The 57,671-nt window shown below is 66.8% G+C and carries 38 protein-coding genes and 4 pseudogenes (1 of these 42 running past the window's edge); 25 read left to right on the forward strand and 17 right to left on the reverse strand.

Annotation, left to right across the window (positions count from 1 at the left end):
• The 11 genes from A5678_RS20600 to proB all read left to right on the forward strand — a co-directional run.
• Positions 1-338: transglycosylase family protein (locus A5678_RS20600; protein ID WP_197502207.1), on the forward strand; the 338-nt coding region annotated here is incomplete at its 5' end.
• Positions 339-417: 79 nt separating this feature from the next.
• Entirely contained in the window at positions 418-1,677 is a 1,260-nt protein-coding gene (locus tag A5678_RS20605) for a trans-acting enoyl reductase family protein (protein ID WP_068045998.1), read from the forward strand.
• Positions 1,678-1,739: 62 nt separating this feature from the next.
• Positions 1,740-4,397 (forward strand): valine--tRNA ligase, encoded by a 2,658-nt coding sequence (locus A5678_RS20610; protein WP_068045999.1) that lies wholly within the window; start codon positions 1,740-1,742, stop codon positions 4,395-4,397.
• Positions 4,394-5,839 (forward strand): folylpolyglutamate synthase/dihydrofolate synthase family protein, encoded by a 1,446-nt coding sequence (locus tag A5678_RS20615; protein WP_068046001.1) that lies wholly within the window; start codon positions 4,394-4,396, stop codon positions 5,837-5,839. The genes A5678_RS20610 and A5678_RS20615 overlap by 4 nt, the downstream gene beginning before the upstream one ends.
• On the forward strand, positions 5,836-6,186 hold the full coding sequence (locus tag A5678_RS20620) for a DUF4233 domain-containing protein (protein WP_068046003.1): 351 nt from the start codon (positions 5,836-5,838) through the stop codon (positions 6,184-6,186). The genes A5678_RS20615 and A5678_RS20620 overlap by 4 nt, the downstream gene beginning before the upstream one ends.
• A 53-nt stretch (positions 6,187-6,239) precedes the next feature.
• The gene (gene ndk, locus A5678_RS20625) at positions 6,240-6,650 is read left to right on the forward strand and encodes a nucleoside-diphosphate kinase (protein ID WP_068046006.1); all 411 of its coding nucleotides are present in this window, start codon (positions 6,240-6,242) and stop codon (positions 6,648-6,650) included.
• Between the two features lie 329 nt (positions 6,651-6,979).
• A complete protein-coding gene (locus A5678_RS20630) occupies positions 6,980-9,817 on the forward strand; it encodes an Rne/Rng family ribonuclease (RefSeq protein ID WP_082945643.1) in 2,838 nt (945 codons plus the stop codon).
• A gap of 213 nt (positions 9,818-10,030) precedes the next feature.
• On the forward strand, positions 10,031-10,342 hold the full coding sequence (gene rplU / locus A5678_RS20635; protein WP_068046008.1) for a 50S ribosomal protein L21: 312 nt from the start codon (positions 10,031-10,033) through the stop codon (positions 10,340-10,342).
• Between the two features lie 13 nt (positions 10,343-10,355).
• Positions 10,356-10,610 carry a 50S ribosomal protein L27 gene (gene rpmA, locus A5678_RS20640; protein WP_046186480.1) on the forward strand — a complete coding sequence of 85 codons (255 nt, stop codon included), beginning with the start codon at positions 10,356-10,358 and terminating at the stop codon, positions 10,608-10,610.
• 97 nt (positions 10,611-10,707) lie between these two features.
• Positions 10,708-12,201, forward strand: a complete 1,494-nt coding sequence (gene obgE / locus A5678_RS20645; protein ID WP_068046010.1) for a GTPase ObgE — start codon at positions 10,708-10,710, stop codon at positions 12,199-12,201.
• Complete coding sequence (proB, locus tag A5678_RS20650; RefSeq protein ID WP_068046012.1) at positions 12,198-13,301, forward strand: glutamate 5-kinase; 1,104 nt, start codon at positions 12,198-12,200, stop codon at positions 13,299-13,301. The genes obgE and proB overlap by 4 nt, the downstream gene beginning before the upstream one ends.
• A 5-nt stretch (positions 13,302-13,306) precedes the next feature.
• Here proB and A5678_RS20655 read toward each other — a convergent pair whose 3' ends face one another.
• The 3 genes from A5678_RS20655 to A5678_RS20665 all read right to left on the reverse strand — a co-directional run bounded on the left by A5678_RS20655 (position 13,307) and on the right by A5678_RS20665 (position 14,978).
• On the reverse strand, positions 13,307-13,738 hold the full coding sequence (locus A5678_RS20655) for a DUF5313 domain-containing protein (RefSeq protein WP_068046017.1): 432 nt from the start codon (positions 13,736-13,738) through the stop codon (positions 13,307-13,309).
• Between the two features lie 25 nt (positions 13,739-13,763).
• Positions 13,764-14,255 carry a MarR family winged helix-turn-helix transcriptional regulator gene (locus tag A5678_RS20660; protein WP_068046020.1) on the reverse strand — a complete coding sequence of 164 codons (492 nt, stop codon included), beginning with the start codon at positions 14,253-14,255 and terminating at the stop codon, positions 13,764-13,766.
• Positions 14,256-14,327: 72 nt separating this feature from the next.
• Positions 14,328-14,978: a TetR/AcrR family transcriptional regulator gene (locus A5678_RS20665; protein ID WP_068046023.1), complete on the reverse strand. Its 651-nt coding sequence runs from the start codon at positions 14,976-14,978 to the stop codon at positions 14,328-14,330.
• 103 nt (positions 14,979-15,081) lie between these two features.
• On the opposite strand from A5678_RS20665, the gene A5678_RS20670 reads away from it, so the two are divergent.
• Positions 15,082-16,359 carry a cytochrome P450 gene (locus A5678_RS20670; protein ID WP_068046027.1) on the forward strand — a complete coding sequence of 426 codons (1,278 nt, stop codon included), beginning with the start codon at positions 15,082-15,084 and terminating at the stop codon, positions 16,357-16,359.
• On the opposite strand, the gene A5678_RS20675 is transcribed toward A5678_RS20670, so the two are convergent.
• Both A5678_RS20675 and A5678_RS20680 read right to left on the reverse strand, forming a co-directional pair.
• The gene (locus tag A5678_RS20675; protein ID WP_068046030.1) at positions 16,356-17,213 is read right to left on the reverse strand and encodes a Sir2 family NAD-dependent protein deacetylase; all 858 of its coding nucleotides are present in this window, start codon (positions 17,211-17,213) and stop codon (positions 16,356-16,358) included. The two genes, A5678_RS20670 and A5678_RS20675, sit on opposite strands and share 4 nt — an antisense overlap.
• 100 nt (positions 17,214-17,313) lie before the next feature.
• Positions 17,314-17,853 (reverse strand): cysteine hydrolase family protein, encoded by a 540-nt coding sequence (locus A5678_RS20680; RefSeq protein WP_068046033.1) that lies wholly within the window; start codon positions 17,851-17,853, stop codon positions 17,314-17,316.
• Between the two features lie 59 nt (positions 17,854-17,912).
• Here A5678_RS20680 and A5678_RS20685 point away from each other — a divergent pair, with 59 nt between their 5' ends.
• Positions 17,913-19,955, forward strand: a complete 2,043-nt coding sequence (locus tag A5678_RS20685; RefSeq protein WP_068046036.1) for an NAD(+) synthase — start codon at positions 17,913-17,915, stop codon at positions 19,953-19,955.
• Between the two features lie 49 nt (positions 19,956-20,004).
• On the opposite strand, the gene A5678_RS20690 is transcribed toward A5678_RS20685, so the two are convergent.
• Both A5678_RS20690 and A5678_RS27300 read right to left on the reverse strand, forming a co-directional pair.
• On the reverse strand, positions 20,005-20,412 hold the full coding sequence (locus A5678_RS20690; protein WP_068046039.1) for a hypothetical protein: 408 nt from the start codon (positions 20,410-20,412) through the stop codon (positions 20,005-20,007).
• A gap of 130 nt (positions 20,413-20,542) precedes the next feature.
• The gene (locus A5678_RS27300; RefSeq protein WP_197502208.1) at positions 20,543-20,689 is read right to left on the reverse strand and encodes a hypothetical protein; all 147 of its coding nucleotides are present in this window, start codon (positions 20,687-20,689) and stop codon (positions 20,543-20,545) included.
• Between the two features lie 19 nt (positions 20,690-20,708).
• Between A5678_RS27300 and A5678_RS20695 the strand changes: the two are divergent.
• Positions 20,709-21,528: pseudogene (locus tag A5678_RS20695) on the forward strand (GntR family transcriptional regulator).
• Here the strand turns inward: A5678_RS20695 and A5678_RS20700 are convergent.
• Both A5678_RS20700 and A5678_RS20705 read right to left on the reverse strand, forming a co-directional pair.
• Positions 21,525-22,403, reverse strand: a complete 879-nt coding sequence (locus A5678_RS20700; protein ID WP_068046042.1) for a ribokinase — start codon at positions 22,401-22,403, stop codon at positions 21,525-21,527. The pseudogene A5678_RS20695 and the gene A5678_RS20700 overlap by 4 nt on opposite strands.
• A 90-nt stretch (positions 22,404-22,493) precedes the next feature.
• Positions 22,494-23,117, reverse strand: a pseudogene (locus tag A5678_RS20705) (cation transporter).
• A 203-nt stretch (positions 23,118-23,320) separates the two neighbouring features.
• On the opposite strand from A5678_RS20705, the gene A5678_RS20710 reads away from it, so the two are divergent.
• The 10 genes and pseudogenes from A5678_RS20710 (at position 23,321) to A5678_RS20755 (ending at position 34,298) form a co-directional block, all read left to right on the forward strand.
• Positions 23,321-25,561 carry an adenylate/guanylate cyclase domain-containing protein gene (locus tag A5678_RS20710; protein ID WP_082945644.1) on the forward strand — a complete coding sequence of 747 codons (2,241 nt, stop codon included), beginning with the start codon at positions 23,321-23,323 and terminating at the stop codon, positions 25,559-25,561.
• Positions 25,558-27,003, forward strand: coding sequence for a mechanosensitive ion channel domain-containing protein (locus A5678_RS20715; protein WP_068046047.1), 1,446 nt, complete (start codon positions 25,558-25,560; stop codon positions 27,001-27,003). The genes A5678_RS20710 and A5678_RS20715 overlap by 4 nt, the downstream gene beginning before the upstream one ends.
• A 105-nt stretch (positions 27,004-27,108) precedes the next feature.
• Positions 27,109-28,368, forward strand: coding sequence for a glutamate-5-semialdehyde dehydrogenase (locus tag A5678_RS20720; protein WP_068046051.1), 1,260 nt, complete (start codon positions 27,109-27,111; stop codon positions 28,366-28,368).
• 33 nt (positions 28,369-28,401) lie between these two features.
• Positions 28,402-29,277 carry a MoxR family ATPase gene (locus A5678_RS20725; protein ID WP_068046056.1) on the forward strand — a complete coding sequence of 292 codons (876 nt, stop codon included), beginning with the start codon at positions 28,402-28,404 and terminating at the stop codon, positions 29,275-29,277.
• Between the two features lie 10 nt (positions 29,278-29,287).
• Positions 29,288-30,733 (forward strand): VWA domain-containing protein, encoded by a 1,446-nt coding sequence (locus A5678_RS20730; protein ID WP_068046060.1) that lies wholly within the window; start codon positions 29,288-29,290, stop codon positions 30,731-30,733.
• A 168-nt stretch (positions 30,734-30,901) separates the two neighbouring features.
• Complete coding sequence (nadD, locus tag A5678_RS20735) at positions 30,902-31,558, forward strand: nicotinate-nucleotide adenylyltransferase (protein ID WP_255396930.1); 657 nt, start codon at positions 30,902-30,904, stop codon at positions 31,556-31,558.
• On the forward strand, positions 31,555-31,944 hold the full coding sequence (gene rsfS / locus A5678_RS20740; protein WP_068046063.1) for a ribosome silencing factor: 390 nt from the start codon (positions 31,555-31,557) through the stop codon (positions 31,942-31,944). The genes nadD and rsfS overlap by 4 nt, the downstream gene beginning before the upstream one ends.
• Positions 31,941-32,615, forward strand: coding sequence for a glucosyl-3-phosphoglycerate phosphatase (gene gpgP, locus A5678_RS20745; protein WP_068046066.1), 675 nt, complete (start codon positions 31,941-31,943; stop codon positions 32,613-32,615). The genes rsfS and gpgP overlap by 4 nt, the downstream gene beginning before the upstream one ends.
• Positions 32,605-33,318: pseudogene (gene octT / locus A5678_RS20750) on the forward strand (diglucosylglycerate octanoyltransferase); the annotation flags it as partial. The gene gpgP and the pseudogene octT, both read left to right, overlap by 11 nt.
• Positions 33,319-33,464: 146 nt before the next feature.
• Complete coding sequence (locus tag A5678_RS20755; protein WP_068046071.1) at positions 33,465-34,298, forward strand: DegV family protein; 834 nt, start codon at positions 33,465-33,467, stop codon at positions 34,296-34,298.
• Here A5678_RS20755 and A5678_RS20760 read toward each other — a convergent pair.
• The 8 genes and pseudogenes from A5678_RS20760 to A5678_RS20790 form a co-directional block, all read right to left on the reverse strand.
• Positions 34,295-37,204 (reverse strand): RND family transporter, encoded by a 2,910-nt coding sequence (locus A5678_RS20760; protein ID WP_068046074.1) that lies wholly within the window; start codon positions 37,202-37,204, stop codon positions 34,295-34,297. The two genes, A5678_RS20755 and A5678_RS20760, sit on opposite strands and share 4 nt — an antisense overlap.
• A complete protein-coding gene (locus A5678_RS20765) occupies positions 37,201-37,620 on the reverse strand; it encodes an MmpS family transport accessory protein (protein WP_068046077.1) in 420 nt (139 codons plus the stop codon). The genes A5678_RS20760 and A5678_RS20765 overlap by 4 nt, the downstream gene beginning before the upstream one ends.
• Positions 37,621-37,839: 219 nt before the next feature.
• On the reverse strand, positions 37,840-38,898 hold the full coding sequence (locus tag A5678_RS20770; protein WP_068046080.1) for a dihydrodipicolinate reductase: 1,059 nt from the start codon (positions 38,896-38,898) through the stop codon (positions 37,840-37,842).
• A gap of 69 nt (positions 38,899-38,967) precedes the next feature.
• Positions 38,968-39,129 (reverse strand): annotated as a pseudogene (locus A5678_RS28045) (GAP family protein); the annotation flags it as partial.
• Between the two features lie 10 nt (positions 39,130-39,139).
• Positions 39,140-40,873 carry an AMP-binding protein gene (locus A5678_RS20775; protein WP_082945647.1) on the reverse strand — a complete coding sequence of 578 codons (1,734 nt, stop codon included), beginning with the start codon at positions 40,871-40,873 and terminating at the stop codon, positions 39,140-39,142.
• Between the two features lie 10 nt (positions 40,874-40,883).
• Entirely contained in the window at positions 40,884-42,002 is a 1,119-nt protein-coding gene (gene pe / locus A5678_RS20780; protein WP_068046086.1) for an acyltransferase PE, read from the reverse strand.
• 57 nt (positions 42,003-42,059) lie between these two features.
• On the reverse strand, positions 42,060-45,059 hold the full coding sequence (locus A5678_RS20785) for an RND family transporter (protein WP_068046088.1): 3,000 nt from the start codon (positions 45,057-45,059) through the stop codon (positions 42,060-42,062).
• Positions 45,060-45,200: 141 nt separating this feature from the next.
• Positions 45,201-46,622 carry a condensation domain-containing protein gene (locus A5678_RS20790; protein WP_068046091.1) on the reverse strand — a complete coding sequence of 474 codons (1,422 nt, stop codon included), beginning with the start codon at positions 46,620-46,622 and terminating at the stop codon, positions 45,201-45,203.
• Between the two features lie 289 nt (positions 46,623-46,911).
• Here A5678_RS20790 and A5678_RS20795 point away from each other — a divergent pair, with 289 nt between their 5' ends.
• Positions 46,912-57,671: the 5' portion of a type I polyketide synthase gene (locus A5678_RS20795; protein WP_068046165.1), read on the forward strand. Its footprint extends 148 nt past the window's final position; only the first 10,760 of its 10,908 coding nucleotides appear in the window; the start codon lies at positions 46,912-46,914; its stop codon lies beyond the right edge, outside the window.

Genomic DNA, 57,671 nt, shown 5'->3' on the forward strand with positions numbered 1-57,671 from the left:
CCGGGCGCCGGTGGTCGTGGTGGCGTAGGTCTCGATCTTGTAGTAGCCGCGCTCGCGTGCCGCCGCCGCCGGGCCCGGAGGCCCCGCCGCCTCCGCCTGTCCACGCGTACAGCGTGAACTGGGACGCCATCGCGCAGTGCGAGTCGGGTGGCAACTGGTCGATCAGCACCGGTAACGGGTTCTCCGGTGGCCTGCAATTCACGCCGAGCACCTGGCGCGCCAACGGCGGGTCGGGCTCTCCGGCGGGCGCGAGCCGCGAGGAGCAGATCCGGGTGGCCGAGAACGTGCTGCACTCGCAGGGCATCGGCGCGTGGCCGGTCTGCGGGCGTCGCGGCTGACGATCCACAACGCAGTAGATAAGTAGTGCCGGGCCTCGGCCCGGCACTACTTATCTGCGGGTCGGGTAGCGTCGGGCCCGTGACCGCAACGCCGCGCGAATTCGACATCGTGTTGTACGGGGCGACCGGCTTCGTCGGGAAGTTGACCGCCGAATACCTGGCCGGGTCCGGGCCGGACAGCCGGGTGGCGCTGGCCGGCAGATCCACCGACCGCTTGCGGGCCGTCCGCGACACCCTGGGCGAGTCCGCGCAGTCCTGGCCGCTTGTGGCCGCCGACGCATCGTCGCCATCGACGCTGAACGAGATGGCCGCCCGCACCCAGGTCGTCATCACCACGGTCGGCCCCTATACGCGCTATGGGCTACCGCTGGTGGCCGCCTGCGCGGCCGCGGGCACCGACTACGCCGACCTGACCGGCGAGGCGATGTTCGTCCGCGAGAGCATCGACCTGTACCACAAGCAGGCCGCCGACACCGGCGCCCGCATCGTGCATGCCTGTGGATTCGATTCCGTCCCTTCGGACCTCAGTGTCTATGCGCTCTACCGCGCGGCGCGGGATGACGGCGCCGGAGAGCTCGTCGACACCGACCTCGTGGTCCGGTCCTTCTCGGGCGGGGTATCCGGCGGAACCGTCGCGTCGATGTTGGAAGTGCTGGACACGGCGTCCCGCGATCCCGACGCCCGCCGCCAACTCGCCGACCCGTATACGCTGAGCACCGACCGCAGTGCCGAACCGGAAATCGGGCGCCAACCCGACCTGCCGTGGCGGCGTGGTCGTCAGATCGCGCCGGAACTGGCCGGCCTGTGGACGTCGGGATTCGTGATGGCGCCCTACAACACCCGTATCGTGCGGCGCAGCAACGCATTACTGGACTGGGCGTACGGCCGCCAATTCCGCTACTCCGAAAGCATGAGCCTCGGGTCCTCGCCGCTGGCTCCGTTGGCGTCCGCCGCGGTGGGCGGGGTCGCCAACGCCACCTTCGGATTGGGCAGCCGCTACTTCCGGCTGCTGCCTCGCCGGCTGGTGGAGCGCATCGTTCCCAAACCCGGAACCGGCCCCAGCGCGGCGGCGCGCGAGCGCGGCTACTACAAGATCGAGACCTACGCCACCACGACCACCGGCGCCCGGTACGTGGCGCGCATGGAGCAGCGCGGAGACCCCGGCTACAAGGCGACCTCGGTGCTGTTGGGGGAGTGCGGCCTTGCGCTCGCACTCGACCGCGACAAGCTACCGAACCTGCATGGCGTCCTCACCCCGGCGGCCGCGATGGGTGACGCACTGCTCGCCAGGTTCCCCGCCGCCGGTGTGACGTTGCAGGTCGACCGGCTCTCGGAGTGACGCGGCTCACCTGCGATTTGGGCACCTACAGCGGGGTATACGGCGCTCCCTAGAATTGACGGGTGACCGCCAGCCGCAGCCCCGCCACCGACCTGCCCAAGTCGTGGGATCCCGCTGCCGCAGAAAGTGCGATCTACCAGAAGTGGCTCGACGCGGGCTACTTCGAGGCCGACCCGACGAGCGCCAAACCCGGATACTCGATCGTGCTGCCGCCGCCGAACGTGACCGGCAGCCTGCACATGGGCCACGCGCTGGAACACACCATGATGGACGCCCTGACCCGTCGCAAACGGATGCAGGGTTATGAGGTGCTGTGGCAGCCGGGCATGGACCACGCCGGCATCGCGACCCAGAGCGTGGTGGAAAAGCAGCTCGCGGTCGACGGCAAGACCAAAGAGGACTTCGGCCGGGAGCTGTTCGTCGAAAAGGTCTGGGATTGGAAACGCGAGTCCGGCGGTGCGATCAGCGGGCAAATGCGGCGGCTCGGCGACGGGGTCGCCTGGAGTCGCGACCGGTTCACCATGGACGAGGGCCTGTCGCGGGCGGTGCGCACCATCTTCAAGCGGCTCTATGACGCCGGTCTGATCTACCGCGCCGAGCGGCTGGTCAATTGGTCACCGGTGCTCGAAACCGCGCTCTCCGACATCGAAGTCAACTACGAAGAGGTCGAGGGCGAGCTGGTGTCATTCCGCTACGGCTCGCTCGACGACTCGCAGCCCCACATCGTGGTCGCCACCACGCGGGTCGAGACGATGCTCGGCGACACCGCCATCGCGGTCCATCCCGAGGACGAGCGGTACCGCCACCTGGTCGGCACGACCCTGCCGCACCCCTTCGTCGACCGGCAGCTCCTCATCGTCGCCGACGAACACGTGGACCCCGAATTCGGCACGGGTGCGGTCAAAGTCACCCCCGCCCACGATCCGAACGACTTCGAAATCGGCATGCGGCACCAGCTGCCGATGCTGTCGATCATGGACACCAAGGGCCGGATCGCCGACACCGGAACACAATTCGACGGCCTGGACCGGTTCGAGGCCCGGGTCGCGGTGCGCGAGGCGTTGGCCGCTCAGGGCCGTGTTGTCGGCGAGAAGCGCCCTTACCTGCACAGCGTCGGGCATTCAGAACGCAGCGGTGAGCCGATCGAGCCACGACTGTCGCTGCAATGGTGGGTCCGGGTGGAGTCGCTGGCCAAGGCCGCCGGTGATGCGGTTCGCAACGGGGACACCGTGATTCACCCCACCAGTCTGGAGCCGCGCTGGTTCGGGTGGGTCGACGACATGCACGACTGGTGCATCTCGCGGCAGCTCTGGTGGGGCCATCGCATCCCGATCTGGTATGGGCCCAAGGGCGAGCAGGTGTGCGTCGGTCCGGACGAGACGCCGCCGGAGGGCTGGGAGCAGGACCCCGACGTGCTGGACACCTGGTTTTCGTCGGCCCTGTGGCCGTTCTCCACACTGGGCTGGCCGGAGAAGACCCCCGAGCTGGAAAAGTTCTATCCGACAAGCGTTTTGGTCACCGGGTACGACATCCTGTTCTTCTGGGTGGCCCGCATGATGATGTTCGGCACCTTCGTCGGCGGCGACGACACCATCACGCTCGACGGTCGACGCGGCCCGCAGGTGCCGTTCACCGACGTGTTCCTGCATGGGCTGATCCGTGACGAATTCGGCCGCAAGATGAGTAAGTCCAAGGGCAACGTCATCGACCCGCTGGACTGGCTGGACATGTTCGGGGCGGACGCGCTGAGGTTCACGCTGGCCCGCGGCGCCAGCCCCGGCGGTGACCTGGCCGTCGGCGAGGACGCCGTCCGGGCGTCACGCAATTTCTGCACCAAGCTGTTCAACGCCACCCGCTACGCGTTGCTCAACGGTGCGCACGTCGCACCGTTGCCCGCACTCAACGAGCTGACCGACGCCGACCGCTGGATCCTGGGACGGCTGGAAGAGGTTCGCGCCGAAGTGGATTCGGCCCTCGACGGTTACGAGTTCAGCCGCGCCTGCGAGGCGCTCTACCACTTCGCGTGGGACGAATTCTGCGATTGGTACGTCGAATTGGCCAAAACGCAGCTGGCCGAAGGGAACGCACACACCACCGCGGTGCTCGCCGCCGTGCTCGACACGCTGCTGCGGTTGCTGCACCCGGTCATCCCGTTCCTCACTGAGGCGTTGTGGCAGGTGCTGACCGGCCAGGAGTCGCTGGTGATCGCCGACTGGCCGGAGCCGTCGGGCATCGCTCTGGATTCCGTTGCCGCCCAACGGGTCAGCGACATGCAAAGGTTGGTTACCGAAGTCCGCCGGTTCCGCAGCGATCAGGGCCTGGCCGATAGGCAGAAGGTGCCGGCCCGGCTCAATGGGATGGACAGCGCCGATTTGAGTGACCAGGTGGCCGCGGTGACATCGCTGGCCTGGCTCACCGCGCCGGGTGACGGATTCCAGCCGTCGGTGTCGTTGGAGGTGCGCCTCGGTCCCGGCATGAACAGCACGGTGGTCGTCGAGCTCGACACCTCGGGCACCATCGATGTCGCCGCCGAGCGCCGCCGCTTGGAGAAAGACCTCGCCGCCGCCCAAAAGGAACTGGCGACGACCACCGCCAAATTGGCCAACGAGGACTTTCTGGCCAAGGCCCCGCAGAACGTCGTCGACAAGATCCGCGACCGCCAGCGCGTGGCCCAGGAGGAGACCGACCGGATCAACGCGCGGCTGGCCGGGCTGCAGTGACCGAGCCCCGCGACTGGCCCGAGCGCGGCGAGGCCACCGGCCTGGCCCCGACCCCGGACGAGATCGCCTCCCTGCTGCAGGTCGAGCACCTGCTGGACCAACGCTGGCCCGAGACGAAGATCGAGCCGAGCCTGACCCGGATCAGCGCGCTGATGGACGTGCTGGGCTCGCCCCAACTGGCCTATCCGTCGATCCACATCGCGGGCACCAACGGCAAGACCTCGGTGGCGCGCATGGTCGACGCGCTGGTGACCGCCCTGCACGGGCGCACCGGGCGAACCACCAGCCCGCACCTGCAGTCGGCGGTTGAGCGGATCGCGATCGACGGGCGGCCGATCACCCCGGCGCAGTACGTCGCGACGTACCGGGAGATCGAGCCCTTCGTGCACATGATCGACGCGCAGTCGCACGCCGCCGGCGGCCCGGCGATGAGCAAGTTCGAGGTGCTGACCGCCATGGCGTTCGCCGCGTTCGCCGACGCACCGGTCGACGTCGCGGTCATCGAGGTCGGCATGGGCGGGCGGTGGGACGCCACCAACGTGATCAACGCGCCGGTGGTGGTCATCACCCCGGTCAGCATCGACCACGTCGAATACCTCGGTGACGACATCGCCGCCATCGCCGGTGAGAAGGCCGGCATCATCATTAAGGCGCCCGAAGGCGCACCCGACACCGTCGCCGTCATCGCACGCCAGGAGCCCGAGGCGATGGAAGTGCTGCTGGCGCAGACCGTGCGGGCCGACGCCGCGGTGGCCCGCGAGGATTCGGAGTTCGCGGTCCTGGAGCGTCAGGTCGCGATCGGCGGACAGGTGCTGCAGCTGCAGGGCCTCGGCGGGGTGTATTCCGACATCTACCTGCCGCTGCACGGCGAACATCAGGCGCACAACGCGGCGGTGGCACTCGCGGCGGTCGAGGCGTTCTTCGGCGCCGGCGCGCAGCGGCAACTCGACGTCGAGGCGGTGCGGGCCGGGTTCGCCGCCGTCACCAGCCCCGGCCGGCTGGAACGCATGCGCAGCGCGCCCACCGTCTTCATCGACGCCGCGCACAACCCGGCCGGTGCGGCCGCGCTGGCGCAAACGCTGAGCGAGGAATTCGACTTCCGTTACCTGGTCGGTGTGCTCAGCGTGCTGGCCGACAAGGACGTGAACGGCATCCTCGCGGCGCTCGAGCCGGTTTTCGATGCCGTCGTCGTGACCCACAACGGGTCGCCGCGGGCACTGGACGTCGAGTCGCTGGCGCTGGCGGCGGGGGAGCGATTCGGGCCCGATCGGGTGATTTCGGCCGAGAACCTGCGCGATGCCATCGACGCCGCGACCGCCCTCGTCGACGACGCGACGGTGGACGGGGAACCCGAAGCCTTCTCCGGCGCGGGAATCGTCATCACCGGCTCGGTCGTCACCGCCGGCGCGGCACGGACCCTGTTCGGTCGTGATCCCGAGTGACCGGCCAAAACCAGGCAGACCCCTGGAAGAGCTTCGGCGCGGTGATGGCCGCCACGCTGCTCCTGGAAGCGATCGTGGTGCTGCTCGCGATTCCGGTGGTGAGCGCGGTCGGCGGCGGACTGACGCCGGTGTCGCTGGGCTATCTGATCGGCGTGGCCGCGCTGCTCATCCTGCTGGGCGGGGTGCAGCGCAAGCCCTGGGCGATCTGGGCGAACCTGGGTGCCCAGGTGCTTGTGCTCGCCGGCTTCGCGGTGTACGCCGGCGTGGGGCTCATCGGGGTGCTGTTCACCGGATTGTGGGCCTTGATCGTGTACTTCCGGGCCGAGGTACGGCGCCGCCAGCGCTAGGGGCAGGTCTCGCCGCCCGGCCGATCGCCGCCCGGTTCTGTACGCTGTGCGCCGTGACCGAACGGACCCTGGTACTGATCAAGCCGGACGGCGTCGAGCGGCAGCTGGTAGGGGAAATCATCAGCCGCATCGAGCGGAAGGGCCTGACCATCGCTGCGCTGGAGCTTCGGCGCGTCAGCGAGGACCTGGCCGCCGCGCATTACGCCGAGCACGAGGGCAAGCCGTTCTTCGGCTCGCTGCTGGAGTTCATCACATCCGGACCGGTGGTGGCGGCGATCGTCGAGGGACCGCGGGCCATCGCCGCGTTTCGCCAGCTAGCGGGGGGAACCGACCCGGTCGATAAGGCCACCCCCGGCACGATCCGGGGCGATTTCGGGCTGGAGACGCAGTTCAACCTGGTGCACGGGTCCGATTCGACCGAGTCCGCGAAGCGCGAACTCGCGCTCTGGTTTCCCGACGCGTAGCGCCCCAGCTAACGGGGCCGCGCCAGCCCGCTGACGGCGCGTTCGCTCAGGGGTGGATGGGCTCGCCCAGTGATGTGGGATACTGGCGGAGGGTGAACGTCGCCGGACCGGCTTCGGACACCCGAATGAAGACTTAGACAAGCGCGATCATCGCTACCCCGCGTTGGTGCGCGGCATGTCAGGCCATCATTCAGCACGGCGCCGAGTGCATTCCCAGCGAACCGCTCGGGGCGAGACCATCACAAGCCCGGGGGAAGTTGACCGGGCCCATAGCGAAGCCCTCGCGTGGCCGCGTCGCAAGGACGCGCCCGGGGGCTTGAGGAGAATACGTGGTAGACGGTGCACCATCCGCAGAGTCATCCGAAGGGCCGACCCGGCACGACGAACTGCCTGACCGCCTGAGGGTCCATTCGCTGGCCCGCACGCTGGGAACCACCAGTCAACGGGTGCTCGACGCGCTGAGCGCCCTGGACGGACGGATCCGCAGCGCGCACTCCACCGTGGAGCGTGATGACGCGGTGCGGGTGCGCGATCTGCTGGCCGCCCAGCCCGATGGGGACGCCGAGGATGGCGGTGCCGGCAGCGAAAACGTCCAAGCCGCGGGCGGGGAACCCGAGTCCCGGCTGATGCTGGCGGCCCCGGAGACCGGCACCGAGCGGCCGCACTACATGCCGCTGTTCGTCGCGCCGCAGCCGGTCGAAGCGGAGGAAGACGACGGCAACGCCGACGACGACACCGACTCCGACGATTCCGACGCCGATGACGAAGACGACGAGCAGACCGATCGACCGGCCAACCGGCGGCGACGCCGGGGCCGGCGCGGTCGTGGCCGCGGCCGCGGCGAGCAGGGCGGACCCGACAACCAGAACGACTCGGGCGACGACGACGAGCCGCAACAGCGCCAGAAGGCGGGCCAGGGCGACTCCTCCGATGCCGAGGACGACGACAGCGACGACGGCGAGGACTCCGATGACTCCGACATCGGCGACGACGGCTCGGCGGAGGGCGGTAATCGCCGCCGCCGCAGGCGCCGGCGCCGCAAGTCCGGCTCGGGCGACGACGGCGACGAAAACGCATCACCCGACGACCCGCCCAACACGGTCGTGCACGAGCGGGCGCCACGCAGCGGCAAGAACGGCGGCAATGGCGGAAACGGCTCGTCGAACGCCGAGATCAAGGGCATCGACGGCTCCACCCGGCTGGAGGCCAAGCGACAACGGCGCCGGGACGGCCGCGACGCCGGACGGCGCCGTCCCCCGGTACTGAGCGAGGCGGAGTTCCTGGCGCGCCGCGAGGCCGTCGAACGGATCATGGTCGTGCGCGACAGGGTCCGCACCGAGCCGCCGCATCAGGGGGCGCGCTACACCCAGATCGCTGTGCTCGAAGACGGCATCGTGGTCGAGCACTTCGTGACCTCGGCCGCGTCCGCATCGTTGGTGGGCAACATCTACCTCGGGATCGTGCAGAACGTACTGCCCTCGATGGAGGCGGCGTTCGTCGACATCGGCCGCGGCCGCAACGGCGTGCTCTACGCCGGCGAGGTGAACTGGGAAGCCGCCGGATTGGGCGGGTCCGACCGCAAGATCGAACAGGCGCTCAAACCGGGCGACTACGTCGTGGTCCAGGTCAGCAAGGACCCCGTCGGGCACAAGGGCGCCAGGCTGACCACTCAGGTGTCGCTGGCCGGTCGGTTCCTGGTCTACGTGCCGGGCGCGTCGTCGACCGGGATCAGCCGCAAGCTGCCCGACACCGAACGGCAGCGGCTCAAAGAAATCCTGCGCGAGGTGGTGCCGTCCGATGCCGGGGTGATCATCCGCACGGCATCCGAGGGCGTCAAAGAGGACGACATCCGCAACGACGTCACCCGCCTGCAGGAGCGCTGGAAGCAAATCGAGGCCAAGGCGGCCGAGATCACGGAGAAGGCCGCGGGCGCGGCGGTTGCGCTCTACGAAGAGCCGGACGTGCTGGTCAAGGTCATCCGTGACCTGTTCAACGAGGACTTCGCCGGCCTGATCGTCTCCGGCGACGAAGCGTGGACGACGATCACCGATTACGTGAATTCCGTTGCGCCCGACTTGGTTTCAAAGCTGAACAAGTATGAACCGCCCAGCGGCGCGGACGGTCAGCCCGGGCCCGACGTCTTCGCGGTGCATCGCATCGACGAGCAACTCGCCAAGGCGATGGAGCGTAAGGTGTGGCTGCCCTCGGGCGGCACGCTGGTGATCGACCGGACCGAGGCCATGACGGTGGTCGACGTCAACACCGGCAAGTTCACCGGGTCCGGCGGCAACCTCGAGCAGACGGTCACCAAGAACAACCTGGAGGCCGCCGAGGAGATCGTTCGCCAGCTGCGCCTGCGAGACATCGGCGGCATCGTCGTCATCGACTTCATCGACATGGTGCTCGAGTCCAACCGCGACTTGGTGTTGCGGCGGCTGACCGAGGCGCTGGCCCGCGACCGCACCCGCCATCAGGTGTCCGAGGTGACGTCGCTGGGCTTGGTCCAGCTGACCCGCAAGCGGTTGGGCACCGGGCTGGTCGAGGCCTTCTCGACGTCATGCACACATTGCGGCGGCCGCGGGATCCTGCTGCACACCGATCCGGTGGACTCGGCCCCCTCGAACGGGCGCAAGTCGGAGTCCGGTGGTCGGCGCGGCAGGCGCTCCAAGAAGAAGGGGGCCGAAGAGCCGGTGGTGGCCAAGGTGCCCGCGCACGCTCCCGGCGAGCACCCGATGTTCAAGGCGATGGCCGCCGGCGGGTCCGCGCAGGGCGACCGTGACGACGAAGATTCCGACGAATCCGCCGAGGGAGCGACCAACGAGCTCGATGAGCGGAAGCAACGGGACGTGGCCGACGTGGAGGACACCGACCAAGAGGACTTCGAGGAGTCTGACGAGGACACCGACGAAGACACCGACGACGACTCTGAGGACGATCTCGACGACGACGACGACGAGGATCTCGACGACGAGGAAGACCTCGGCGAGGACGACGAGGACCTCGAGATGGACGACGACGACCTGGACGTCGAGGACGATTCCGACTCTGATGACTCCGACTCCGACGACGATTCCGAGGGGTCCGTCAACGGCGGACCGGGGTTCGGACGTGCGCGGCGGCGCCGCGCGGCGGGCAGGCCGGCCGGCCCCCCGATCCACGCGGACTGACCTGGGCCGGTTTGACCCTGTAGCCGCTGGTCAAGTACCCTAGGACAGTTGTCGTCAGGCCGGGTGGACTTGGCCGGCGACAGCGGGACTCCCGGGCGGCCGGCGCAGACCCGCAACCCAGACCCACTTAGCTTTGTCCGAGCGCACCGCCGGTGGCTCGCGCGCGAAGAGCCGAAGAAGCGGCTGAGCAGAGGAAAGAAGGCAGGAGCAACGATGGCGACCTACGCAATCGTCAAGACGGGCGGCAAGCAGTACAAGGTCGCCGTCGGGGACGTGGTCAAGGTCGAGAAGCTCGACTCCGACCCGGGCGCGAACGTGTCGCTCCCCGTCACGCTGGTGGTGGACGGCTCGAAGGTGACCAGCGACGCCGCCGCGCTGGCCAAGGTGGCGGTGACCGGCGAGGTGCTCGAGCACACCAAGGGCCCCAAAATCCGTATCCACAAGTTCCGGAACAAGACCGGCTACCACAAGCGTCAGGGGCACCGTCAGCAGTTGACGGTCCTGAAGGTCACCGGCATCAAGTAGTAAGGCGGCAGACATGGCACACAAGAAGGGCGCGTCCAGCTCGCGCAACGGCCGGGATTCCGCCGCTCAGCGGCTGGGCGTGAAGCGGTTCGGCGGCCAGATCGTCAAGGCGGGCGAAATCATCGTTCGCCAGCGTGGCACCAAGTTCCACCCCGGCCTGAACGTCGGGCGTGGCGGCGACGACACGCTGTTCGCCAAGGCCGCCGGAGCCGTCGAGTTCGGTATCAAGCGCGGACGCAAAACCGTCAGCATCACGCCCCAGGTCTAGGCCTCACCAGCGGGGGCATCGCCCCCGTGCAGGGGAACGCTGCGGCGGCTTCGCGAGGTATTTCGCCCTGGCGTGACATTCGAAGGGCTGGTATTCGATGCCTCGATTTGTCGATCGGGTCGTCATCCACGCGCGTGCGGGTTCCGGCGGTAACGGCTGCGCGTCGGTCCATCGCGAGAAATTCAAGCCGCTGGGCGGTCCCGATGGCGGCAACGGCGGCCGCGGCGGCAGCATCGTGTTCGTCGTCGACCCACAGGTCCACACCTTGCTGGACTTCCACTTCCACCCGCACGTCACCGCGCCATCGGGCAAGCAGGGGATGGGCAACAACCGCGACGGTGCGGCCGGCGCGGATTTGGAGGTCAGAGTTCCCGACGGCACCGTGGTCTTGGACGAAAACGGCCGGCTGCTGGCCGATCTGGTGGGCGCCGGCACCCGCTTCGAAGCCGCGGCCGGTGGCCGTGGCGGCCTGGGCAACGCAGCACTCGCCTCGCGCGCCCGCAAGGCCCCCGGCTTCGCGCTGCTCGGTGAGCAGGGCGAAGCGCGGGACCTGACGCTCGAGCTGAAGACCGTCGCCGACGCCGGTCTCATCGGTTTTCCCTCGGCCGGGAAATCCTCACTGGTGTCGGCGATCTCGGCGGCCAAACCGAAGATCGCGGACTATCCGTTCACCACCCTGGTGCCCAACCTCGGTGTGGTGTCGGCCGGCGAGCACACCTTCACCGTCGCCGATGTGCCGGGCCTGATTCCCGGCGCGTCGCAGGGGCGTGGACTCGGCCTGGATTTCCTGCGGCACATCGAGCGCTGCGCGGTGCTGGTGCACGTCGTCGACTGCGCCACCTCCGAGCCGGGCCGCGACCCGATGTCCGACATCGATGCGTTGGAAGCCGAACTCGCCGCGTATACGCCTACCCTGCAAGGCGATTCGACTTTGGGCGATCTGGCCGAGCGGCCACGGGCCTTGGTGCTCAACAAGATTGACGTGCCGGAGGCGCGGGAACTCGCCGAATTCGTCCGCGACGAGATCGCCGAGCGCGGCTGGCCGGTGTTCCTCGTGTCGACGGTGGCACGTGTTGGCCTGCAGCCGTTGGTCTTCGGGCTCTGGCGGATGATCTCGGAATACAACGCCGCCCGCCCGCCGGTCGTGCCGCGGCGCCCGGTCATCCGGCCGGTTCCCGTCGACGACAGCGGCTTCACAGTCGAGCCGGACGGCGAGGGCGGCTTCGTGGTCACCGGCGCCCGGCCTCAGCGTTGGGTCCGCCAGACCAACTTCGACAATGACGAAGCGGTGGGCTACCTCGCCGACCGCCTGGCCCGGTTGGGTGTCGAGGATGAACTGCTGCGGCTGGGCGCGCAGCCCGGATGCGCCGTGACCATCGGGGACATGACATTCGATTGGGAGCCGCAAACGCCTGCGGGACAACACGTTGCGATGTCAGGCCGGGGCACGGATGTGCGCCTGGAACGCAGCGAGCGCACCGGCGCCGCGGAGCGCAAGGCGGCCCGTCGTCAGCGCCGCGCCGGCGACGATGCAGAGCGTAGCGATGCGGAGGAGCGGCGCAGAACCAGAGAACGCGGTGACGAGTCGTGAGCACGCACCGCGAGGCCATCCGGACCGCGCGCAGCCTGGTGGTCAAGGTCGGGACCAACGCACTGACCACACCGTCCGGGGTGTTCGACGCGGGCCGGCTGGCCGGGCTGGCCGACGCCATCGAAACGCGCATGAAGGCGGGCACCGACGTCGTCATCGTCTCTTCGGGCGCCATCGCCGCCGGCATCGAACCGCTCCGATTAACCCGTCGCCCCAAGGATCTGGCGACCAAGCAGGCCGCGGCCAGCGTCGGGCAGGTCGCGCTGGTGAACGCGTGGAGTGCGGCGTTCGCGCGCTATGGCCGCACGGTCGGGCAGGTGCTGCTGACCGCGCACGATATCTCCATGCGGGCCCAGCACACGAACGCCCAGCGCACCCTGGACCGGCTGCGGGCCCTGCATGCGGTGGCGATCGTCAACGAGAACGACACGGTGGCCACCAACGAGATTCGGTTCGGCGACAATGACCGGCTTTCGGCGCTGGTGGCTCACCTGGTCGGGGCGGAGGCCCTGGTGCTGCTCTCCGACATCGACGGTCTGTACGACAGCGATCCGCGGAAAACCAAGGGCGCCAGGTTCATCGCGGAAGTATCCAGTGCGGCGGATCTGGCCGGCGTGGTCGCCGGACCGGGCAGTGACTTGGGCACCGGCGGGATGGTATCCAAGATGTCGTCGGCATCGCTGGCCGCCGACGCGGGGGTGCCGGTCCTGCTCGCCGCCGCGGCCGACGCCGCGACCGCCCTCACCGACGCCTCGGTCGGCACGGTGTTTGCCGCCCGGCCCGTTCGGATGTCGGCCCGCCGGTTCTGGGTGCGGTATGCCGCCGAAGCGGCCGGCGCGCTGACCCTGGACGAGGGCGCGGTGCGTGCGGTGGTGGCCCAGCGTCGCTCGCTGCTGGCCGCCGGCATCACCGCGGTATCGGGCCGGTTCTATGCCGGAGACGTCGTCGAACTGCGCGGCCCGGACGCGGCCATGGTGGCCCGGGGCGTGGTGGCCTACGACGCGGCCGAACTGGCGACCATGATCGGCCGGTCCACCTCCGAGCTGCCGGGTGAATTACGCAGGCCCGCGGTGCATGCCGACGACCTGGTGGCGGTGTAGGCCGGCTAGCTGAAGGGGTTGCTGTTGTCCTGCCACGCCGCCGATTCGGGACGCGGGCCGTAACGCAGGGCGTAGTCCTCGTGCATCTTCGCCTGCTTCTTGTTCTTGAGCACGTCGACCAGGTTCGGGTTCAGGCCGTGCTGCGCCAGCCGGTGCCGCCGCCAGACCTTGTTCAGCGCAAGCGATATCAGCAGGGCCCAGGTGTAGAGCGGCACCGTCATCTCGGTGTGCACATACAGGGAAGCGGGCAGCAGCCAGAAGGGTGCGAGCACCAACAGCGGTGGGATGGCCCACCGGATCATGTGCCGGCGCACGGCTCCCTTGCCCGCCAGATCGTTGGCGACCCAGTCGCGCATCGAGCTGGGCAGGCACCGCCCGTACGAATAGCCGATGTACTGCCAGAAGTTGGGTTTGGTGCGGGTCTTGGATTCGGTCACAGTGGCTCCTATGGGCGGGCGAATTTCAGGACTGCAATGCGCCCGCTGCCAAGGCGGCCGCGTTGATGCGGGTCAGCACCTGGTGCAGGTGCTGAAGCTCGCCGATGTCGACGCCCAGACGCGCGACCACGGCGGGTGGAATCTTCAGCGCACGCCGACGTAAGGCTGTGCCGCTGTCGGTCAATTTGACGTCGGTGGAGCGCTCGTCGACGGTGCTCCGCGTACGGGTGATCAGGCCGAGCGCCTCCAAGCGCTTGAGCATCGGCGACAGCGTGGCCGAATCCATCTGCAGCGTGGTCGCAATCTCCTTGACCGACAGCGCTTGCCGCTGCCGCGTGGCTGTCCTCTGGTGATCCCAGAGCGTCAGCATCACCAGATACTGGGGGTGGGTCAGCCCCAGCGGTTCCAAGAGCGGCCGGTAAACCGCCAACACGGCGCGATTGGTCACGCTCAGCGCGAAGCAGACCTGCTGTTCGAGGGAAAGCGGGTCGATCTCCGGTGCGGTCAGCGACGCCATATTTGCATCGTAGCCCAATAGTTAGGGTGCTAACTATGTCGTTCCCGTCACAGGCCGCCGATCCCGGACGCATCAGCGCGTCGAGGTGGGCTTGAGATACAGCGCGCCCCAGACGATCTCCGCTAGCGTGGCGGCCAGCTCCGAGTCGTACTCGGGCGGGTTCACCGGAAGGTTCTGCTGGCAGGCCCGCTCGACCATCCAGGTCAGCGCATTGGCGGTGGTGGCGGCGGGCAGCTCCGGCCGGATCGAGCCATCGGCCTGCCCGTCCTCGATGACCCGGGTCATCCGCCCGGTGACCGCGGTCAGCAGGTTGCGGTAGGTCGCCGCTACCAGCGGGTCATAGCCGGCCATCTCGTTGAGGGCGACCAGCACCGGTTGGTGGCGCCGATAGCTGGCAATGATGCCGTCCATCGCGGCGCGGACGTCGCCCGGATCGCGCCGTCCGGCCACCCTCCACCAGCGATCAGCGTTCTCGGCGAGGTCGGCGAACACTTGGTTGGCCAGGCGGCGCAGCAGGTGGCCTTTGTCCTCGAAGTAGATGTAGAAGCTCGCGCGGGAAATGCCGGCCGCGCCGGACAGCCGGTCCACGCTGAGCTCGGTGAAGCTGGCGCCGTCGCGCATCAGCCGCTCGGTGGCGTCCAGCAGCCGGCGCTCGATCTGCTCTCGCCGCTGCTGGCGTTCCTGTTCGCGGTTGGCCTGCGGCTTCCGGGTGACCGATGGCATCCTCCCAGCATAGAACGTTGTTTGACGGCTTGACTAGACACTATGTCTGGGAATAGTGTCGCAGGCAGTCTGTGACCGAGGTCATACGCAACGGGAGGACACCATGACCCTGACGACCGGGAAGTCGGGCACCGCGCAGCCCGGGCGTGCCTACGACCCCATCGACCTGTCCTCGCGCGCGTTCTGGTCGACGACCGCGGCCGACCGCGAGCGTTCGTTCGCGGTGCTGCGGGCCGAACGCCCGGTGAGCTGGCACCCTCCCGTCGAAGACGCCCTGATGTCCGACCCCGACGATCCCGGCTACTGGGCGGTCACCCGGCGCGCGGACATCGTCTCGGTCAGCCGCCACAACGAGGTGTTCCTGTCCGGCAAAGGGGTGATTTTCGAGAACGTACCGGTGGAGCTCCTGGAGGCGTCGCAGTCCTTCCTGGCGATGGACCCACCACGGCACACCAAGCTGCGCAAGCTGGTCAGCGCGGCGTTCACCCCGCGGCAGGTCCGCCGTATCGAGGACTCGATCAAGGCGAAAGCCAGGACCATCGTGGAAGAGCTCCGGGCCGCCGGCAGCGGCGTCGACTTCGTCGAGCAGTGCTCCAAGCAGCTGCCCATCCGCACACTCTCCGACATGGTGGGGATCGAAGAATCCGAGCGCGAGCGCGTGGCGTGCGCCGCCGATGCGCTCGTGTCATGGGCCGACCCGGTTTACCTCGACGGGCGGAACCCGTTGGAGGTCTTGGTCGAAAATCAAATGTATCTGCATCAGATCGCCGGCACGTTGGCCGCGGAACGCCGCGAGCGGCCCGGCGACGACCTGTTCAGCGCCCTGGTGAATGCGGAGGTGGACGGCGACAGGCTGTCCGACGCGGACGTGGCCGCGTTCTTCGTGCTGCTCGCCGTGGCCGCCAACGACACCACCCGCCAAACCACCAGTCACGCGATGAAGGCGCTCACCGAGTTTCCCGGCCAGCGCGCCTGGCTCCTCGAGGATTTCGACAACCGGATTCCGACGGCGGTCGAGGAGTTCATCCGGTGGGCCTCACCGGTGATGACGTTCCGGCGCACGGCCGCAACGGATGTCGAGCTCGGCGGTCAGACGATCCGGGCGGGGGAGAAAGTGGTGATGTTCTACCCGTCCGGGAACTGGGACACCGAGGCCTTCGACCATCCCGAGCGTTTCGACCTGAGCCGCAACCCCAACCCGCACGTCGGCTTCGGCGGCGGCGGGGTGCACTTCTGTCTCGGCGCGCATGTGGCCCGGGCGCAGCTGCGGGCCATCTTCGGCGAACTGTTGCGGCGGCTGCCTGACATCCAGGCGGGTGAGCCGACCTATGTGGCGGGCAACTTCATTCACGCCGTGCGCAGCATGCCTTGCACGTTCTAACGCGCTGCGATCGGCGATAATTCGTCAGCGAGCAGCGTCAGCAGTTCGGAGCAGCCGCCGTCGACCTTGACGGTGGCCAGGTCGTCCCCGCGGGTGCGGCCCCGGTTGATGATGGCGATCGGCCTGCCCAGCGCGGCGGCGTGACGCACGAACCGGTAGCCGGAGAACACAGTCAGCGACGACCCGGCGACCAGCAGTGCATCGGTGTCGCCTATCAGTGAATATGCTTGATCGACAACCACTTTGGCGACACTTTCGCCGAAGTAGACGATGTCCGGCTTGAGCATTCCGCCGCAGCTCGGGCAGTCGAGGTAGCGGAACGACGCGGTATCGGCGGCCGGGGAGATAGCGGCGTCGGCGTCGGGGGCCACCGCGAGGCCGCCCATCGCTTCGGCGCGCTCGATGAATCTCGGATTGAGCGCTTCCAGTTCTTCGGCCAGCGCGGCGCGGCTCATGGTGTATTCGCACCCCAGGCAGACCACGCGCGCGTACGTGCCGTGCAGGTTGACGACGTTCGCGCTGCCGGCCTTGGTGTGCAGCAGGTCGACGTTCTGGGTGACCACTCCGGTCACCACCGAAGCGCGCTCGAGCGCGGCCAGTGCCCGGTGCCCGGCGTTGGGCATGGTGTCGTCCATGTGCCGCCAGCCGACGTGGTTGCGCGCCCAGTACCGCTGCCGGAACGCCGGATCCGAGGTGAACTGGCGGATCGTCATGGGATTGCTGGGCGGTGAATCGGGCCCGCGGTAGTCGGGGATGCCGGAGTCGGTGGACAGCCCCGCGCCCGTCAGCACCGCGATCCGACGGTCGGTCAGCAACGCGACCAGCTCCGGCGATTCTGCGCAGCGGGTGGTCACCCCGTCCAGGGTACGGGCCCGATAACCCGCCCGAGCGTGCGTGTTCGTGCGCCGACACGCCGACATACCCGGCATTCTGCGCACCCTCGCGCGGGTCTTCCTAACCGAGGCACTCCGCGGCCGTGGTGAGCTCCGCGGACATGTTCTTCTCCATCATTTTCAGGGCCGCCGCGGCCAGCTCGGCGTCGATGCCGGCGACGGCGTCGGTCGGAATCACGACCGGAAAGTGGCGCACATAGGCGTCGAGCGCGGTGTAGAGGATGCACTGCTCGGTGACCTGTCCCGCGATGACCAACCGCTTGGTCTCCAGGCGGTTCAACAGGTAGGCCAGCGCGGTCGCATAGAACGCGCTGTGCCGGACCTTGGTCATCACGCGGCAGTCCCCGGCCGGCACGATCGGCTTCACCAGGTCGGGCCGCGCGCCGTCGAGCGCGGAGCTGACGATGTCGGAGAACTGGGCCGCGAAATCGCCGTAGTTGTCGTTGACGTATACCAGGTCCACGTCGTCGGATTCGCGTGCGCGCCGGACCAAATCCGCCATCGGGTCGATGATGTTGGCGACATTGGGTATTAGTTCTTCAGCATCGGGATGCTGATAGGTGTTCATCATGTCGACCACGATCACGGCAGTATCGCTCATGATGGAGGGGATACCCGGCGGCCGGGGGTTGACACAGGTCAGGCGACAATGGAAGGGCGATGGACTTTTACAACGCTTACAGCCAGGGCTTTGTCCGAGTCGCCGCGTGCACGCATCACACCGCGCTCGGCGACCCGGCCGCCAACGCGGAGTCGGTCTTACGGCTGGCGCAGGCTTGTCACGAGGATGGCGTCGCGGTGGCGGTCTTCCCGGAGCTGACGTTGTCCGGGTACTCCATCGAGGACATCGTGATGCAGGACCTGCTGCTCGACGACGTCGTGGCCGCCATCGAGAGCATCGTCGCGTCCTCGAGCGACCTGCTACCGGTTCTGGTCGTCGGCGCTCCACTGCGCTTCCGCCATCGCATCTACAACACCGCGGTGATCATCCACCGGGGCGCGGTGCTCGGGGTGGTGCCGAAGTCGTACCTGCCCACCTACCGGGAGTTCTACGAGCGCCGCCAGATCGCGGCGGGAGACGACGAGCGCGGCACCATCCGGATCTGTGACGCCGACGTCCCGTTCGGCCCCGACTTGCTGTTCGCCGCATCCGATGTCCCCGATTGCGTGCTGCACGTCGAAATCTGCGAGGACATGTTCGTGCCGATCCCGCCCAGCGCGGAAGCGGCGTTGGCGGGCGCGACGGTGCTGGCGAACCTGTCGGGCAGCCCCATCACGATCGGCCGCGCCGAGGACCGCTGCCTGCTGGCCCGTTCGGCGTCGGCGCGGTGCCTGGCCGCCTACGTCTACGCCGCCGCGGGCGAGGGCGAGTCGACCACCGACCTGGCCTGGGACGGCCAGACCATGGTGTGGGAGAACGGTGAACTGCTGGCCTCGTCCGAGCGCTTTCCGAAGGGGGAGCGGCGCAGCATCGCCGACATCGATATCGACCTGCTGCGGTCGGAACGGTTGCGCATGGGGACATTCGACGACAACCGGCGCCACCACCGCGGCTCGGCGGAGTCGTTCCGGCGCATCGACTTCCGGCTGGACCCGCCCGACGGCGATATCGGATTGCGCCGTGACATCGAGCGTTTCCCGTTCGTCCCCGCCGATCCGCAACGCCTGGAACAGGATTGCTACGAGGCCTACAACATCCAGGTGGCCGGGCTCGAGCAGCGGCTGCGCGCGCTGAACTACCCGAAGATCGTCATCGGGATTTCCGGCGGCCTGGACTCCACCCACGCGCTGATCGTCGCCGCACGGGCGATGGACCGCGAGAAACGGCCGCGCAGCGACATTTTGGCGTTCACGCTGCCCGGGTTCGCGACGGGTGACCGCACCAAACGCAACGCGATCGAGCTCTGCCGCGCACTCGGGGTCACCTTCTCCGAAATCGACATCACCGAGACCGCAATGATGATGTTCAAGGAGATCGACCACCCGTTCGGGCGCGGGGAGAAGGTTTACGACGTCACCTTCGAGAACGTGCAGGCGGGCCTGCGCACCGACTACCTGTTCCGGCTGGCCAACCAGCGCGGCGGCATCGTGCTCGGCACCGGCGACCTTTCCGAAATCGGCCTGGGCTGGTCGACCTACGGGGTGGGCGACCAGATGTCACACTACAACGTCAATGGCGGTGTCCCGAAGACGCTCATCCAGCACCTGATCCGCTGGGTCATCTCCTCCGGCCAGTTCGAGTCCGACGTCACCGACGTGCTGCAGTCGGTGCTGGACACCGAGATCTCCCCGGAGCTCGTGCCGAAAGGTGAAGAGGAGGAGCTGCAGAGCAGCGAGGACAAGGTCGGACCGTATGCCCTGCAGGACTTCTCGCTGTTCCATGTCCTGCGCTACGGCTTCCGGCCGTCGAAGATCGCGTTTCTCGCATGGCACGCGTGGAGCGACCCCGAGCGTGGGAACTGGCCGCCGGGATTTCCCGCCGACAAGCGACCGGTCTACTCGCTCAAGGAGATTCGGCATTGGCTCGGGGTCTTCGTGCAGCGGTTCTACTCGTTCAGCCAGTTCAAGCGCTCGGCGTTGCCCAATGGCCCCAAGGTGTCGCACGGCGGTGCCCTGTCGCCGCGCGGTGACTGGCGTGCCCCGTCGGACATGTCCGCGCGCATCTGGCTCGACGAGATCGAGCGGCAGATTCCCGAGGAGTAGCCCGCTCGTGAACCCGCCCGGGATCGCCGGACGGGCCCCGAGCTTCTGCTCACGCCCTCGCGCGGCGCCAGCCCTGGTACTGCAACTCCGCGAACACCAGCGTGTAGGCGCCCGCCGCGAGGTTCAACGCGACGCCGGCCGAAGTCAACGGGAAGACGTCCGCGAGCACCAGAACGACGGCGGCCACGGTGTAGGCCACATTGGCGGTGATGACGCCCATGCCGGCGCGAAGTACCGATCGCAGGCTGGCGAGCCAGAACACGAGCGCGCCGTAGCCGATCAAGAACGCGGCCATGGTGTATTCGAATGCCGTGGTGGTGCCCGAGAGTTCGGCGAGCCGGCCGGCCAGTGGAATACCGGCCAGGCCGACCAGTCCGCTGATGGCGGCGTCGGCGCGCATGGCGAGGCGAAGCAGGCCGTCCCGGGTGCGCGTGCGGTCAATCGTGGTGGCGGACATTGATGTTCCTTTCGTCGATGGCTGACAGCGATCGCCCCTGACGCTGCCCGCAAAGCACTGCCAGATCGACGCCAGACGCTGCCAACCACTGCCAACCGCAGGTCAGGCGGGTCGGGTCGGCCCCGTCGGCTCAGCTTTCGTAGGTTCCGGTCAGCACACCCCGCGCCAGCACGTGCCCACCGATCGCGGCGAGCATCGCCTTGGACGTGGCGATGCTGTCCGGCACGGCCTGATCGATCGCCAAGAGGTGGAATCGGTAGCGGTGCGGGCTACGCAAGGGAGTTCGTTTGGAAGCATTGACCACCGTGCAGCGGGGCAAGGATGGGCCGGTCTCAGCAGCGGCCGGGGTGCCGCTGCACCGGCAGCTGTTCTTGGTGCTGACACGACGAGATCGATCGCGGCATCATCGGCCCCGGCGACGCGTTGCCCACCGAGCAGGCCTTGTGCGATCAGTTCGGCGTATCGCGCATCACCGTGCGCCGGGCCCTGGCGGACCTCGCCGAGCAGGGATACATCGAGCGCAGGCACGGCGTCGGGTCGTTCGTGCGGCCGCACGGACCAGCGGACGTCTCGGGTGTTTTGGCGGCCGGGCGTTCCTTCATGCAGGGGCTGCGACAGACGCAATTCGAAACCAAGGTCGACGTCGTCGAGCTGGCAAAACGCCGTCCACCGAGGGCCATCGGCGACGCGCTGGAAACCCCCGGGGAGCTGCTGCAGATCGTGCGGGTGCGGCGCCAACGCCGGACCGATGAGCCGTTGATGGTGACCGAAGCCTGGCTGCCGACGGAATGGGCCGACGTACTGACCGAACGGGAGTTGCGGCGCAGGCCGCTTTACGAGCTGCTATCCGACGGGGGCGTCGTCGTGGACCGCGTGCTGCACGAGATCACGGCCGAGATCGCCGGACCGCGCCACGCGCACCTGCTCGGCACGGCCATCGGCGCCGCGCTGCTGCGCGTCAACCGCCTGGCGTTCGTGGCCGAGGCGCCGCATCACTACGTCTCGACCGTGCTGTCGCCGAGCCGCAGCCGCGTCCTGCTCAGCCAGACGGCCGAGGAGATGGAGACCGGCAACGGCCTGAGAATCGCCCACGACGTCGGCGGACGCACCGGCTAGCGGACGTCGCGCAGCGCCGCGTCGATCGCTTCGGCGTCCGGTGCGCAGTTACCGGCGCCCGCCACCAGCGTCGCCAGCGCGCCCGCGGCACAGGCGCGCCGCAACGCGCGCAGCCGCTGGGCGGGCGACCCGGGATGGGGCGGCCAGCTGCCGGCCAGCACTCCGGCGAACACGTCGCCGGCCCCGGTGGTGTCCACCGCGGTTACCGCGGGGGCGGACACCAGAAAGTCGCCGTCGGCGCCCACGTACCGGGCGCCGCGCGCACCCAGTGTCGTCACCAGGTGAGTTGGCCGCCACGGCCACTCATCGGCCTCGGCCTCGTTGGCAATCACCACGTCCGCCGCGGCCGCCAGGTCGGTCAATGAGCTCTGGTCCTGACCGGTCGGCGAGGCATTGACGATGACGACCGCCCCGGCCGAACGGGCCTGTTGCGCCGCCGCGACCGCCACCTGCACCGGAATTTCCAGCTGCGTCAATAAGACGTCGCAGTCGGCGATGACGCTTCGCACGGCCGTGGCATCCAGCGCCAGCCGCCCGTTGGCACCCGGCGCGACCACGATGGTGTTCTCGGCGTTGGCGTCGACGACGACGATCGCCGTGCCGCTCGGTCCGGGCGTTTCGGCGGTGGCGTCCAAGCCGACGCCGTTGTCCAGCAGGTGAGCGCGCAATTGCCCGGCGGCCGGGTCATCGCCGGTCGCGCCGACGAACTGCACCTGTGCGCCCGCACGCGCCGCCGCTACCGCCTGATTACCGCCCTTGCCACCCGGCGCGTAGGTCAACGACGACGCCAGCACCGTCTCGCCGGGGCGAGGAAGGGCATCGACGCGCATCGACAGGTCCATGTTCACGCTGCCAACCACACAGACTCGGGCCATTACGTTGACGTTAGTCGGTTGCAATTCTCTGCGTACCGGGACTTCAGGAAGAACCAGATCCCCTGCAGCGCCGCAGTTTTCGTGCTCGTGTCAACATCCGCATTGCTCACCGCGCCACGCCTCGAAACCCTCCCGGACCGCAATGCCGGCGATGACAAGCCCGACGGCCGGGTCCAGCCACCAGTCGGCCGGCCATACCGCGATGACGGCCAGTGTCAGAAGCACCGCGGCGGATTGCGCGGCGCACAAATAGTTTTGTGTGCCCTCCCCGGCGGTGGTCCGCGAGTCCAGGCGCCTGGCGAGCCGCTGTTTGGCCCAGCCGAGCAGCGGCATCAGGACCAACGCTGCGGCGGTCAAGGCCATCCCGATCCATGTCGTCTCGGGTCGGGCCCCGGCGAGCATGTTACGGACCGATTCGAAGGCTATATATGGCGCGATGAGCCAGAACGAGATGGCCACGCCGTGTTGCGCCCGGCGCTCCGAGGTCTCCGAGAGCGTGCGCGAACCCGTGAACCGCCACAGGACGATCACGCTCGCCAAGCCCTCGACGGCACTGCCAAGCGCCCAGCCGATCAGCGAGATGGATCCGACGGCGAACCCTTGCCATAGACCGAGCGCGCCCTCGGCGCACATCCACAGCAGGCTCGCCCACGCGAGTCATCGGGCGAAGCGCGCAGCCCGTACCCATTCGGCGTCGCGCTCCGGGCGTTGGATGGTTGTCCCGTCGGTCGCCCCGCAACCGCAACCCTCCGCGCACCCATCGCTCAGAGCGCCAAGGATAAGTGGGCTCCATTACCTGAATGAAGGGGCGGCCAGCGCTAGCGTCGAACGCTTTGCCGCAATCGCCCATATCTTGAGACGCGCGCGCTAGTGTGCTGCGTGAGCGATGCTGCGTGTCCGAGGAAGGGCGAAGTCGAGTGACATCGAGCGAGCTACAAGATGCTGAGCCGGCTTCCAACACCGCACCGGAAAATGCCGCTGGACACTCTCCGGCCGAAATGCCTGTGGCACAGCAGGGCCAGGCGCGCAAACGCCATAAGTTCCGCCGCCGTCGGCTTTTCCGGCTCGGCCTGCAATCCAAGCTTTTGCTGACACTGCTCGTCTGCAGCATCCTGTCGATCGGCGTCATCGCCTTCATCGGGGCATCCTCGGGCCGCAATGCGCTGCGCCAAGTCGAGTCCGAGCGACTCACGGAACTGCGCCAGTCCCAGGCGCGGCAAGTGCAGTCGCTTTTCAAAGAAGTCACCAATTCGCTCATCGTCTACAGCGGCGGCTTCAGCATCGTCGAGGCCACGTCGGCGTTCACCGACGGCTTCGCGCAGTTGTCGAACGCGACGATCACGCCGGCCCAGCAGCAGGCGCTGGTCAACTACTACGACAACAACATGATCAAACCGATCAAGCAGATCACCGGTGAGGAACTCGATCGCAACGCAATCTTCCCGAGTTCCAGCGCGCAGAAGTACCTTCAGGCGTTCTACACCGCACCGAACCCGTCGATCTCGGAGGCAAGAAAGATTGACGACGCCGGTGACGGCAGCGCGTGGTCGGCGGCCAGCGCCCGCTACGGCTTCTACATGCGCAACATTGTCACCCGGTTCGAATACCCCGATGCGCTGTTGCTGGACATGCAGGGCAATGTCGTCTTTTCGGTCAACAAGGGCCCGGACCTCGGCACCAACATCCTCACCGGCCCGTACCGCGAATCCAATCTGCGCGAGGCATACCAAAAGGCCTTGCGTTCCAACGATGTCGACTTCGTCTGGATCACCGACTTCCAGCCCTACCAACCGCAACTCGACACCCCCACCGCGTGGGTGGTGTCACCCGTCGGAATGAACGGCAGATTGAACGGCGTCATGGCCCTGCCGCTGCCGATCTCGAAGATCAACAACATCATGACCGCCAACAAGCACTGGGAGGCCGCCGGCATGGGGCCGGCAACCGAGACATATCTGGCCGGTCCCGACAATCTGATGCGTTCCGACTCAAGGCTTTTCCTGGAGGACCCAGCCGAATACAAGCGCGAGGCCGTGGCCTCGGGCACCCCGTCGGACGTCGTGGAGGAAGCGATCCGGCTAGGCGGTACGACGCTGGTTCAGCCGGTGCCGACCGCGGGCCTGCGCGCCGCCCAACGCGGGCAGACGGGAGTCGTCAGCGCCACCGATTACCTCGGCAACAGGGAGTTGGAGGCCTACGCCCCGCTGACCGTGCCGAACTCCGATCTGCACTGGTCGATTCTGGCGACGCGGGACAACTCCGATGCCTTCGCGCGGCTCGGCAGGTTCAGCAGAACGCTGGTGTTGACGGTGGCGATCATGATCTTCGCCATCTGCGTGGCCTCGATGGTATTGGCCCAGCTGATGTTACGTCCGATCCGTCGGTTGCAGGCCGGGACGCAGAAGATCAGCTCCGGCGACTACGAGGTCAATATCCCGGTAAAAACACGCGACGAAATCGGCGAGCTGACTTCGGCTTTCAATGAGATGAGTCGCAATCTCGCGATCAAAGAGGAGTTACTCAACGAGCAGCGCCGGGAGAACGACCGCTTGTTGCTGGCGCTCATGCCCGAGTCTGTCGTTCAGCGATATCGCGAGGGTCAGGAGACCATCGCGGAGGAACACCAGGACGTCGCCATCATCTTCGCCGAGATCGTCGGCCTCGACGAGGTTTCCGTGGATGTATCGGGCGACGAGTTGGTCGGGATCGTCGACGAACTGTTCCGGCAGTTCGATTCGGCGGCCGAATCGCTCGGCGTCGAGCGGATCCGCACATTCCACAACGGCTATCTCGCCAGCTGTGGGGTGGTCACGCCACGACTGGACAGCATTCACCGCAGCGTCGACTTCGCCGTCGAAATGCGCCACATCATCGAGCGATTCAACAACCAAACCGGTCACGAGCTGCGGCTGCGAGTGGGCATCAACACCGGCAACGTCGTCAGCGGACTGGTCGGGCGCTCGGGCCTCGTCTACGACATGTGGGGCGCCGCAGTCAGTCTCGCCTACCAAATGCAAAGCGGTGCAGACCAATCCGGGATTTACGTCACCTCGCAGGTATATGAGGCGATGCGTGACGTGCGGCAGTTCACGCCGGCCGGCACCATCTCGGTCGGCGGAACGGACCAGGCGATCTACCGGTTGTCGGAGCGATCATGAACTTGTTCCAATCATCGTGGTTCTACTGGGCCATCGGCGTCGCGCTCGGATTCCCGGTCGGTTTGATTCTGCTCACCGAGGTGCACCGCGCGCTCGTCCGCCGAAATAGCCATTTGGCCAGGCAGGTAAGCCTGCTGCGGAATTACCTGCTGCCGCTGGGTGCGCTGTTGCTGCTGCTCGTCAAGGCTTCGCAGGTGTCGGCCGGAGATGGTTCGGTACGGATCCTCACCACGGTGTTCGGCCTGCTGGTGTTGGTGCTGGTGCTGTCGGCCCTGAACGCCACCGTGTTCGAGGGCGCCCCCGAAGACAGCTGGCGCAAACGACTGCCGGCCATCTTCATCGACGTCGCCCGCTTCGGGGTCATCGGCGTCGGCCTGGCGTTGATGCTGTCGTTCATCTGGGGCGTCCGGATCGGTGGCTTGTTCACCGCGCTGGGCATCACATCGGTGGTTATCGGCCTGATGCTGCAGAACTCCGTCGGCCAGATCGTGTCCGGCTTGTTCATGCTGTTCGAGCAGCCGTTCCGGATCAACGATTGGCTGGACACGGGAACGGCGCGCGGGCGCGTCGTCGAAGTCAACTGGCGCTCCGTACACATCGACACCGGCAGCGGAATCCGCATCATGCCGAACTCGATGCTGGCCGGCACCTCGTTCACGAATCTGAGCCGCCCGTCTCGCGCATACGACTGCGCGATCACCACCAAATTCGCCGCCGGCGATGCGCCGGACAAGGTGTGCGCGATGTTGACCCGCGTCGCCGCCGCGCTACCGGCCCGCAAACCCGAAACCATGCCCACCACGGTCGCTTTGGGCGGCGCCCAGTACTGCACCACCGTCAAGCTGATGTCGCCTGCCGACGCCGAAACCACCGAAGCGACGTTCCTGCGCTGGGTTTGGTACGCCGCGCGACGGGCGCGCCTGCGTCTAGACGGTGCCGACGACAACTACTCCACCAAGGAACGCGTGGAAAAGGCGCTGCGCACGGTGGTGGCGCCGGCGTTGCGGCTCAGTCACACTGACCAGCAATCGTTGATGCCATACGCAAAGATCGTCCGTTACGGTGCCGACGAAGTCATGGAATCCGCCGGTCAGGTGGCGCGGGGGATGACCTTCTTGATTGCCGGCCGGGTGCGGTTGACCGCGACGGCCGAAGACGGGTCGGTGGTCCCGGTCAGCGTCCTCGACGAGGGTTCGTTCCTCGGCCTGACTGCGCTGACCCGCCAGCCCAACCTCGCTGGCGCGTACGCATTGGACGAGGTGACGGCGCTGCAGATAGATCGCGAGCACCTCGAGCACCTCGTGCTGCGTAAGCCGTTGTTGCTGCAAGACCTAGGCCGGTTGATCGACGAGCGGCAAACCAAGGTCCGGCAGCTCACGCGCCGCGAGCGGGTCGGGCCGGCCGCCGTGGAGGCACAACGCTCGGCGAGACAGCCGGGCTGACCCGCCCCCGGCCGAATCCGGGACGGCCGGGCGTTACGCGCGGAGCGGATGGCGTAATACCCGGGCCGCCTCACCTGGCCAGCTAAGGCCCGATACCCTGGTTCAATGAGTCTGCAAGCACCATCGCTGCCTGACTTGCGCCGAGAGGTCCACAACGCCGCCCGTCGCGCCCGGGTCGCCTCCCGCGTCCTGGCATTGCTGCCGACGGTCGCCAAGGACCAGGCCCTGCGGTCCGCGGCCGACGCGATCGCGGCCCACACCGAGTTGATCGTTGCCGCCAACGCCGAAGATCTCGGCGCCGCCGAAGCCGCCGGCACCCCGGCCGCGATGCTCGACCGGTTGGCGCTGGACCCCAAGCGTGTCGAGGGAATCGCCGCCGGCCTGCGCCAGGTCGCCGGGCTGCCCGACCCCGTCGGCGAGGTGCTGCGCGGCTACACCCTGCCCAACGGTTTACATCTGCGGCAGCAGCGCGTGCCGCTCGGCGTCGTCGGCATGATCTACGAAGGCCGGCCCAACGTCACCGTCGACGCCTTCGGCCTGGCGCTCAAGTCGGGCAATGCCGTGTTGTTGCGCGGAAGTTCCTCGGCCGCGCGGTCCAACCAGGCGCTGGTGCAGGTGCTGCGCGCTTCGCTGGTCAGTGAGGACCTGCCCGCCGATGCGGTGCAACTGCTTTCGGCCGCCGATCGCTCCACGGTGACGCACCTGATTCAGGCCCGCGGCCTGGTCGATGTGGTGATTCCGCGCGGGGGAGCCAGCCTGATCAACGCGGTGGTCCGTGACGCGCAGGTACCGACCATCGAGACCGGCGTGGGCAACTGTCACGTGTACGTCCACGAAGGCGCCGACCTCGACGTCGCGGAACGGATCCTGCTGAACTCCAAGACCCGTCGACCCAGTGTCTGCAACGCCGCCGAGACGCTGTTGGTCGATGCCGCGATCGCCAAGAAGGCGCTGCCCCGGCTGGTGTCCGCCCTTGAGGACGCCGGCGTGACCGTGCACGGCGGGTTCTCCGCGGACGCGGCGGAGGACGACCTGCGCCGCGAGTATCTGTCGATGGACATCGCGGTAGCGGTGGTCGACGGCATCGACGCCGCGATCGCCCACATCAACGAGTACGGCACCGGGCACACCGAATCGATCGTGACCAGCAATATGGCTGCGGCGCAACGGTTTAGCGACGGTGTCGATGCCGCGGCAGTGATGATTAACGCGTCGACGGCGTTCACCGACGGTGAGCAGTTCGGCTTCGGCGCCGAAATCGGCATCTCCACCCAGAAATTGCATGCGCGCGGCCCGATGGGGCTGCCGGAGTTGACCTCGACCAAGTGGATCGCGTGGGGTGACGGGCAAATCCGCCCCGCCTGACCGCGACGAAAGTGCTTTAGGAGAACCGAGATAGTGAGCGTGCCCGCCCGGCCCAAGCCGCTGTTCGCCGACATCGACGACGTCTCGCGACGGTTGGCCGAGACCGGTTACCTGCCCGACACCGCCACCGCGACCGCGGTGTTCCTGGCCGACCGGCTGGGCAAGCCGTTGCTGGTGGAGGGCCCCGCCGGCGTCGGCAAGACCGAGTTGGCGCGCGCCGTCGCCGAGGCGACCGGTTCGGGACTGGTCCGCCTGCAGTGCTACGAGGGGGTGGACGAGGCTCGCGCCCTTTACGAGTGGAACCACGCCAAGCAGATCCTGCGTATCCAGGCCGGCTCGGGAGACTGGGATCAGACCAAGGACGACGTGTTCAGCGAGGAGTTCCTGCTGCAGCGACCGCTGCTGACGGCCATCCGGCGCACCGAGCCCACGGTGCTGCTGATCGACGAAACCGACAAGGCCGACATCGAAATCGAGGGGCTGCTGCTCGAGGTGCTGTCCGACTTCGCGGTGACCGTGCCCGAGCTGGGCACGATCAGCGCCGAGCGGACGCCGTTCGTGGTGCTGACATCCAACGCCACCCGCGAATTGTCGGAGGCCCTCAAGCGTCGCTGCCTGTTCCTGCACATCGACTTTCCCAGTCCCGAATTGGAGCGCCGCATCCTGTTGTCGCGGGTGCCCGAGCTGCCCCAGCACCTCGCCGAGGAGCTGGTGCGCATCATCGGCGTGCTCCGCGGCATGCAACTCAAGAAGGTGCCTTCCATCGCCGAGACCATCGACTGGGGCCGGACGCTGCTGGCGCTGGGCCTGGACACAATCGACGACTCCGTCGTTGCCGCCACCCTGGGTGTGGTCCTCAAGCATCAGTCCGACCAGCAGCGCGCGACCGGCGAACTCCGGTTGAACTAGGGACGCGCCGATGGCCCCCCGCCGCATCCGACCCACCCGGCCGCTCGCCCCGCACGGGCTGCCCGGCCACCTGGTGGGATTCGTGGAAGCCCTTCGTGGAGTGGGTATTTCGGTCGGACCATCCGAGACCGTGGACGCCGGGCGGGTGATGGCCACCCTCGGTTTGGGCGATCGTGAGGTGTTGCGCGAGGGCATCGCCTGCGCCGTGTTGCGCCGTCCCGAACACCGCGAGACCTACGACGCCATGTTCGACCTGTGGTTTCCCGCGGCTTTGGGCACGCGCGCGGTGGTGACCGACGAGGAGGCCGACGGGACGCCGGACGACTCATTGCCGCCCGACGACGTCGAGGCCATGCGCCAGATGCTGCTGGAGTTGCTCGCCGAGAACCCCGACCTCGCCGACATGGACGAGCGGCTGGTCGCGATGATCGCGCGCATCGTGGAGGCCTACGGCAAATACAGTTCCAGCCGCGGACCGTCGTTCTCCTCCTACCAGGCGCTCAAGGCGATGGCGCTCGACGAATTGGAGGGCAAGCTGCTGGCGGGGCTGCTCGCCCCGTACGGCGACGAACCCACGCCCACCCAGGAGCAGATCGCCAAAGCGCTCGCCGCGCAACGGATCACCCAGTTGCGCAAGATGGTCGATGCCGAGACCAAACGACGCACCGCCGAACAACTCGGTCGCGACCACGTCCAGATGTACGGCATCCCACAGCTTTCCGAGAACGTCGAATTCCTGCGCGCCTCCGGCGAGCAGTTGCGCCAGATGCAACGGGTGGTGGCCCCGTTGGCCCGGACCCTGGCCACCCGGCTGGCGGCCCGCCGGCGACGCAGCCGCGCCGGGGTGATCGACCTGCGCAAGACCCTCCGCAAGTCGATGTCCACCGGCGGCGTGCCGATCGACGTGGTGTTGGCCAAACCCCGCCCTGCGCGACCGGAACTGGTGGTGCTGTGCGACGTGTCCGGCTCCGTCGCCGGATTCAGCCACTTCACCCTGCTGCTGGTACACGCGCTGCGCCAACAATTCTCGCGGGTCCGGGTGTTCGCCTTCATCGACACCACCGACGAGGTGACCCACATGTTCGGACCAGAAGCCGACCTGGCCGTGGCGATCCAGCGGATCACCCGCGAGGCCGGCGTCTACAGCCGCGACGGGCATTCCGACTACGGCAACGCGTTCGCGTCGTTCGTGCAGGCGTTCCCCAACGTCCTGTCGCCGCGCAGCTCGCTGCTGGTGCTCGGCGACGGCCGCACCAACTACCGCAACCCGGAGACCGAGCTGCTGGCCCACATGGTGACCGCCAGCCGGCACGCGCACTGGCTGAACCCCGAGCCCAAGCACCTGTGGGGCAGCGGCGACTCGGCGGTGCCGCGCTACCAAGAAGTCATCGCGATGCACGAATGCCGGTCGGCCAAGCAGCTCGCCGCGGTGATCGACCAGCTGTTGCCGGTCTAAGGCGGTCGCGCCTCGCGTCACGCTGGCGTGACGCTCGGACTCCAGAGCTGCGCCGGCGTCACCCTCGCGGGAGGCGGCCGCGCGAGACGGCCCCGGGAGGTGGGCGGCCGGCTGAGAAATCGGGCCGGATCGCCGCCTCAAGTAAGCTGGCAAATCGTGCAAAAGCAGCTGCGCAGGCTGGGAGTGATGGGTGGGACGTTCGATCCCATCCATTACGGGCACCTGGTTGCCGCCAGTGAGGTCGCCGACCTGTTCGACCTCGACGAAGTGGTGTTCGTGCCCAGCGGTCAGCCCTGGCAGAAAGACCGGCACGTTTCCGCCGCCGAGGACCGATACCTGATGACGGTGATCGCCACCGCGTCCAACCCCCGCTTCTCGGTGAGCCGGGTCGACATCGACCGCGCCGGGCCCACCTACACCAAGGACACCCTGCGGGACCTGCACGCCCTCAACCCCGATTCGCAGCTGTACTTCATCACCGGCGCCGACGCCCTGGCGTCCATCCTGTCCTGGCAGGGCTGGGAGGAGCTGTTTCAGTTGGCGCGGTTCGTCGGCGTCAGCCGGCCCGGATACGAGCTGCGCCGGGAGCACATCACCGGCGTGCTGGGCGAGCTGGCCGAGGACGTGCTGACGCTCGTTGAGATCCCGGCGCTGGCGATCTCGTCGACCGATTGCCGGCTGCGCGCCGAACAGCAGCGGCCCCTGTGGTATCTGATGCCCGACGGCGTCGTGCAGTACGTCTCCAAGCGCCGGCTGTACCGTAGCGGCAAAAAATCGAAGGACACCGTGAGCCGCTCAACCCTGCCCGCCGGGAACAACACATGACCGCCACCCAGGAGGCCATCGACATGGCGACGGTGGCCGCCGGCGCGGCCGCCTCGAAGCTCGCCGACGATGTCGTCGTGATCGACGTGTCCGGCCAGCTGGTCATCACGGACTGCTTCGTCATCGCCTCGGCGTCCAACGAACGGCAGGTCAATGCCATCGTCGACGAGGTCGAGGAGAAGATGCGCAGGGCCGGCTACAAACCCGCGCGCAGGGAGGGCACCCGGGAGGGCCGCTGGACGCTGCTGGACTACCGCGACATCGTCGTGCACATTCAGCACCAGGACGACCGCGACTTCTACGCCCTGGACCGGTTGTGGGGCGACTGCCCGGTGGTGCCGGTGGACCTGGCCGCCGTCCCCGACGACTCGGCGGGCACGCCATGACGATTCGTCGCCTGATCATGTTGCGGCACGGGCAGACCGAGTTCAATGCCGGCAGCCGCATGCAGGGCCAGCTGGATTCCCAACTCAGCGAACTCGGGCGGGCGCAAGCGATCGCGGCGGCCGAGGTGCTCGGCAAGCTGCAGCCGTTGCTGATCGTGTCGTCGGATCTGCATCGCGCCTACGACACGGCAATCAGGCTGGGGGAGCGGACCGGCCTGCCGATCCGGGTGGATCCGCGGTTAAGGGAAACGCACCTCGGCGACTGGCAGGGACTGACGCACACCGAGGTCGACACGCACGCCCCCGGTGCCCGCCTGGCCTGGCGCGAGGACGCCACCTGGGCGCCGCACGGCGGCGAAAGCCGGGTCGACGTCGCCGCCCGCAGCGTGCCGTTGGTCACCGAATTGGTCTCCGGCGAGCCGGAATGGGGTGGCCCCCAGCACGCCGATCGGCCGGTGGTGCTGGTGGCCCACGGCGGCCTGATCGCCGCGCTGTCCGCCGCGCTGCTGAAGCTTCCGGTCACCAACTGGCCGGTTTTGGGCGGCATGGGCAACGCCAGCTGGGTGCAGCTCTCGGGCCATTCCGACGACTCCGGGGCGGGTTTCGAGCGCATCCGGTGGCGCCTGGACGTATGGAACGCTTCGGCACAGGTGTCCAACGATGTCCTCTGAGGCCCGGCCCACGCTGCTGATCTTCGCGGATTCGCTGGCCTACTACGGGCCCACCGGCGGCCTACCCGCCGACGATCCCCGCATTTGGCCGAATATCGTTGCCGCCCAATTAGATTGGGATGTCGAACTGATCGGGCGCATCGGCTGGACGTGCCGGGACATCTGGTGGGCGGCGACCCAGGACCCGCGCGCCTGGGCGGCGCTGCCCAGGGCGGGCGCCGTCATCTTCGCAACCGGCGGCATGGATTCGCTGCCGTCGGTGCTGCCGACCGCGCTGCGCGAACTGATCCGCTACGTGCGCCCGCCGCGTTTGCGGCGCTGGGTCCGCGACGGCTACGGCTGGCTGCAGCCCAGGCTTTCACCGGTGGCCCGGTCCGCGCTGCCCGCGCACCTGAGTGCCGACTACCTCGAACAGACCCGCAACGCAATCGATTTCAACCGCCCGGGGATTCCGATCGTGGCCTCGCTGCCCTCGGTGCACATCGCCGACACGTACGGCAGGGCCCACCACGGCCGCCCCGCGACCGCCGCGGCGATCACCGAGTGGGCGCAGAACCACGATGTCCCCCTGGTCGATCTCAAGGCGGCGGTCGCCGAGCACATCATGAGTGGACGAGGGAATCCCGACGGCATTCACTGGAATTTCGAAGCCCACGAGGCGGTTGCCGAGCTGATGCTGAAGGCCCTGGCCGAAGCCGGCGTGGTGACGATGCAGTGGGGGCACCACCCGCTTGCGGGGGACGCGCAGCGTGATGAGGTGGGGGCACGCCCCCAGAGGGAGGGACCCCCACCCGCTTGCGGGGGAGACCCGCGCAATCAAACCGGCGTGTCGACCGACAAGCCACGCTCGTGACCGTCGTGGTGGTGACCGACGCGTCGGCGCGCTTGCCGGCCGACCTGCTGGAGCAGTGGGCGATACGCGTTGTGCCGCTGCACATCCTGCTCGACGGCGTGGACTTGCGCGACGGTGTGGACGAGATCCCCGAAGACATCTACAAGCGTCACGCCACCACGGCGGCTGCCACGCCGGCCGAACTGGCCGACGCCTACCAGCAGGCATTGGCCGACAGCGCCGGTGATGGCGTGGTGGCGGTGCACCTTTCATCCGCGCTGTCGGGCACCTGCGGCGCCGCCGAACGGACCGCCGCCGACCTGGACGCCCACGTGCGGGTCGTCGACTCGAGGTCGACCGCGATGGGCACGGGCTTTATTGCGTTGGCCGCCGCGCGGGCCGCGGCCGGCGGCGGCGACCTCGACGCCGTCGCCGACGCGGCAAAGGCGGCGGCACGGCACAGCCACGCGTTCATGGTGGTGCACCGCCTGGACAACCTGCGCCGCAGCGGACGGATCGGCGGCGCCAAGGCATGGCTGGGCACAGCGCTGGCGCTCAAGCCGCTGCTGCGCATCGACGACGGCAAACTCGTTCTGGCCCAACGGGTGCGCACCGTCACCCACGCAACGGAGGCGATGATCGACCGGGTCTGCGACGCCGCCGGCGACAGTCCCGCCGCGCTGGCGGTGCATCACGTCGCCAACCCGGACGGCGCGAAGGAAGTGGCGGCGGAGCTGGCGCGCAGACTACCGGCCTGCGAGCCGGCGATCATCACCCCGTTGGGGCCGGTGCTGGCGTTGCATGTCGGCGCAGGAGCCGTCGCGGTCGTCGTGCAGCTGCCGACGCCTTAGGCGGAGGCCGCCGCCACCGACCGCCGCGCGTTGTCGCCCCGTGGATGCACCACCTGCGGCCACCAGAACCAGCGGCCCAGCAGCGTCGCGATCGACGGCATCAGCAACGTGCGCACGACCAGCGTGTCGAGCAGCAGACCGATGCACACCGTCGAACCGAACTGCCCCAGCACCCGCAGGTCACTGCCCAACATGGCCGCCATGGTGAACGCGAACACCAGACCCGCCGCCGTCACCACCCCGCCGGTACCCGCCATCGACCGGATGATCCCCGTTTTGAGGCCGGCATGGATCTCTTCTTTGAACCGGGACACCAGCAGCAGGTTGTAGTCGGATCCGACGGCCAGCAGGATGATCACGGACAGCGCCATCACGATCCAGTGGATTCTGATGCCGAACAGGTCCTGCCAAATCAGCACGGACAGGCCGAACGACGCCGCGATCGAGCTGGCCGCGGTGCCGACGATCACCAGCGCCGCCACCACGCTTCGAGTGAGCAGCAGCATGATCATGAAGATCAGCGTCAGCGCGGACACCACGGCGATCATCAGGTCGTACTTCTCGCCGTCGGCCATGTCCTTGAACGTCGCGGCGGTTCCGCCCAGATAGACCCGGGCGTCGGACAGCGACGATTGCTTGAGACCCTCCTGCGCGGCGGTGCGTTCGGCGTCGACTTGCGCAATGCCCTCGGGCGACATCGGATCGCCCTGATGCGTGATGAAGAACCGCGCCGATTTACCGTCCGGCGACAAGAACATCCGAAGGCCGGTCTGGAAGTCGGGGTTGTCGAAGGCCTCGGGCGGCAGGTAGAAGAAGTCGTCGTTCTTCGATGCGTCGAAGCTTTGCCCCATCACGATCCCGGTGTTGCTCATCGCCTCCATCTGGTCGATCATCGCCTTGAACGTCTGATACAGGGTCAGCGTGATGCCCCTGGTGGTCTTCAGCGTGGTGATCAGCGTGGGAAACAGCGCATTCAGGTCATGGGTGGCCTTGGCGGTGTGCTCGATATCGGCCGTCAGATAGTGGAACTGCTCGGCGAGTTGGTCGAACCCGTCGAACGTGTCGAACAGGGACCGCAACCCGATGCACACGGGAATGTCGTAGCAGTGCCGCTCCCAGTAGAAGATGCTGCGTATCGGCCGGAAGGTGTCGTCGAAATCCGCGATGTGGTCACGCAGGGTGTCGGTGATCTGCGACGTCACCGCGGTCGTCTTCGCGCTGTCGTCGGCGGCGTTGGCCAGGTCTAGCGACACCTCGTATTGGCGTTGCGTGGTTTCGATCTGGGTCTGCAGGTCGTCGGCCATCCGGAGGATGTCGGCGATGCGTTCCTTGAGGAAGCTCATGTTCTGCATCGTCGTCTGACTCTGGACGCTGTTCTGGAACGGTATCGAGCTGTGCTGGATCGGAATGCCCAGCGGCCGGGTGATGTCCTGGACCATCGCGATGCCCAGCGTGCGCATCTCGTTTTTGGCCACCCGGTCCAGCACCAGCATGTCGGCCGGGTTTCGCATGTCGTGGTCGGATTCGACCATCAACAGGTCGGGGTTCATCCGTGCCTCGGAGAAATGCCGGTTCGCGGCCTCCTGTCCTTGATTGGACGGAGCGGACAATGGCAGGTAATGGCGGTCGTTGTAGCTCGTGTGGAAGCTCGGCAGGGCAATCATGCCGACCAGCACGACCGCGGCGCTCACGGCCAAAACCGGTGCCGGCCAACGTACTACGGCGGTACCCACCCGGCGCCACAGCCGGCCACGCTTGGCCTGCCTCTCGAACAAGTGGAAGCGGCTGCCGACGAACACCACCGCGGGCCCCAGCGTGACGCCGGCCAGCACCACGACGATCATGCCGATCGCCACGGGCGCCCCCATGGTGTTGAACCACGGTAGCCGCGAAAAACTGAGGCAATAGGTCGCGCCCGCAATCGTCAGGCCCGACCCCAAGACGACCGGGGCGACACCCTTGAATGTGGTGTAGTACGCGGTTTCTCGGTCTTCGCCTGCGGCCAGCGCCTCCTGATAGCGCCCGATGAGGAAGATGCCGTAGTCCGTACCCGCGGCGATCGCCAACATGGTGAGGATGTTGGCGGCGAAGGTGGTGAGCCCGAATGCGTTGTGGTACGCGAGAACCGCGACGACCCCCCGCGAACACGCCAGCGCGACAAAGGTCATGAACAGCTGCACCAGCGTGGTGACGATGGACCGGTAGACCAGCAGCAACATGATCGCGATGGCGCCCAAGGTGAACAGCGTGATCTTGGCCAGGCTGGCGTTACCGATGATGTGCATATCGTCGGACAGCGCGGCAGGGCCCGTGACGTAGGCCTTCACGCCGGGTGGCGCCTTGTTCTCCTCGATCACCTTGCGGACGGAATCCACCGACTCGTTGGCCAGCGTCGTGCCCTGGTTACCGGCGAGGTTCACCTGCACATAGGCGCTCTTGGCGTCGGCGCTCTGCGCACCCGCCGCCGTCAGCCGGTCGCCCCAGAAGTCCTGAATGTGCTGAATGTGCTTGGGATCCTGGCGGAGTTGCCGAATCAGCTTGTCGTAGTACTGGTGCGCGTCGGGGCCGAGCGGTTGCTGGCCCTCCAACACGATCATCACCGTGCTGTTGGAGTCGAATTCGTGGAAATTGTGGCCCAGGCGCATCATCGCCTTCATCGACGGCGCGTCCAGCGGTGTCATCGGCGCCGAGTGGGCCTCACCAACTTTTTCCAGTGTCGGAACGATGACATTCACCAGGACCGTCACGAACAACCAAACCAAAATGATCGGCACCGCAAAGATGCGGATCGCATGCGGCAGGTACGGGCGGTGGCCCCGCTCGGCCTTGGACAGGCCCTTGACGTTGATCGGGCCGGTGTCGGCCGCGCTCACATCCCGTTGGGTCTTGTTGCTCGCGTTGCTCATGCGGACTTCACCAGGCAGAAGGTCTGCGCGTTGTGGCCGTCGGAACTCCGCTGTTCGCGGACGACGCCGTCCACGGTGATCTTGCAGCTGATCTCACCGCTGTCGCTTTGCGCCATGATGTTGGCGCTGACCGACGGCAAGGTCGTCGAGATGGTGGTCGACCACGGCAGCGGCGCCGCGTTCACCTGATGGGTGTTGGCGTTCTCGTCCCAGTAGTTGATGTTGGCGGTGGCCCCGGGCGGCCCGGTGATGTCGTAGACCACGACCTTCGGGTTGAACTGCACGATTTCGATCCCCTTGCCGGCGTTCGCGTTGAGATCCTGCGAGCCGAAAATCTTGTGGAGCCGGGACACGATCAACGCCGAAACAGCCAAGACCACCACCAGAAGCAGCGGTATCCACGCCCGTTTGAGCACGCGGGTTACGGTGCCGCTACGTGGACCTGAGTCTGGACTAGCCACACCTGACCGCCTTCCGCATAACCGCCACCCCGGCGCTGCCGCAAAGCTCGCCTACGTCGTCGACGACGCCGCTGTCTCTCGACCATTTGCTCAGCTAAGCACTCTAAACCTTAGTGCACGCAAGCGTTCCTCCGGGGGCCTCCGATGTGGCGAACCGCATATGGTTCCCACCGCTTACCGGGCCACCCGGCCGGTGACCGGCGGCAAATCGGCAAGCGTCACGATCCCGGGCTCGGCAGCCACCACAGCCGGGACCGCATTGGTAACCGGCATTGCCGTGTAGATCATTCCCAGTCCCATGAATCCGGGCTCGGTCCAATCCTTCGGCGCCAGGCAATGTAGGACGGTGCGCATGTTGGGCAGCCCGTACACCTGGATGACGTGTCCGTGCTCCAGCGGTTTGGGGGGCACGACGTGATCGCCCATGGTCCAGTTGAACCCGACGCTGACCACGTTGCGGTCCCCCTGCCAGCCTCGGTGGTAGCCGTAGACACTGCCGACCGTTCCCGCGGGGATCTTCATGAAGCCCAGATCCGAATCCCCGGTGGCCGCGGTGAAGGTCACGTCGAAGGTCATCCGGTCCAGCTTCGCCCCGATCGCGTCGGCCATCATCGCGGCCGATTCGGCGAAGACCTCGCTTTCGCGTCGCACGCTTTCCGCCAACCCCGGCGTATCGGGATCCTGCGAGAAGCCCATCGCCGTTTGCGTTTCCGCTGATTCGTAGGTCGAGCAATCCACCGACTCGGTGATGCGGATTTCGTCCACGCGTTCGCACGCGCCGCTGAGCACCATGCCCACCATGTTCGTCATGCCCGGGTGCGCCCCGCTGCCGAAGATCGTCGAATCGCCTCGTTTGCAAGCATCCACGATGCGTTCGCGGTCCTCGGGTGTCTGCTTGCCGCCCGTGATCCAAGCCGCGCTGGAGCACACATTGACACCCGTTTCCAGCAAGCGCACCAACTCATCGATGTTGGGCCACAACGGGTTATAGCAGCACGCGTCGGCGCCTAAGGCAAGCAACGCGTCGATGTCATTCGTCGCGTGCACGCCGGTCGGTTCCGGCCACCCGGCCAGGTCGGCGGCATCCACGCCGACCTTGTCCGCCCCGTGCGCGTACACCCCGACCAGCTCCATGTCCGGCCTGCCGATGATGGCGCGCAGCGAACGTCGCCCGATGTTCCCGGTCGTCCACTGGATCACGCGTAAGGGACGGTCGATGCTGGTAGTGCTCATCCTGGCTCCTTTGCCGCTGCGGGTTGGACTCATTATTAGTCGGCGGCGGCGCGGCGTTTTGAGAATGGGTCAAAGCCCGGCCATGCCAAGCGCGAGGAACGCACAGCCCACCGCGGCCACGAGGACCGCAACGTCAAGCCGGCGACGCGATCGAATCCAGTTGTGCAGCGCCGCCACCGAGGCGCCGGTTGCCTGGGGCGCCAGCAGATAGGCCAGCAGCGGAAACTCTACGCGGCCGGGCCTAGGCGTCCAACCGGGCGAATTGGTGCTGGCTGTACTGCTCGACACAGGCCGCCCGCCGGATCTTGCCGCTCGTGGTGGTGGGAATTGACCCAGGTGGAACCAGGACGAGGTCCCCGACATTCACACCGTGCGCATTGGAAATCGCGGAGGTGACGTCGGCTCTGACGGAGGTGAACCAGCGCATCGCCTCCTCGTCGGAATCACCGCGCTTCTTGACTTCGATAACGGTGACGAGCTTTTCGGTGCTGTTCACCGGAACCGAAATCGCCGCGACCCGGCCGCCCGTGATCTCGTGGACCGTCGCCTCGATGTCTTCGGGGTAGTGATTGCGCCCGCGGATGATGAGCAGATCCTTGATGCGGCCAACAATGAACAGCTCACCGGAGTAGACGAAACCCAGGTCGCCCGTTCTCAGCCAGGGTCCGTCGGGCGTACCCGGGGATGGGTCGACGAGCATTGCGCCGAAGCAGCCCTGTTCCTCCGGCGGTTTGCGCCAGTAGCCCTCGGCCACATTGGCGCCATGTACCCAGATCTCGCCCACCAACCCCTGCGGGCGCTCGCGGTTCGTTTCGCAGTCGACGATTCGCAGCGTGGGTGATTGCGGCACCGTGTACTTCACCAGCGCAGCGCCCGCCCCCGCACACCGCTGCGCTCGACCCGCGGACAGCTCGTCGAGTTCGAAATGAACAGTCGATGAGTCACCCCATGTGCCGTTCGCCACGAAGACGGTTGCCTCGGCCAAGCCATATGAAGGTCGCAGCATGTGGTCCCGAAAATTGAAGTGAGCAAATCGGTCGACGAACCGATTCAAAGTCGCCGGCTCGACCCGTTCGGCACCGCTGATGATGCCCAGGACGCCGGAGAGGTCGAGCCCGGCGAGGTCCCTGTCACTTGTTTTGCGTGCCGCCAAGTCAAAGGCGAAGTTGGGCGCCGCCGACCAAGAAGACGGATTCTCGGCCAGAGAGCGCATCCATCTGGCCGGCCTTTCTAGGAATGCAACCGGACTCATCAGCTCGCCTCGATAGCCGCCCAGGATCGGCGCGCACACCCCCAGCACCAAACCCATGTCATGGTAGAACGGCAACCACGACACCATCGTGGCGTTTGTTGGGGCCTTGGCGTGCGATTTCGCGAAGAAGCTCCGCATCAGCTGCTCGAAATTCACCTGAAGATTACGGTGCGAGATAGTCACGCCGGTAGGAGTGCGGGTCGAGCCCGAGCTGTACTGCAAATACGCGACGCTGGGCAAATCAGCCGTCGGGACGCTTGTTCCGCCGTCGACGTCCAGATTCATCGAATCGATTTCGACGATCTTAGGTACGTCCTTCATGCGTGCGTGATCGACGTATTCGGCGACGTCTTCCGCAACCTCGGACGTGGTGAGGATAACCGAGGGCGACGTGTCGGCAAGGACCGCAGTTACCCGCTCATGACTAGAACCCCGATGCGGCAGCGGGAGCGGAACCGCGATGAGCCCGGCCTGCATGGATCCCAGGAACGCCGCGATGTATTCGAGGCCCTGGGGGGCCAGGATTACCGCCCTGTCTCCGACCGACCCGTGCGGGCCGAGTTCGCGCGCCACATTGAGCGTTCGACGGGCCAGTTGCGACCATGTGAGGCTCTCGGGAACACCCGCCCAGTCGTCCTCGTAGTGGGTAAAGGTGTACGCCACCTCGTGAGGCCGCATGCTGGCACGTCCGTGCAACATGGAGAGAATCGTCGATTGAGACATAGGCGCGTTGTCAGCCGGCGCCATGGGACAACACGGATGTGGCACCGCTGAGAATTTGGGAAAACGGGTCGGCGCCGCCGCCGAAGGTCGCCTGGTTGGCCGGCGCAGTGACTTCCGCTGGATCGAAGCCGTGCACCGGGTCCACCTGAACCGGAGCGGTCGCCGGGTCGTCGTTTCGCGCGTAGCCCGCGTTCACCCGGGGAATCAGGATTGCGTCCAGCTTGTTCAGCGTGTCCTCCGGAATCCCAATGTATTTCAGCGGCATGACCAGCGGAAGGTGCTGTTCCGGGACCATGATCGTGGTGTCTTTCGCGCCCCGGGAGTTGATCGTCGTCCGGACGTTCTGCGGCGGCACCATGCTCGGGTTGGTGAAGGCCACCGCGGTGTGACCCGTGGCGAGACCCAGGAGGGTGTTGGCGAGCGCGAACATGTTGTCCGGCCGGTCGGGGAAGTCCGCGATCGAGTCGTACGCAGCCACGAACCGGTTTGTGTCGTATTGGCTCTCATACGGTGGCGGCATGGTGTAGTCGAGCGCGGGAACAACGCTGCCGACTCCGAACATTGCGGTCAGGAAGCTCTGGCCGAAGGCGTGGCGCCCGATCGGGTCGCCGAATGTGGCGAAGTTCAGTTTGTCCCGCGGCGGAGCGGTCGGGTCATTCGCCAGCCGCGCCTGTTCGCCGTCGACCACGAACCCGCCTTCGGACAGTCCGATCGCCGTACCGGGGCGACCGGTGCGGATCGCGGCATCGAGGTTGTTCACTCCCTCGTCGACCGATTCGCCCACGCTGGGGCCGTCGAGGCCGAGGCCGGGGAACAACTCATCGCCGACTTTGCCGATGCCCGGGAAGAGTCGCTCCAGGACGTGGCCCTGAACCTGGCCCGCCGGGTAGCGGACGATTTCGCGCTGCTGGCCGGGGAACCATTGGGCGCCCTCCTGGCGAATGTATTCGTCGTAGGGGATGCCCAGAACGTGAGCCCCTCCGAGGGCGAAGGCGGTCTGGTCGCCTGGGGCCCCTGGGGTCGGCGGCCCGCCAATCGGCGTGTCGTCCGCAGATGCGGTTCCGACGCCGAAAAACCCTGTCGCGCCAACGGTTACCAGCGTCGTGACTTGTGCTAGTAGTTGCTTCATCCCTAATCCTGCTCGCTCGGATTCGTCTCGTAGTGTCACACACCTCATGTGCGCGCGCTAACTGGTTTGCGGCTCGGCGCGTCGGACCGGTGGCCGCCGCAGGCCCGCTCGTGACGGCCACCAGTTCGCCGATCCGACCAGCGCGGCGACGGCGGGAACGGTGATGGTGCGCACCAAGAAGGTATCCAGCAAAATTCCGGCACCGATCACGAAACCACCCTGGACTACGGTGCCGATGCTGGAGAACAACAGGCCGCACATCGAGGCGGCGAAGATCAGGCCTGCCGCGGTGATCACACCGCCCGTGGAACTCAGGGTGCGAATGATGCCGTAACGCATGCTGTTTGGCGATTCGTCGCGCATTCGCGAGACGAGCAGCATGTTGTAGTCGGCTCCGACCGCGACCAACACCACGAAAGCGAGCGGGGGCACGCTCCAATGTAATTGCTGGCCGAGAAGGTACTGAAACACCAGCACGCCGATGCCCACCGCCGACAAGTACGAAATGACCACCGAAGCAACCAGGTACAGCGGCGCGACAATCGCGCGCAGCAGCGCGATCAACGTCAGCAGCACGACGATCAGGGTCACGGCGATGATGAACCGGATGTCATGTTGGTAGTAGTCGCGGGTGTCCTTCAGACCCACGGTGTATCCGGCCATCGATACGGCGGCGTCCTGCAACGCGGTATTCGGTTGTGCTCCCCGAGCGGCCGCGGTGATCGCGTTGACCTGGTCCATGGCTTCGGTGCTGAAGGGATTGAGTTTGGTTTGAACCAAATACCGCACCGAGTGCCCGTCCGGTGAAATGAAAACCTTGGCCGCCTTCTGAAATTCCGCTAAATGCAGCAGCTGAGGCGGGATGTTGAAGCCGGCCATTGCCGGTTGCGCCGCGTCCCGTTTCAGCGATAACAGGAACGCCGCTGACTCATTGAGCCCGGCACCGAGCTGTTTGACTTGGTCGACGAGTTGAGCCACGGCATCGGCCACTTGCCGGCTCCCGCCGGCCAGTCGGTCGGCGCCATCTTGCACGCTGTTCAGATTCGCCTGCAAGCCACCGGGTTTGTCCATCCCCATGGAGTGCATCACCTTGGTGAGCTTTCCCAATGCAGCACGCACGCGATCCGTCGACGCTTTCAGGGTCCGCTTGTCCTGGTACTCCTGCAGTTGGTGGGCCAAGTCGTTGATCGCGTCGAGGTCTGCCTGATCACGCGAGCCGACCAGCTGCTCGAAGGTCCCCCGGGTGGCGCTGCACGATTGATCGGCATCGCAGATCGGGCTACCCTGCAGCGCCGTCAGTACCGGGCCTATCCAGGCGAACATGTTCTTGGCGGCCGAGAAATTCCAGCCCATCGCATTGCTGAGCGAGTTGACGTGGTCGACGAGCTGGGCCGCGATGTCCACCTGGTTAACCAGAGCGTCACCGCTGTACTGGCTTTTCGCCGACGAGAAGGCACTTTGCAGTTCCTCCAGGCTGGTAGCGAGCTGGCTGACCTGGCCGCGGACGTCGCCGAGGCTGTCGGCCAGGGTGCCGGCCCCGGTGACCAGCCGGTTGAGGTCGCCTGCGTGATCGTTGATCTGGGTGGACCCGTCGGCCAGCAGGGTGCCGATCGCGCCCGCCTGATAGGTGGCCCTGAATTGTTCCGGCACGTTTCCGGTGGGGCGCGTGATGCCGCTGACCGCGGCGATATTCGGCAATTGGCTGACTCGGTCCGCCATCTGTTCCAAGTCCGCAAGGGCCTTCGGTGTGCGAAGGTCATGCGGCGATTGGACGAGGATGTATTCGGGGATGGACTGATTCACCGGAAAATGACGATCCAGCGCGGCATATCCGATGGAGCTCGGAGCGGACGACCGCAGGGCCTTGCGATCGTCGTAGTTGTAGCGCACCAGGCCGGCGCAGCTGGCCAGGAGGATCAACACGAGCACACTGGCAAGCAGATTGACCTTGGGCCGACGCACGATGCGTATTCCCGACCGCCTCCAGAACCGGGCGGTGAGTTCGCGTCGTGGCTTGACCCACCCGCGTGGCCCCGCGAGCACGAGAATTGCCGGCAGCAACGTCACCGCGGCCAGGAATGCGACGCCGATCCCGATCGCCGACGACGCCCCCACGGTTTTGAACACGCCCATCCGGGCGAAGCTGATGAGCAGAAAAGTGATTCCCACGGTGGCCGCGGATGCGCCGATCACTTTTCCGATGGAGATCATCGCGCCCTTGACCGCCTGCTCGGAATCCGCGCCTGACCGCAAACAGTCGTGATAGCGGCTGATGAGAAAGACCGCGTAATCCGTCCCGGCGCCAGCCATTATGGCGCTCAGAAAGACGATGGATTGGTTCGAGACGCCCGAGCCAGTCAATTGGGAGTAGCCCGCTACCATCGCCTGCGCGATCACCAGGGATGTCCCGATCGTCAGCAGCGGTAGCAGCATGGTGACCGCGCTGCGGTAGATCACCAACAGGACGATGAGCACCAGGACGCCGATCGCCAGCTCGATCGGAAGCCGATCCCGATCGCCCGCGACCGTGAGGTCGGCGACGGTTGCCGCGGGGCCGGTGAGGTTTGCCGTCAGGGACGTTCCCGCGACCGCGCGCTTGACGATGTCGCCGATGCGATTGAAAGCGGCGTACGACTGTGGGGTGCCCAACTCGCCGGCAACGCCGACCGGCAGCACCCAAGCTTTGTGATCCTTGCTGGTCACGACCGAGCGCAGGGGCGGGCTGCTGACGAAATCCTGCACCATCAAAACGTCTCGCGTGTCCTGGTGCAACGCGCCCACCAGCTTGCGGTAAGTGGCTTCGTCGGCGGGCCCAAGCCCCTTGTCGTCGGTCAGAACCACCAATAGAAGGTCTTCTGAGCCCGATTCGTCAAACGCCTGCGTCATCTTTCGGGCGGTGACGCTCGACGGTGCATCGCTGGGCAAAATAGCGAGCGGATGCTTCTGCGCCATCTCGCCCAGGGATGGCAATGTCAGTGGAAGCGCGGCCGCAATCGCGACCCAGAGCCCGACGACCACCCACGGCCACCGCACCACGAAATCAGCCAACCGTCGCATATCGCCCTCGCTCCCGGTCGGCGCAGTCGTGTGCGCCCGCCGGCGACGCTCGCCGACGCTGTGTCCAGCCGCCCGAATTCGTCGTGTGCCCGACCGGAATTCGCACTTCGAGATAGGCCCTAGCCATCGAGTGGCTCCACGCTACGCGACGCGTCCCCAGTGCCCGCTATCGGCGACCCGCGCGCACACCGACCTCATAGCCGCCATGTAACGGCAAACCGATTTCTGGGCGACCGGGTTGTCGGGATGCATGATCGCCATGACCGTGCCCTCGCCGTACCGGAATATGTAAATAGTCAGTTGGTATGAATAGCGGCCGTCGGGATAGATTCCGATATTGTCCGCTAGGCCCAAGTCGGCTGCGGCGAGAATAGCGTTGAGTGGAGCGGCGCCGCCGTGGAAGAAGTTCGAGACCGGAAAGTTCGGCTGTGGCCAGCTCAACCACGGCGCTAATTCCAATACGCGGTAGTAGGGCACCTTCGCCATGTCCAGACTTGAATCGAAAGATGTCTGCGCCGCCCACGCGGCATCGCCGAACGAGGCCGCAGCTATGGGCACGGTGATCGGAATCAGGCCGGTAAACCAACCCTGTGTCATGAAATTGTCGGCGCCCGTCCGGGAGTCCCTGGGCGTAAGCCCGTAATACGTGAGCGCGCCCGTGAACTCATGCTCGAGCAGGGCGAAGCACGCGAACAAGCCGCCGACGAAGCGTGCGCCGGCCGCCATGCAGGCTGTTTCGAATCGCTCCGTCTGTGCTGGGCCCATCAGGAGTTCGGAGGCCATCGCACTGCTGCTCGACTCCAACGGGTTACCCAATGGGAGTGGGAATTCAGGGAAACGGCCATTGTTGTTCTCCGCGAATTCAATCCACGCGCCCACCTCGGGCGAATCCAGGGTCAAGGTTGACGTATACTCGCGTTCGCGGCTGCAGAAGTCGTCGAAGCTGCCGGCATCGGGAAGAGCGAGGGGCTCACCGCCTCCGCTCAACGCCGTATACATTCCATTGGCCTCCATCATCGTGGTGCCGATCAATGTCGCGTCCCCGTGCACATGATCCATGGCGGCGAAGAAGGTGAAATGGTTCTCGCTCTGGATAATCCCGAACGTGAAGCAGCCCCACTCCAGTGGATTCGGTATGCCCACGACATGAGCGCGTATTTCGTCAACCGTCATCTGGCCGAAATCGACCGGCGCGAATTCGATATCAGCAGGATCGCTCGTCGTATGCCTGACGAACTCTCCGCTGCCGGTGTGCTCGAACCAACTGCGGAACGTGTCATGTCGACGCAGGTACGTGTTGACGGCGTGGTCCATGGCAGAGACATCGCACGTCCCGGGTACTTCACAGGTAGCGATGATCTGCCGGGAAAAATTCAGCCCCGCGGCCGCCCGTTCACAGTAGTTACGAAGATGTTGGCCCTGCATGTAGCTGACCGGGACGGAACTGACCGGCGCTTGTCGGACCTTTTCGCTGGCCGCAGCCGTTGGGTGCCATGAGGTGACCGAGCCCGGGGTCAACGTCCAATCATCGAGTGAGCCGATCGTAATCTTCCCGATGCGCAAGACTACGTCCTCCTCGGTTTGAACGGCTCAGTCCGACCACGTTGGCGACACCAAGATAACCGTTTCGGCGATCACCGTCGCGAATATGCGCGGAACACCTACACTCGCTGACGGATCCGGTGGGCCGTTGTTCGATCGAACGGCCGGGAGGGACGCAGGGCGGCAGCCGCGCGGGCTGTCGCTGCGCGGCGCGGGCCTGCATCTGCAGTGCTGGTCTTCGGAGATGATCTTCGGGCGCGCAACCGGTTTCCCGCTGGGACGCATCATGACCGCCAAGGAGGACAAGCGCATGGCATCTGCCGAAGGTCTGAAGGAGCCGTCATCAGGTTTTGCGGTCATCGGCTACGCGGCGCGCTTTCCCGGTGCCGCGGATGCGGACGAATTCTGGGATGTGTTGCGGCAAGGTCGGGATGCGATAGCGGAGGTGCCGCAGGACCGGTGGGATGTCGACGAATTCTTCGATCCGGAACCGGGGGCGCCGGGCAAGGTCGTGACCCGTCGTGCGGGTTTTGTCGATGACGTAACGGGGTTCGATGCGCCGTTTTTCGGTATGTCGGCGCGCGAGGTCAGGTTGATGGACCCGCAGCACCGGATCTTGTTGGAGATGGCATGGCGCGCGGTGGAGCATTCGGGTATCGCGCCCACGGCTCTGGCTAACACCAACACCGGTGTCTTCGTCGGCTTGGCCACGCACGACTACCTCGGAATGGCATCCGACGAGCTGACTTACCCCGAGATCGAGGCCTACATGGCCATCGGGACGTCGAATGCCGCAGCCGCGGGCAGGATCAGCTACCGGTTGGGGCTGCAGGGCCCCGCGGTCGCCGTGGACACGGCGTGCAGCTCGTCGCTGGTGGCAATCCATCAGGCGTGTCAAGCGCTGCGCTTAGGGGAATGCGACCTCGCGCTGGCCGGCGGCGCTAACGTCCTGCTCACCCCGGCAACCATGATCACCTTCTCCAGCGCGCAGATGCTCGCGCCGGACGGCCGGTGCAAGACGTTCGACGCGGCCGCGGACGGCTATGTGCGCGGCGAGGGGTGCGGCGTCATCGTGATCAAGCGTCTCGAGGACGCGATTCGCGACGGTGACCGGATTCGGGCCGTGATCCGCGGCAGCGCGATCAACCAGGACGGCGCATCGGGTGGGTTGACGGTGCCGAACGGCGTTGCCCAGCAACGGGTGATCGCTGACGCGCTTAAGCGCGCCGACCTCGAACCTCGCGACGTCAGGTACCTGGAGGCGCACGGCACCGGGACATCGCTGGGCGACCCCATCGAGGCCCAGGCCGCGGGTGCGGTGCTCGGCGCCGGACGCGAGCCCGGCCAGCCATTGCTGATGGGCTCGGTGAAGACGAACATCGGACACCTGGAAGCGGCCGCGGGCATCGCCGGCGTCATCAAAGTCATCCTGTCGCTCGAGAACGAGCTACTGCCGCAGCACCTGCACTTTCGGAACCCGTCGCCCCACATTCCCTGGGACCGGCTTCCGGTGCAGGTTGTCAAGGAGGCCACCGCCTGGGAACGCAACGGGCAACCGCGTATCGCAGGAATCAGCTCGTTTGGGTTCGCCGGGACAAACGCTCACGTCATTCTCGAGGAAGCCCCTGAGCAAGCGGCCCCTTCGGCTCCGGTTCCGGTCGAGCGGCCCGGCGACCGACGGTTCAGCATCCTTCCGCTCTCGGCGCGGACGCCCGCCGCGCTGGTACGGCTCGCCGATCAATATCGCAGCTGGTTGAGCGCGAACCCGGAAGCGACCCTGGCGGACGTGTGCTTCACCGCCGGAGCGGGGCGAGCACACTTGGAGCAGCGTGCCGCGTTGGTGGTGAATTCGAGGGAATCTGCCATGGAGCTACTTGGCGCGCTCGCGGACGATCGCCCGGCGCCCGGTTTGTTCCGCGGGGAATGCCATGACGCGCCGAAGACGGCGTGGCTGTTCACCGGTCAAGGCAGCCAGTATCCGGGGATGGCCCGGGAGTTGTTCGACACCGAGCCGGTGTTCGCAGAGACGCTGAATCGATGCGCTGCTGCGGTCGCTGATGTCGTCGAAAAACCATTATTGGACGTCATTTTCGATCTGAACAGCTCAGACGGCGAAGCGACGCTGCAACAGACCTCCTACGCCCAGCCCGCGTTGTTTGCGGTCGAGATGGGCCTAGCCCGACTGTGGCAGTCGTGGGGTTTCGAGCCAGATGTGGTGTTGGGCCACAGCGTCGGCCAATATTCGGCGGCGTGCGTGGCGGGCGTCTTCGGTCTCGAGGACGGCGCGTTGCTGATCGCCGAACGCGGGCGTCTCTTCGGCAGTCTGACTGCGGGCGGCCGAATGGCCGCGATCTTCACCGCAGCCGAGCGGGTCGAGCACCTGACCGACGAGTTTCCGAGCCTGTCTGTCGCGGCCTACAACGGCGCCAACACCGTACTTTCCGGGCCCGGAGTGGATCTGGAGCAGGCGGTAGCGCGGCTGACGGCCACCGGCGTCCGATGTGACTGGCTGAACACCAGCCACGCGTTCCACTCGGCGCTGCTGGATCCGATCCTCGACGAATTCGAATCGTATGCGGGGCGGTTCGACTTCAAAGCGCCACAACGGATCTTGATCGACAATCGCTCCGGTGCCGCGCTCGGCCGGAGCGTGAAGCTCGATGGCGCCTATTGGCGCCGTCACGCGCGGCAACCGGTGGAATTCGCCAAGAGCGTGGGCACGCTCGCCGCGCTGCATTGCAAGGTATTGCTCGAGGTCGGGCCGCGGCCGGTGCTCACCGCCGCAGCCCTTGCCGCATGGCCTGACCCGGCCACCGCGCCGCGAGCAATCGCGTCTCTGCGCCGAAACACTGCCGACCACCGGCAGATCACCGAAGCGATCGCCGACGCATATGTTTCGGGTCACCTGCCCGACTTCGACGCCTTACGGCAACCGCACGCGCAAAAGCTCGACTTGCCCACCTACCCGTTCGAGCGCCGCCAATACTGGTTCCGGGACAATCGGGCGGACAGCGGCAACGGCAGCCGGGATCACGCCGGCCAACGAGCGCAACACAATCAGCAACGCACGACCCGGTCCATCGCGAACGACCGCTACGAGATCCGCTGGGATAAATCGCCTGCTCCGCTCTCCCGCGCAGACGGGGCCGAGGGATCCACCTGGATCGTCGTCGGGGACGATGCCGATGCGGTCCAGCCATTGGCCGACGTGCTGCTTGGACACAACCACCAGCACCGGGTCGTCGGGCTGCCGATGTCCGACGCAGAGCAGGATCGGCTGGCAGACGCGTTCCGCGCTGCCGCAGCAGAGGATTCGACGCTTCGCATCGTGCATGTCGCGGCGCTGGAGGCCGGGACCACACCATCGATGCGGTCACTGTTGCGGTTGCAGCATCAGATCCTTGGCGGAACACGGCGGCTCTTTCGCGCCGCGATCGCCGCTGAGCTCCGCAGTCCCATCTGGGTCGTGACTCGTGGCGCACAGCGAGTCGTCGACACGGATACCGTGGCACCGCATCAGAGCTGCCTTTGGGGATTCGGTCGCGCGGCGGCGCTGGAATTTCCGCACGTATGGGGTGGTCTTGCGGACCTGGCCGCAGGCACTGCCGAGGAATGGTCTGAGCTCGTCAACCGGATCACGACGCCGCCCGGCACCGCCGTCAGGGAAGACCAGCTCGCGCTGCGTGGTCAGGCGGTCTACGTTCCCCGGTTGGTTCGGCGCACTGAGCCGCCGAGCGCCAAGTCGCTGCAACTACGCCACGATGCAACGTATTTGGTGACCGGCGGACTGGGTGCGATCGGGCTGGAGATCGCCGGATACCTGGCCGCACACGGCGCGAGGAATCTGGTGTTGACCAGCCGACGGGCGTCAAGTGACGCGGCGCAACAGCGCATCGATGCACTGGGCGAAAAGCACGGCTGCCAAATCCGTGTCGTCGCTGCCGATGTCGCTGATGCGCATGACGTCGCACGCCTGCTGGCAGGTGTGCAGGCGGAGCTGCCGCCGCTGGCCGGCATCGTCCACGCTGCGGGCGAGATCGGTATTGCCCCGCTGAGCGACCTGGAGGACGCCGAGGTCGATCGTGTCTTCGCCGGGAAGGTGTGGGGTGCTTGGCATTTGAGCGAAGCAGCGGCTGCCCTGAAGCTCGACTTCTTCATCAGCACGTCCTCGATCGCCTCGGTGTGGGGTGGATTCGGCCAGACCGCCTACGGTGCGGCGAACGCCTTCCTCGACGGGCTGGCCTGGCGCCTGCGCGAGCAGGGCATCCCCGGTTTAAGCGTCAATTTCGGCCCGTGGTCGGCGGGCATGGCCGACGCGGAATCTCGTGCGCGGCTGGATCAGCGCGGGGTCCGGACGTTGTCACCCGCCGACGCACTCGCGGGTCTGGCTGATGTCCTGGCGGCCGCTCCGTCGCATGGCCCCATACAGGGTGTCGTGGCACGCATCGACTGGGCGCGCTTCTTGCCGCTCTACCAGCAGGCGGGTAGGCGCGCGTTATTGACGGAGTTGGAGTGTGAGGTGCCCGATCCTGAGCCCGCGGTGACGGCGGCCGGGAAGACTCGGTTGGTGGAGCGGCTCACCGGCGCCCCGGTGCAGCAGCGCAAGAAACTTCTCACCGACTACTTGCGTGACGCGGTAGCGGAGGTTACGCGCGTCGAAGCCGCGGAGATACGGGAGGACGCCGGGTTCTTCGACCTCGGCATGGATTCGCTGATGGCCGTCGAATTGCGGCGCCGCATCGAGCAAGGGGTGGGCAAGCAGATTCCGGCCACCCTGGCGATGGATCACCCGCGGTTGTCCGACGTGGCCGACTACCTGTTGGGGGACGTGCTCGAGCTCAGCGATCAGGCCAAGCCGACCCCACGGCCGGCATCATCGGTGACGACGCGCACGGATGAACCGATCGCGGTCGTTGCGGTGTCGTGCCGTTTCCCCGGCGCGCCCAACCCGGAAGCCTTCTGGGAGCTGCTGTTTGAGGGTGTCGATGCGATCCGTGAGGTGCCGGAGGACCGATTCGACATCGATGAGTTCTACGACCCGGATCCGGAGACGCCGGGCAAGACCTACACGCGGTTCGGCGGGTTCCTCGACGAAATCGACGGATTCGATCCCGAATTCTTCGGCATCTCGCCGCGCGAGGCCGTCTGGATCGAGCCGCAGCAGCGGCTGATGCTCGAAACCGTATGGGAGGGTCTCGAAAGGGCCGGGTACTCGCCGGCGGCGCTGCGGGGGAGCCGAACCGGCATCTTCGCCGGCGTGGCTGCCAACGAGTACGCGCATCTGCTGTCGTCGGAGTCGATCGACAACATCGAGCCCTACTTCATCACCGGCAATGCGCTCAATGCCATCTCCGGTCGGGTTGCCTTCGCGCTGGGGCTCGAGGGGCCGGCCATGGCAGTCGATACCGCATGCAGCTCGGCCTTGGTGGCGGTCCATCAGGCCGTCCAGGCTTTGCGCTCCGGTGACTGCGACATGGCGTTGGCCGGCGGTGTGAACGTCTTGCTTTCTCCGGTAACGGTCATCGCCGCCTCTCGCGCGCGGATGCTTTCCCCCGTCGGGCGATGCAAGACGTTCGACGCCTCCGCCGACGGTTACGTGCGCAGCGAAGGCTGTGGAATCCTCGTACTCAAGAGGCTGGGCGACGCCGAGCGCGACGGCGACCGGATATGCGCGGTCATTTCCAGCAGCGCGGTGAACCAGGACGGGGCTTCCAGTGGCTTGACGGTGCCCAACGGTGGTGCGCAGCAACGGCTTATCGGAACCGCCCTGGCGCGCGCCGGTTGGGCCGGCGGTGACGTCGACTACCTCGAGGCGCATGGGACGGGCACCCCGCTGGGTGACCCGATCGAGGTGCAGGCGGCCGCGGCCGCCTACGGTGTCGGGCGTGATGCTGACCGACCATTGCTGGTGGGGTCGGTGAAGACCAACATCGGTCACACCGAATCGGCTTCGGGCGCAGCAGGTTTGATCAAGGTCGTGTTGTCGTTGCAACACGGGGTCCTGCCGCAGAGTCTGCACTTCGAACGGCCCTCCCCGCACATACCGTGGGATTCGTTGCCCGTGCGGGTTGTCGATGAGGCCCTGCCGTGGCAGGCCAATGGCAGGCCCCGGCGCGCCGGTGTGAGCTCCTTCGGATTCACCGGCACCAACGCGCACGTGCTGGTCGAGGAGGCCCCAGCGCGAGCTGTACCCGCCGACGAGGAGCTCGCCGACGACGTCGCGACCAACTCGGCATCGGAAGCTCAGGCTGACCAGGTGAGGGTGCTGGCACTGTCCGCGCGATCACCGGAAGCACTGGTGGCATTGGCGCGGCGTTACGAGGCCTGGCTCGGCGCCCACCCGGATGTGGACCTCTCCGAGGTATGCCTCACCGCCGGAACGGGCCGTTCACACTTCGAGCATCGCGCCGCGCTGGTCGTGCATTCGCTTGAGGCTGCGCGCGAGGCCCTGGTCGAACTGGCCGACAACCGGCTGCGACCCGGTGTCGTTCATGGCGAGCACACGCACCACCCGACGACGGCATGGTTGTTCACCGGCCAGGGCAGCCAGTATCCGGGGATGGCCCGTGAGTTGTTCCACACCGAGCCTGTTTTCGCCGAAACCGTCACATGTTGTGCGGACGCGGTCAGGGACATACTGCCGCATCCGTTGCTTGAGGTGCTGTTCGCCACCGATCGCGAAACCGGCGGCGAAGCCGGAGCAAGGTTGCGGCACACGTCGTATGCGCAGCCGGCGCTTTTCGCGGTCGAGATGGGCCTGGCCCGGCTGTGGCAGTCCTGGGGGATCGAACCCGATGTGGTGCTGGGGCACAGCGTGGGCCAATACGCGGCGGCATGTGTGGCAGGCGTGTTCAGTCTCGAGGACGGCGCCCGGCTGATCGCCGAGCGTGGCCGGATGTTCGGCAGCCTGCCCGAAGGTGGGCGGATGGTGGCGGTGTTCGCCGATCCCAAGCGCGTCGAGGAGGTGGCCGGCGAATCCCCGCGGGTGTCGGTCGCCGCCTACAACGGACCCAACACCGTGCTTTCGGGTCCGGGTGAAGATCTGGAACCGATCGTCGACACGTTCGGCGAGCAGGGGATCCGCTGCACCTGGCTGCAGACGAGCCACGCCTTCCACTCGGAACTGCTGGATCCGGTGCTTGATGAATTTGAGTCGTACGCAGCGCAATTGCAGTTTGCCGCCCCGAGGATGCCGCTGGTCTGCAACCGCACCGGCGCCGTGCTCACCGCCCAAACGCCGCTCGACGCTCAATACTGGCGCCGGCATTCCCGGCAGCCGGTACAGTTCGCCGAGAGCGTGCGCACGGTGGCGGCGCTGGGCTGCTCGGTGTTGATGGAGATCGGCCCGCAGCCCGTGCTGACCGGGGCGGCGGTGCAGGTCTGGCCGGAGCATTTGGCCGCGCCGCGGGCGATCGTCTCGCTACGTAAGGGCGTCGGCGACCGGCGCCAGATCGCCGACGCCCTGGCCGCAGCCTACGTCGGTGGCCATCTTCCCAATTTCGCTGCGGTGCATGGTCAGCCGTATCGCAAACTGGAATTGCCCACCTATCCGTTCCAGCGCCGCCGGTTCTGGCCCAAGACAGCGGGCATCTCGGTCGACGGTCCGTCGGTATCCGGAATCCTTGGTAACGCGAAAGACCTCGCCTCTGGGGATTCCGTCTACACCAGCAGGTTGTCCGTCAAATCGCAGCCGTGGCTGTCCGACCACGTCATCTATGGCACCGTCGTCGTCCCCGGAGCGACGTACGCAGCGATGGCGCTGGCCGCGGTCGGCGCACCGGCGCGAGTAAAGGACGTCTTCTTCTACGAGCCGATCATCCTGCCCGAGAAGACTTCTCGCGAGGTACAGCTGACCCTTCATCCGCTGCAGGACGGCGGTGAATCCAAGTTCCAAGTGCACAGTCGCCCGTATGGTGAACGTGGCGCCGAGTGGTCCTTGAACGCTGAAGGCAGCGTCGTGACCGGCGTCGCCGACAGCACTGACGGACCTGTGTCCGAGCAGGCGGCTCCGCTCGACGAAGCGATCGAACGACTGAACCGCATGCGTCCGCAGGAGTTGTTCGAGACCTTCGCCGACTTGGAGTTGGCATGGGGGCCGACCTGGTCCGGTTCCCTGAAGTCACTGTGGCTCGGTGAGGGTGAGGCGATCGGCGACATCGTCGTTGGTGAAGAACTCGCCGAACACCTTGGGACCGAACCGATGCATCCGGTGCTGATGGACTTGTGCACCGGAGTCGCCTTCCCGGCGTTCCCGGCACTTCTCGCAGCCGAACAGGGCATCAACGACCTGTTCTTGCCGCTGCGGTACGGGCAGGTGACGCTGCGGGAGAAGATGCCTCGGCGGTTCTACTGCCGCGCGAGGTGGCACGAGAGCGCGCTCGACAGCGAAACCCAGGTCTTCGATCTCGATTACGTCGATCGGGATGGCCGTCACCTGGGCGGAATTCGCGAGTTCACGGTCAAGCGGGCACCTCGCGAGGCGCTGCTTCGTGGCCTCGGCGGCGATGCCAGCCGGCTGCTTTACACCCTTGGCTGGCACGAGGTTCCGCCGCCTGCGCCGACTGAGGGTACCGCGAACGGAACCTGGCTGATCGGCGGATTCGACGAACTGGCCGCCAACGTGCCGGGCTGCATCCCGTTCGACCGGACCACCGATCCGGAGCTCTTAGGGCAGTTACTCACACAGGCCCACGAGCGTGGAGTGCCCGTCTCCGGCGTCGTGTGGCGCAGCACCGGACCGAATGGTGAAGAGTCGAGCACCGGCGCCGCTGCACGCGTCGAGACCGAAATCGCCAACCTGCTCAGCGGCGTGCACGCCGCGCAAGGCGGCGACGTGAAACTGCCTAACGGACTGTGGATCGTCACCGAGCGGGCGGTAGCCACCGAGTCCGGCGAACCGGTCGACCCGGTGCAGGCGGCGCTGTGGGGATTCGGGCGCACCACGATGAACGAGGAACCGGCGCTGCGCTGCAAGCTGGTCGATTGCGACGGATCGCGGGAGGCGGCTGCGGTGCTGGCCGGCCTGTTGACCAGCCCGCTCGACGAACCGGAAATCGCGCTGCGACAAGGAAAACTGCTGGCCTCCCGGCTGTTGCCATGGGCGCGCAGCGGTCATTTGACGGTGCCGCGTTCAACCGACTACGTCCTTGCACCCACCGAACGCGGTGCGATCGACAACCTGCGGCTGACCGAGGCGGACGTGCCGCCGCCGGACGAGGGCTACGTGCAGGTCCGGGTGGAGGCTGCGGGCCTCAACTTCCGCGATGTGCTCAATGTGCTGGGCCTCTACCCGGGCGACCCGGGGCCGATCGGCGGTGACTTCGCGGGCATCGTCACGCAGTTGGGTAGCGGCGTAAGCGGACTCGAGGTGGGCCAACGCGTCTACGGCTTCATGCAGGGTGCTTTCTCCAGCCGGTTCAACGTGCCGGCCCAGTTGTTGGCGCCGATTCCGGACGGAGTGGGTGCGGTCGCCGCGGCCACGATTCCCGCCGCCGCGCTGACGGTCCGACTCGCGTTCGACTGGTCGCAGCTGAAGCCCGGTGACCGGGTGCTCATCCACGCCGCCAGCGGCGGTGTCGGGCTGGCTGCCATCCAACTGGCCCAGCAGCACGGCGCCGTCGTCTTCGCCACCGCCAGCACCTACAAGCGCGCGACGCTGCGCAAAATGGGTGTGGAGTACGTCTACGACTCGCGCACAACGGATTTCGCTGACCAGATCCTCGCGGACACCGGAGGCGCAGGCGTCGACGTGGTGCTCAACAGCCTGACCAATGAGGGCTTCATCGAAGCGACCGTGCGGGCCACTGCCCGCAACGGCCGGTTCGCCGAGATCGCCAAGCGCGACATCTGGACCCCTGAACAGATGGCGGAGGCCCGTCCCGACATCGCCTATGAAATTGTCGCGCTGGACACGGTGACCTTCCAAGAGCCCGAGCGTATCCGCGGGTTGCTGACCGAGGTGTCGGACGGATTGGCCAAGGGCGACTGGACGCCGCTGCCCGCCGAGATCTACCCGGTGACCGAGGCGAGGACCGCGTTCCGCCGCATGCAGCAAGCCCGGCACATCGGGAAGATCGTGCTGCAGATGCCGAATCCACTTCAGCCCCGCGCCGATCGGAGCTATCTGATCACAGGCGGACTCGGTGCCATCGGTCTGCACACGGCGTCGTACCTGGCCCAGCTCGGTGCCGGTTACCTCGTGCTCACCAGCCGGCGAGCGCCCGATGCGGACGCACAACGGCTGATTGAGGAGATCGCCGAGCGCTACAAGTGCCGCGTCCACGTCTTCGCGGCCGATGTCGGCGACGAGTCCGAGGTTGCGAAGCTGCTGGAGCGGATCCGCGCGGAGTTGCCGCCGCTCGCCGGGGTGGTGCATCTGGCCGGCGTGCTCGATGATGCGCTACTGGCCCAGCAGAACGTGGAGAGATTCCGAAAAGCGTTGATGGCCAAGGCTTTCGGCGCCAGACATTTGGACCGCTTGACGAAGGACCACGATCTGGACTTCTTCGTGGTGTCATCCTCGGTGTCCAGCTTGTTCGGTTCACCCGGTCAGTCCAACTATGCGACGGCCAACGCGTTTCTCGACGGGCTGGTCGCGCGGAGACGCGCGCAAGGCCTGCCGGCCACCGGTATCAACTTCGGTCCCTGGGCCCAGGGCGGCATGGCGTCTTCGGAGGCCGCGACCGCCAATATCAGTGCCCAGGGCCTGATTCCGCTGGAACCGTCGGCCGCGCTCGCCGCCCTCGCCGAGGTCGTCGCCAATGGAACCGGCCAGGCCACCGTCATCAAGGCCAATTGGCAACGTGCCGCGAAGGTGCTGGGGAGTTCGCGTCCACCGCTCCTCGACCTCGTCTTGCCTAGCGCCATCGGAGAGGTCGCGGGCGACAGTGAGTTGCTCAAGCAGCTGATGGAGATACCGGTGCCGCAGCGCGCCGGCTTCGTGACCGAATTCCTTCAGCGCGAGGTCCAGAACTTCCTGCGGTTGGCGCAACCGCCGGCCGCGAGCAGTCGGTTCCTGGATCTGGGCACGGATTCGCTGATGGCGATCGAACTGCGCAACCGGCTGCACAG

It is taken from the genome of Mycobacterium sp. E2733 (assembly GCF_001667585.1).
Lineage (GTDB): Bacteria > Actinomycetota > Actinomycetes > Mycobacteriales > Mycobacteriaceae > Mycobacterium.

Coding starts and splice junctions, on each gene's coding strand:
- rplU (WP_068046008.1), top strand. CDS start 10,031: ATGGCGACCTACGCAATCGTCAAGACGGGCGGCAAGCAGTACAAGGTC.
- rpmA (WP_046186480.1), top strand. CDS start 10,356: ATGGCACACAAGAAGGGCGCGTCCAGCTCGCGCAACGGCCGGGATTCC.
- obgE (WP_068046010.1), top strand. CDS start 10,708: ATGCCTCGATTTGTCGATCGGGTCGTCATCCACGCGCGTGCGGGTTCC.
- A5678_RS20660 (WP_068046020.1), bottom strand. CDS start 14,255: ATGGCGTCGCTGACCGCACCGGAGATCGACCCGCTTTCCCTCGAACAG.
- A5678_RS20665 (WP_068046023.1), bottom strand. CDS start 14,978: ATGCCATCGGTCACCCGGAAGCCGCAGGCCAACCGCGAACAGGAACGC.
- A5678_RS20670 (WP_068046027.1), top strand. CDS start 15,082: ATGACCCTGACGACCGGGAAGTCGGGCACCGCGCAGCCCGGGCGTGCC.
- A5678_RS20680 (WP_068046033.1), bottom strand. CDS start 17,853: ATGAGCGATACTGCCGTGATCGTGGTCGACATGATGAACACCTATCAG.
- A5678_RS20685 (WP_068046036.1), top strand. CDS start 17,913: ATGGACTTTTACAACGCTTACAGCCAGGGCTTTGTCCGAGTCGCCGCG.
- A5678_RS20690 (WP_068046039.1), bottom strand. CDS start 20,412: ATGTCCGCCACCACGATTGACCGCACGCGCACCCGGGACGGCCTGCTT.
- A5678_RS20700 (WP_068046042.1), bottom strand. CDS start 22,403: ATGGCCCGAGTCTGTGTGGTTGGCAGCGTGAACATGGACCTGTCGATG.
- A5678_RS20715 (WP_068046047.1), top strand. CDS start 25,558: ATGAACTTGTTCCAATCATCGTGGTTCTACTGGGCCATCGGCGTCGCG.
- A5678_RS20720 (WP_068046051.1), top strand. CDS start 27,109: ATGAGTCTGCAAGCACCATCGCTGCCTGACTTGCGCCGAGAGGTCCAC.
- A5678_RS20730 (WP_068046060.1), top strand. CDS start 29,288: ATGGCCCCCCGCCGCATCCGACCCACCCGGCCGCTCGCCCCGCACGGG.
- rsfS (WP_068046063.1), top strand. CDS start 31,555: ATGACCGCCACCCAGGAGGCCATCGACATGGCGACGGTGGCCGCCGGC.
- gpgP (WP_068046066.1), top strand. CDS start 31,941: ATGACGATTCGTCGCCTGATCATGTTGCGGCACGGGCAGACCGAGTTC.
- A5678_RS20760 (WP_068046074.1), bottom strand. CDS start 37,204: ATGAGCAACGCGAGCAACAAGACCCAACGGGATGTGAGCGCGGCCGAC.
- A5678_RS20770 (WP_068046080.1), bottom strand. CDS start 38,898: ATGAGCACTACCAGCATCGACCGTCCCTTACGCGTGATCCAGTGGACG.
- A5678_RS20775 (WP_082945647.1), bottom strand. CDS start 40,873: ATGTCTCAATCGACGATTCTCTCCATGTTGCACGGACGTGCCAGCATG.
- pe (WP_068046086.1), bottom strand. CDS start 42,002: ATGAAGCAACTACTAGCACAAGTCACGACGCTGGTAACCGTTGGCGCG.
- A5678_RS20785 (WP_068046088.1), bottom strand. CDS start 45,059: ATGCGACGGTTGGCTGATTTCGTGGTGCGGTGGCCGTGGGTGGTCGTC.